The organism is Algibacter mikhailovii, from assembly GCF_014651495.1.
GTDB classification, from domain to species: Bacteria; Bacteroidota; Bacteroidia; order Flavobacteriales; family Flavobacteriaceae; genus Algibacter_E; species Algibacter_E mikhailovii.
The window spans coordinates 173,015-230,685 of sequence record NZ_BMWZ01000006.1 but is presented as its reverse complement, the minus strand read 5'-3'; the positions used below and the strand labels follow the sequence as shown (position 1 = coordinate 230,685).

The following is a 57,671-nucleotide window of genomic DNA, read 5'->3' as shown; positions in this document are numbered from 1 at the left end:
GAAAAGAATGATGGTAAAGGGTCAATGCTTACTGGAATATTAATTGCTGTAGTTGGAGGTTTATTAGCCACAGGTTTTAGTTATGCCAACGCTGCCGGAAGACCTTACTTACACGAAGCTTGTCAAGCCGCTGGCAATCCGGAATGGGTAACGGCTGTTGCTGTAATGTTTCCTATTTTTATTAGTGGCGGTATTGTTATGACCGCGTATTTCTTATGGCAATTATCTCAGAAAAAAGCTTGGGCAGATTTTAAAACCCCAGCATTTAGTAAAAACTTTGTCCTTATTTTAATAATGGCTGTATTCCATTATGCGGCATCAGCTTTATTTGCTTACGCGGCTTATAAGCTGGGAGAGAGCGGCAATACCGTTGGTTATGCCATATTTAATACCTCTTGTGTTGTAACAGCAATTATTAGCGGATTAATCACTAAAGAATGGGTTAAAGCTTCAGTCAAAGCGAAAGGCTTTTTATATTTTGGGCTTACTTGTATGGTTCTAGGTATCCTTATCGTTGCTTATAGTAATAGTTTAAAATAAGGATAGATATTTTAGTCCAATATTCTCGGTAAGACTTTATTGGACGTTAAACAATATTTTACACCAAACGAATAATGGGTCATAGGTAAAACTTATGGTCTCTAAACAAAAAAACAAACAGAACTACACTTGTATGTATAGTTCTGTTAGTTTTTTTATGCCTAATTAATTATATTTTTTTTACTTCTAAATAACCATTGATTTCATTTTAATTAATCTATGGTTTTAGACTAAAACATGTAAGCACGTTGTTCTTACAAACCAAATAGCCTTGGTAAAAACATAGAAATTTCTGGTATAAAGCTAATTAGCATTAAAACAGCAACCATAATTGCTAAAAATGGCAATAGCGGCCTTATCACCTGTGTCACCGAAACCTTTGCCACACCACTACCTACAAATAGTAAGGTCCCCACAGGAGGCGTACAAATACCAATACATAAATTTAATACAATAACAATCCCAAAATGTACAGGATCCATACCCAAAGTTGTAACTACAGGAAGGAAAATAGGTGTAAAAATTAATACTGCAGGGGTCATATCCATAAAAGTTCCAATGACCAATAAAATAATATTAATAGCCAAAAAGATGGCGAATTTATTATTTAAAGATTCTAGTAAAAATGTACTAATCAACTCAGGAATACCCTCAAAAGAAAACAACCAAGACATGGCCATAGAGGTACAAATTAAAAACATCACCACAGCCGTTGTTTTGGCACTAGATAAAAGTACCGAAGGAAAATCTTTCATTTTCATATCTCCATACATTAATGCTAAAACAGCAGCATATAAAACCGCTATAACCGAAGCTTCCGTTGCGGTAAAAATACCTGCAACAATGCCCCCAACCACGATGAAAAGTAGTAATAAACTAAAAAAGGCTTTTCTAAAAAACGTCCAAATTTCTAACAAAGTAGATCGTTTACCTTTTGAATAACCTTTACTGATAGCAATAAAAGCAACATAGCCCATAATGGCTAAACCTAATAAAATACCTGGTAAATACCCCGCAATAAATAATGCTGCTACTGAAGCTGTTCCGCCACTAGCTAAGGCATACACTATCAAAATATTACTAGGTGGAATTAGTAAACCCGTGGTAGAGGCTGTAATATTCACAGAAGCACTTATTGTACGCGGATAGCCCTCCTCTTCCATTCTGTCGGTCATTATGGAACCAATAGCCGATGCAGCAGCAACAGCAGACCCTGAAATGGCCCCAAATAACATAGAAGCCAAGATATTAACATATGCGAGGCCTCCGGGAAGACTTGCCACTAATGACTTAGCAAAATTGATAAGCCTATTGGCAATACCACCACGCTTCATAATATCACCAGCCAAGATAAAAAATGGAATGGCTAACAAGGCAAAACTATCAATACCCGTAGTCATACGCTGTGCAATTGTAGTTAACCCCGGTAGTTTATCTATATTCAATAATAAACTCAATGTAGTAGCAATACCAATACTATAGGCCACCGGTACTTTCATCAATAAAAGTCCGAAGAAACTAATAAACAAAACGATAATACTTATAACTTCTATACTCATAATTAATTATTGATTTTGTTTTTTAAAATATTTGAAATGTGATATACAGAAAAGCACATAATTAAAAACCCACTAAAAGGTAATATGGCATAAACATAACCCAAAGGAATTCTTAATGTACCTGATAGCTGCTCTAAAATTAATGTGGTATACACCAAATTTAAGCCTCCAACAACCATAACGATAAGTGCAAAAAGGAATATTAACACCTCGATAAGGATAGATGCTTTTTGTTTGTTGACATCAGAGAATTTGTCATATAAAAAATCCATAGATAAATGCTCCTGCTTCCCATTGAGATAAGCGGCTCCTAAAATAGTCATCCATATTAAGGCAAATCGAGCAAACTCCTCTGTCCAAGTGAAAGACTCTCCTAAAAGGTATCTTGAAAACACCTGAAAAAGAACATCCAAAACTAAAAGCGCAAAGATGATGATCATAAAGATCTCAAGAATGCGACTCACTTTATTAAAAATAAGTTCCGATTTATTCATGTATTAATTATTTTTAATTTTATTTATTATTGGTGCCATTTCAGGAAATTCCTTCGCAAATTCTTCAACTACAGATTTTGATTTTTCTGCAAATAATGATTTGTCAGGAATAATAATCTCTACACCAGCTTCTTTAGCTATTTTCATAGATTCATCAACAGAATCGCTCCAAAATTTCTTTTGAGCTTGCGCTGATTCATCGGCAGCCTCCTGAACCCATACTTTTTCTTCTTCTGTTAGATTATCCCAATACTTCGTTCCTATCAATAGCACATCTGGAACAGATGAATGCTGATCAATAGTATAATATTTACTAATTTCATAATGATTTGAAGACACAAAAGATGGTGGGTTGTTTTCCGCGCCATCAACAACACCTTGTTGTATAGCAGTATATAGTTCTCCATAGGCCAATGGTGTGGCAGAACCGCCCATAGAATTCACCATATTAATGGCCATTTGATTATTCATTACTCTAATTTTTAAACCTTTAAGATCATCAGGTGTTCTTATGGCTTTATTACTCGTATAGAAACTTCTACTTCCTGCATCATAGTAACAAAGTCCACGCAGCCAAAACTTACTTCCTTTCTCCAATATGGACTTGCCTATTTCGCCTTCTAAAACATCAAATTGATGATTCTTATCACGAAATAAATAGGGAATTCCCAAAATATGGTACTCAGGTACAAAATTAGATAAGGTCGCGGCACTAACTTTGGTTGCAGCTACAGAACCTATTTGTAATAATTCTAAAACTTCACGTTCTGAACCTAACTGCGCATCCGGGAAAATTTTAACTTTTAAAGTACCTTTTGACTTTAATTCTAAGGCCTTCTGAAACTCTAAAATCCCTTTATGAACAGGATGTGTTTGCGGTAAAGTATGACCTAAATAAAGCATCTTAGTGCCATCCTCTTTCTTACAAGACATAAAACTTGTCAAAAGAATAACAAGGAGCATTATTTTATTTTTCATAGAACACTATTGTTTAATTAAACTTGAAATAGTTAACTGCATTATTATAACAAATATCTTGAATGATTTTCCCTAAGAAGTCTATATCATTTGGCACTAAACCTTTGTTTAAATCTTCGGCAATCAAATTACATAAAATTCTTCTAAAGTATTCATGCCTTGGAAAAGATAGTAAGCTACGACTATCGGTTAACATACCCACAAACCGAGTCAATAGTCCCATATTTGATAGGGTATTCAACTGCTTTTCCATGCCATCTTTTTGATCTAGAAACCACCATCCAGAGCCCCATTGCATCTTACCAGGTACGTCACCATTTTGGAAATTTCCCATCATAGTTGCGAACACTTCATTTTGAGCCGGGTTTAAATTATAAGTTATGGTTTTAGCTAATTGGTCCTCAGATTCCAATTTGTTGAAGAGTACAGACATTCCCTTAGCATGGCTTGAGTCACCAATAGAATCAACGCCCGCATCTAAACCAATTTGCCCCAACAACCTACTATTATTATTACGTATAGCGCCTAAATGAAATTGTTGTACCCACCCATTGGCATGATACATTTTACAAATTTCAAGTAACAGGAATGAAGCGAACAAATTAGATTCTTCCAAGGAAATTTCTAAACCTTTTAGTCGTTTTTGTAAAATCGTATTGGCTTCTTCTTTGCTGAAATCATAAGCATAGATCTGCTCCAATCCGTAATCAGATAGTCTACAACCGTGATCATGAAAATAATCAATTCTACTTTGTACAGCGTTTATAAGGTCATCTGCATTATCTATAGAAAAACCAACACAGGTTCCCAATTTCAAGATATAATCCGAATACGTATCCTTTTCAATGGAAAGTAATGCATCTGGTCTAAATGTTGGGAATACTTTAGTAAATATCTTTTTATCAGCAATAGCCTTATGATATTTCAGACTATCAATAGGGTCATCTGTAGTACAAATAACCTCAACATTCATCTGCTCTAGTAATTGAGATGGCGTTTTTGACGCTAATACATTATTGGCTTTAGCATATATTTCAGAAGCACTACTAGCTTGTAATATATCATCAATATTAAAATAGCGTTTTAGCTCTAAATGCGTCCAGTGAAATAGTGGATTTCTTAACGTGTAAGGAACGGTTTCAGCCCATTTTTTAAACTTCTCCTCCTTTGCCGTATCACCAGTAATAAAAGCTTCATCAACGCCATTGGCTCGCATAGCACGCCACTTATAGTGATCGCCATCTAGCCAAGCATCTGTAATATTCCTTAAAGGCAAATCTTCAGCAATTTGCTTTGGAGATAAGTGATTATGATAATCTATAATGGGCATTGCTGCCGCGTAATTGTGATACAAAATTTCTGCCTCCTTAGAATTAAGCAGAAAATTATCAGATATAAACAAATCAGATTTTATAGCAGACATTAGTTTAAGCTTTTAGAAATACCAAACTCCAAACCTCTCAGTTCTGCTAAACCTCTTAGTCTGCCAATCCCAGAATACCCCGGGTTTGTTTTTTTATGTAAATCATCCAACATTTGATGGCCATGATCTGGACGCATAGGCATCTTTAAATCTTTACGCCCGTCTAATTGCCTTTTTCTTTGTTCTAAAATTAACGCTTTCATAACCCCATACATATCAACATCGCCCTCCAAATGGTTGGCTTCATAAAAATTACCAAAGGCATCGCGCTGGGTCGCTCTTAAATGAATAAAATGGATTCTATCTCCCAAACGCTCCACCATGCCCGGTAAATCATTATCTGGACGAACACCAAAAGAACCAGTACAAAATGTTAAACCATTATTTGGACTATCAACCGCATCATACAAATCACGAATATCTTGCTCCGTACTAACCACTCTAGGCAATCCTAAAATTTGGAACGGAGGATCATCCGGATGTATACACATTAATATTCCTGCCTTTTCAGCAGCAGGAATAATTTCCTTCAAAAAGGAAAAAAGATGGTTTTTCAACTCTTTTGGACCAATATTACTATAGGTCGCCAAGATTTGATTAAACTCTTCCAAGGTATACCCCTCCTCTGCTCCAGGTAATCCTGCAATAATATTTTTTATAAGTAAGGGTTTATCAGCATCACTCATGGTTTTAAACATCGCTTCCGCCCTTTCCAATTCTTCAGCTGAATAACCCGCTTTTGCTCCTGGTCTTTTTAATAAAAACACTTCAAAAACAACAAAAGCCGTAGCATCAAAACGAAGCGCTCTAGACCCATCTTCAACTTCAAAATCTAAACTCGTTCTCGTCCAATCTAAAACAGGCATAAAGTTGTAACAAACAGTATCTATACCACAAGCTCCTAAATTAGTCAGCGTTTGCTTATAATTCTCAATATACTTCTGAAAATTCCCTGTTTGCGTTTTAATATCTTCATGAATGGGAACACTTTCTACCACAGACCATGAAAGTCCAGCTTGTTCAATGAGTGCTTTTCGCTCTTTAATATCCTCTATTGACCATACTTCGCCATTCGCAATTTGATGTAAAGCTGAAACAATACCGGTAGCCCCAGCTTGTTTAATATCTAAAAGAGAAACGGGATCGTTTGGCCCGTACCACCTCCATGTTTGTTCTAATTTTAAATCCATTTTATAAATACCTACCTTGTGTTATTAGACAGGATTTTTTCTTTATTATTCAATTGTTCTTAAAGCCATCTATGCTAAAAATTTCAACAAAACTTTTAAACGCCACTGTAGGCCGCAAATCCACCATCAATTGGTACAACCACGCCAGTAACAAATTTTGCACCATCACCGCATAACCAAAGCGTTGTTCCAACCAAATCTTCAGGTTCGCCATAGCGTCCCATTGGAGTTTGATCAATAATTTGTTGTCCTCTTTGTGTTAAACTACCATCAGATTCTGTTAATAATGTTCTATTTTGATCTGTCAAAAAGAAACCGGGAGCTAGAGCATTTACTCGAATACCAACTTTAGAAAAATGCACTGCTAACCATTGGGTAAAATTTGAAACCGCAGCTTTTGCTCCACTGTATGCTGGTATTTTGGTTAAAGGTGTAAAGGCATTCATTGAGGAGATGTTTAATATACTACACCCTGCTTTTCCAACCATGTCTTCGGCAAAAACTTGAGTTGGAAGCAATGTGCCAATGAAATTCAAATCAAAGGTAAATTTAATCCCATTTGGATCTAAATCGAAAAACGTTTTAAACCCTTCCTCTTTATTTAATAAATCTTCCTGCTCTAAATACGGATTAGAGGTAGTTCCTAAAGGATGATTACCACCGGCGCCATTAATTAAAATATCACATGCACCCAATTCATTATTTACAATTTCTTTGGCCTTAATTAAAGATTCCTTTTCTAAAACATTAGCGGCAACACCTAATGCAACACCTCCATCGGCTTTAATCTCCTCCGCCACGCTATTTGCAGCTTCTATTCTTAAATCTAGAACGGCTATTTTATGACCTTCCTTAGCTAATGACTTTGCTAGAGTACTACACAATACGCCTCCTGCACCTGTTAAAACTATTACTTTACTCATACTTTAAATTCTATTATTAAATCACATTATGCAATCGATTACGCAAATATATTTAATTGCATGCAGCTACACAAATGTTTTTCCTATAAATCATCCTATTCCCAAGAATATTAATCCATAGCTCATCATCCACGCTTTGGGTTAAATATTAAAGCTGATGATATAAGCATAAAAATAAGCAATCGATTACATTTCTAGTTTCTAGAAAAATAACTTACTTTTAGAGTCTCATTTAAACGACACCATCTAATTTGAAGAAAAAAACTACCATATATGATATTGCCGAGAAACTTGGCATTACGGCAGCTACAGTTTCTAGAGCCTTAAATAATAATTCTAAAATAAGTGAAACAACAAAAAAGCTCGTTTTAAAAACAGCCGTTGAAATGAACTACGAGCAAAATAAGTTAGCTCTAGCGCTTAAAAGTGGTAAAAGCTATAATGTTGGTGTTGTTGTACCACGAATTGACATGAACTTTTTTGGATCAATTATTAGGGCCATTGAAGATGAATTAGCTCCAAAAGGGTATCATATTATAATATGTCAAACCCATGGTGATGAAAGTAAAGAAAACGAAAGTATAGACACTTTACTAAATGCCCAAGTTGATGGTATTTTAATTTCCTCTTCAAACAAAGAAATAGAGCCTTTTAATCGTGTGCTCGCCAAAAACATTCCTCTTGTATTTTTTGATAGAAAAAAAACAATGAAAGGCGTAAGTTCTGTTGTTATAGATGATTTTGAAGGTGGCTATAACGCAACCTTGCATTTAATTAAGCAGGGTTACACTAGGATAGCCCATTTATCAGGTAATCGCTCTATTGAAATTTATAAAAATCGCTATTTGGGATACAAACAAGCGCTTATTGATAACGGCTTAGAATTTAATGAAGATTATGTAATTCAAACTTCGAGTGATCGAATTTCAGGCAGTAACAGCTTAAAATCGTTATTAAAATTAAATCCGGCGCCTAATGCTATTTTTTCTGCCAGTGACTTAGCAGCTCTAGGGGCTATTCAAGAATTAAAATTGAAGCATATTAAAGTACCTAATGAGTTTGCTGTTGTAGGCTTTAGTAATGAGCCTTTTACTAAATTTATGGAGCTTTCTATATCAACTGTAGATCAATCCCCTTTAGAAATGGGTAAAATAGCTGCTCAAGTCTTTTTAGAACAGGTGGCTTCAACTACAGACGAAAAAATTGAAAAAAACATTGTATTGCCAACGGAACTCATTATTAGAAAATCATCTGCCTTAGTAGATTAATTCTAATGTTACAAAATTTCTTAACGCATTGGCCTATACCACATTTTTAATATCCTTTCATATATAGAGTACTTCTTAATAAAATCTAAATATTTACTACCCTTACTCATCAACAAATGTACGCAGTATTTGTAAACTCAATTCTATGCACTTTCAACGGGGCAATAAAAGCTTCTCGTTTATTCCTATTAATGTTAATTTATCAATTTTCACTCGGCACCATCCAATAACTATAATAATAATCCTGGTACGGCAACATATATTCTGGCCTAGGCAAAGTTCCCCAGCTGTTTACACATGCAACGCCAGAAGTGAATCCATCTATATTTAAGTACACCTCTTCTCTGGGGTTTAATAATCTACCATGTTTTTGTGTGGTTTTTTTACTTATACCCGAGTCTAAATCTTCCGTTTTAAAGTGAGAGGCAGAAAAATTTAATAATTCTTTTCCATAAAAACGTATTGCTATACCTTTAGAGTTTGAGAACTCAACCCACCTAATATCAGTTCTATTCCCATTATCCTGTGGTCTAGCATACATAGTAAACAAGTCTTTAACTTCGCTGGAATAGAGCCCTACATCGGTAGAGTTTTTTCTATCTATATAAGATTCATCCGGACCTCTCCCATACCATTTCGTATGGTTAAAATCATTTGATAATTCAAATTCATTTCCGAATTTATAGATATTGGCGTGTTCATTCTTTTTTAATTTGTTCTGCATTCTAGCACCAATATTAGCCTTCCCCTTTAGGGCTTTAAAATCATTTTCAACCTTAATCACACCATTAGAAGCCACAAGGTATGTTTGCGTAAATAACGCATCTCCGTTAAGCATTTCCTGAATAAAAGTTAACTTTACATTGTGTTCTGATTTTTCTATTTGGTTTAACACATTATGATTTTCTTTACCTTGCTTTAGCCATTCTCTATATATCTTAGGTGTGTTTGCACCATAATCATTATCCACTGGGGCACGCCAAAAATTAATCTGGGCTCCTTTTGAAATAATGGCTTCGCCATGATATATATATGAAGCAATTGTTCCAGATGTCTTACTAAACTCAATTTGAAAGACATCATTAGATATTTTAATACTGCCTTCGGACTCTTTTGTAATTAAACTAGTATTATCTAATTCAGGTTCAGTAATATTGATCTCTTCAGAATTTAATAAAAATTGATCCCGAGCAATTTCTAAACCAGATTCCATTAAAGGTTCTGATTCTTTTAATTTCACAGAAAGATTAAGAAAATATTCCTTATTCTTCGTAACACTTGTTTTAAAAGGAATTTCAACTACACTGCTTTGCTGAGGTTGAATATCTAAAGTATTAATTACACCCTTTTCTATAACTATTCCATTTTCCATTACATTCCAATCCAATGTGTAATTGGATAAGTCTCTGTAGAAATACCAGTTTTTAAGTTTTACTTCATTTAGTTTTAATTGCTCTTTATAGAATTTAATATTTTGCATGATCTTTTTAGCCTCATACATATGCGGATTAGGTGTTTTATCTGCTTGAATTAATCCGTTGTTTAAGAAATTATGATCACTGGGAGTTCCTTTTGGTCCAAAATCGCCGCCATAAGCAAAATAAGGTCGTCCATGTTTTTCTGCTAACAGTCCTTGGTCTTGATAATCCCAAATAAATCCGCCCTGAAGCTTGTCATAGGATTCAAATAAATCCCAATATTCTTTAAAACCGCCTAAACTGTTACCCATGGCATGGGCATATTCGCATAATATAAATGGACGCTCTTGACTATCATCCTTAGCATAATCCTCTATGGTTTTGTATTTAGCATACATAATTCCAATAACATCTGTATTCCACTCATATAACGCTCGCTCATAATGAACAAATCGCGTAACATCAAGTTCCTTTGCTCTTAAGTAGGTATTATAAAAATTATAGCCATTACCGGCTTCGTTTCCTAAAGACCAACAAATAATTGAAGGATGGTTTCTATCTCTTAGAATCATTCGTTCTGTACGTTCCATATGAGCCAAAAGCCAATCTGGTTTATTTCCTAATGTTTCTGATAAATTATATCCAATTCCATGAGACTCAATATTAGCTTCATCATACACATAAATACCATATTGATCGCATAACTCATACCAATAAGGATCATTTGGATAATGACATGTTCTTACTGCATTAATATTATGGGCTTTAAATATTTTTATGTCCTCAAGCATACTTGTTCTACTTATCACATGCCCACTTTTATAATCATGCTCATGCCTATTTACCCCTTTAATAAGAATAGGTTGGCCATTAACCAACACTTGACCGTTTTCAATTTTGATATTTCTAAAACCTATCTGTCGCGTTGTAGATTCTAAAACACGTCCCTTTTTATCTAATAAATCAATAGTCAGTTTGTATAGGCTTGGCGTTTCGGCTGTCCAATGCATTACATTTGGTATAACTTTTTCAAAATTTAAAGCTGATGATGTCTTAGCTTCAATTTCTATTGATTTTGAGGCCTTGTAGACTTCCTTTGATTCGCTTTCCAATAGAATATTAATATAACCTGATGCCTTCTTTGCATTTGAATTGGCCACATCTATTTTAAAGTCAAACAGTCCATTTTGATAGTTTTGATCTAAATCTGAAACTATCACAAAATCCTGAATATGAACTTTAGGCGTTGCATATAAATATACATCACGCTCTATACCTGAGAGTCTCCAAAAATCTTGATCTTCGAGATAACTGCCATCACACCAACGATATACTTCTAGAGCAATAGTATTTTTGCCATTTTTGAGGTAATTTGTAATATCAAATTCTGCAGGCAACTTAGAGCCCTGGCTATAGCCCACTTTTTCTCCATTAATCCAGATAAAAAAAGCTGATTTCACTGCGCCCAAATGAATGGTGATTTTTTTACTTTCCCAATTCTCTGGGATATCAAATGTTCTTTTATAAGATCCAACAGGATTATAACCATCTGGAATTTGAGGGGGATTGGGTTTATCATTAAAACTAAAAGGATAAGGAATATTGGTATAAATTGGAACCCCATAACCTTCTAACTCCCAGTTTGATGGTACAGGTATATTTTTCCAATCTTCTACATCATAACCTTCTTTATAGAATTCTGTTGGTCTATTTTCTGGATTTCTGGTCCATTTAAACTTCCATAATCCATTTAAAGATTTGTAATTGTTAGAAGCCTGTATATTATTTGCTTGAGCTAAGTCTTTGGTCTCAAATGCAAAAAATGTCGCCCTAGCAGGTAATTTATTGATTTCAACAATATTAGGATTTTCTATTACATCCCTTAATGATTGTCCATAGTTCAATAGGTATGATGAAATACAAATTATACTTAACCCAATTGTTTTGAAAGATACTTTCATATTAATTCTTTTTTGCATGATAATTTTTAAATTCATTTGCTAGTTTACCATAATTTGGCTCAATACCTGCTTTCATTTTTTTAATTACGTCTGGTTTTTCTTTTTTAATCCAAGCCACCACATCTAAGGCCCCCGGGTAAACTGTTGTTTCCCAATTAATTGGATCTAATCCGTGGTCATGATTTTTTGAATTCCAATCGTCATAATAGCCTCGCATTTCATTAGCAACAAATTTGTAATCCGGGTTATTCAATAAATTTTGGGTTTCAAAAGGATCATTAACAATATCATACAATTCCTCATGCTGCTTGTCTTTTTTAAAGAATGAAGCTTGTAAATCATTAAGTTTACCCGTTTCAAATAATCCTCTCATTATATGAACTGCCGGCCTGTAAAACTCCAAATAGGCTTGGTGTGCATCATAGGATTGGTTCGTTACATTGTTCCTAATATATCTATACTTCTTAGTTGTTATTGCTCTAGACTGTTCTAAAACTTCATCCCATAAATCTCTTGCCGAATAAATATATTCTCTTGATTTTGTATTCTCATTAAGAATAGATTTTGCCGTCATATATCCTGGGAGCTCCACTCCCGCTGCCTCTAATATTGTAGCAGCCACATCAACTGATGCCACTAAACGCTCATCTTTTTTACCCCCGGATAATCCTGCAGGCCAATTAACAATTAAAGGTAGATGCAGTCCTGGTTCAAATAAGTACCCTTTTCCTCTAATATTACAACGCCCATTATCGCCTATGAATATAATAATGGTATTATCCCTCATTCCTTTGGACTCTAAGTCTTCAAGTAATAAGCCAACCTCATAGTCCATGTACTCCATTTGATCTAAATATTTTGCCCAGTCTTCTCTAATCTCCTTGGTATCTGCATAATATGGAGGTAAAACTACTTTATCTGGGTCAACCTTATGTTTAGATTGATTACTTACACTATTCCACCATCCCCCTCTGTGTGTAACGTGCAAAGTTACCTGAGCAAAAAATGGTTGATCTGCAACTTGAAAATCTCCAATTTTATCAAATAATCCAAATTCTGTTTCTCCATTCCATGGGCCCAAAGGATTGTGCTTAAAATTAACATCAATTTTCTTTCCTACAGCTCTTACCTTCTTATTACCTAATATACATGTATACCCCACATCTCGCAAGTATTTCGTAATAGGTTGATAAGGTTGTGCTAAAGGAATTTCTCTATTCGACCTATGGTGCTGTGCATTTATTATATTTTGATGTACACCTACCATCATATTCGATCTACTTGGAGAACAAATTGAATTTGTTCCATAAGCATTCATATACTGAATTCCATTTTCAGCCAATTTATTTAAAACAGGTGTTTTAACTTGTGGCATACCGTAGCATTCTAAATCTGTACTTATATCTTCTGCTAACAAAAAAAGTATATTTGGCTTTGTTTTATTTGATGATATTGATTTATTTTTCTTCTGTGATAAACAATTTAAACTTACAAAAGAAAAAAGTACTACTATACTAAGACTAGACAATCTCATAATTAATGTATATTGAAATGAATAATATTCAAACAAATATTCATATTCTAGAGTTAATTATAGATTCAGAAACTATCTGGTATATATCAAAAATTAACCAACTTTAATTATTAAGCCAGAGCGTATTCATTAAGGTATTTAATGCTACACATTGGTTAATCAGAACTATGAACAATAAAGTTTTAAACTTTAATTTTATACAAATTTAGAATAGCGTCATTTTTTTTTAAAACAATATGCTCATGGCAATAATAAGAGTTCTTTTTTCTTTAGCATTTATAGTAAGCTGCCATTCTCAAAACATGGAAACCAATCAGGATAAACTGCCAAATGTACTTTTTATAATGGTTGATGATCTCAATGATTATCAAAGCGTTTATGGTGGGCATCCACAAGCCCAAACGCCGAACATTAATAAATTGGCACAATCTGGTACTATGTTTACCAACGGCCATACAAATGTACCTGTCTGTTCTCCTTCAAGAAACAGCCTAATGACTGGCATCTACCCACATAACTCAAGAGATTTTGGGTGGACGCCGCATTACAAACATGCGGTTCTAAAAAACCATAAAACTTTTATAGAATTATTTAAAGAAAACGGCTATCAAACCTATGGGACGGGTAAATTATTGCATAAAAACCTGAGACGTTATTGGACTGAATGGGGCGTTCCTGAAAGTATAAACTACGGACCACATGCTTATAGTGGTATAAACGAAAATGGCAAACGAATTATGGGACACCCATCGGTTCCTGAACCTTTTAGAAGTATTAATTCTGTAGATGGATCTTTTGCATCATTGGCCGACACTCCCTTTACAATAGACCGCTCTGGTCATAGAATTAAAACAGGATGGACTTATGGCAAAAAAACCTATAATTACACTGATGATAATAACCGTGACCAATTACCTGATGAACAACATGCAGAATGGATAGTCAACAAAATCAAATGGCTAGAGGAAAACAATACATCACCTTTTTTCATTGGAGTAGGATTTGTCAACCCGCATACGCCATTATATGCGCCTCAAGAATACTTTGACATGTATCCATTGGATAGTATTAAAATGCCTGTTGTAAAAAGCAATGACAAAGATGACACGCACTACGCCTCTGTTTATGAATCAACTGAAATGGGCATTGCTTATTATAAAAAACTAAAACAAGCCTTCCCTAATGATAATGAAGGTTTACGCAAATTTCTTCAAGCCTATTTGGCTTGCGTCGCTTTTGTTGATGATCAAATAGGTAAAGTCATTGAGGCTTTAGATAATAGCAAATTTAAGGATAACACTATTATAGTTTTGGTAAGCGACCACGGTTGGCAAATGGGAGAGAAAGATTATTTATACAAAAATTCACCTTGGGAAGAAAGTACAAGAATACCTTTTATAATAAGAGACCCACAAAGATCCCAACCAGGTTCTCAAGTTGAACATGCCGTTTCTTTAATTGATATTTTCCCCACTTTTAAAGATTTATGTCAATTAAAAGGATCTATCACAAAAAATCACGCCCAATCACAACTTGACGGTTTTAGCTTAAAACCATTTTTGGAAGATGCAAGAACAACAAACTGGGAAGGGCCCGAAGGCGCTTTAACCGTATTAGGTGCAGGTATAAACAAACCCATTGAAGGCCTTGGATTTAGCAGCAACCCAGGAGCACTTTGGCATATAGAAATCACAAAAGATTTAGATACCGAATACGTATGGCAACAAAATTACACGTACCGCACCAAAGAATGGCGGTATATTTTATACCATAATGGGAAAGAGGAATTGTATCACAATTCTGAAGACCCATTCGAATGGCACAATTTAGCCGTCGATTCCAAGTACCACAATATTAAAGCTAAACTAAAATCTGAACTGGAACTTTTAATAAATTAAGTTACTCAGAATTAAAAGTTTGAATTTTGATTTCTGATTATTATTCTTCCATAAAGATAATTGGAATCACTAATTTTTATTTTCAATCATAATTTTGGTTGAGTCTGAACTTCTATACCATAAGTTTTAAAAAAATACTGCACTACTTTATTCCTAATTGGATTTGAATTTCAAAACCAAGCTCAAAACAGTTTTGAGAAAACAAATGTATTCTTGCACGTTGAAGCACTCCATATTCTAAGGTAGAAAAAAAAGTAATTCTGATTATACAATTATTGAAGATTCCCAAAAACCTCTGATTTAAACAAGATGTTTTTTTGATTATAAATGAAAGTTTTTGGATAATTCCTGCATGATATTAAAGCCTACCATCTTCTAGTTTTACAAACATCATTATTTAACGAATTAATTACTAATCAATTAAACTCTCTATTATGAAAAAAATTTACTTCATATTTATTTTAACTTTAACTGCTTCTTTTGCAAATGCGCAATGGGCAGGATTTACAAACACAGGTGGAGATGAACTTTGGTCTAATGACGCTAACTGGGCATTTCCTGGAGGAGTGACCGAATTAGCTCCCGGTCAAAAAATAGATATTTATCAAGGTCCAACAACGGTCACTCTTGATGAAGCTTATACAGCAAAAGGTCTTAAAATGCCTGCCAACAAAGCAGAATCTTTCACGCTTACTGGCGCTGAAAAACTTATTATTGATATCGCTGATGGTACACAAGGAAATGACGTTTCTGGTTTAAAAGCAATTGCAAATGATTCATCTGACCCTACAACATTAACACTAGACTGCGATGTAACTATTGCAAACACAGCAACTATTGATCAATTCAAAGGTGTTTCTGTTTGTAATATAAATGGTCATCCAGACAGTAAAGTAATTTTTGACTCTAGTAAAACATTAGAAATAGCCGGAACAGGTACCACAAGTTTTTGGGGTTTTGGTGAATTTCATGTTAATGGGACTTTAATTGGAGCCCAAGGCATATTAGTTGGAGGAGGTGCAGGAGGTGGAATACTGTATTTAGGCAGCAGTACCTCCGATGTTTCTGGCTTTACAGGCGCCCTTACTTTAGCAAATGAATCTGAACTTACATTGCAGTCTAATGGAAGCTCAACCATTAACAACATTAAAGTACAACTTAATGGAAATGTTGGCAAACTAACATTAGAAAGTGAGAATGTTCTTAACTCGAATGAAATTAGAGTTAGTACAAAAGCTGGTCAGGCCTTTATTTTAAATATGTTTGTTAATGCAAACCAAACGTTACAAGGAATTAAAATTAAAGGTGATGGATCAACACTTAATTTAAATATAGGTTCTGGAGTTACTTCAGTAGCTTTTGGCGCTAATAATGCAAATTGGCATGCCAATTCAATCATAAATATAATAGGCTATAAAGAAGGTGTTGTAAAATTCGGAACTGATAATACAAGTTTAAATGGTGGGGCTTATTTAGCCAATATTAGAATAGACGGTCAGCAAGCTCCAATGGGTGAGCCTTTATCTTTAGATGCTGAAGGCAACCTAATTGGTGCGGCATCTTTAGTGCTATCAACAGAAAAGCACAATGCATTTCAATTTTCAATGTACCCTAACCCAGTAAAAGAAATTATTAACTTCAATACTAAGGAACCTCTTGCCTCTGCAAAAGTATATGACCTTTTAGGGAAAGAAGTTTTAAAAATATCACAGCCAATATCAAATATTAACGTGTCTTCTTTGAATAGAGGTCTATATGTATTGCAACTTGAAGCTAAAAACGGCGGTCTTGTTACAAGGAAATTCATTAAAGAATAGAAGTACTCTTATATACTGATTAATAGCCAAAAAGCTTCTGTTAGATTTAACAGAGGCTTTTTATTTTTAATAATTGCCGAGTGGCATTTTTTTTAAAATAATTAACCTCAGAATATAAATGCATGCTTAGAGATAATAATTGCTCGATATTCAATCGAACATTCTATTAGTTTTATTACCAAGAGTAATTAATAAAATTTAGAAGTCTCAAATATGTAAACACGTTGTTTTTTTGGCAACTAAAAGAAGAAGCTCAAGGCATGAACAATATCGAACTGTGTATAGAAGTTAAGCGTAGAGTAAACATATTGGTTGGACTAAATAATTTGATAATGATTGGATTAATTCAGGTAACATTTAAATTGAAAACACTTTTTAAATCGATTAATTTTAAAGTCCATAATTTAATGCAGATGCAAGCTGTCATTCCGAATCAAATTAAAAAGCCTATGATATGAAAATTGAAAAAATTGAAACCTATATCCTTAGCGACAAACTAAAAAAAAGTTTTTTCTTCTCGCAATGGGAATATTCTGAACGGTGCATTTGTATCGTGAAAGTAACAGCATCTAATGGAACCCATGGTTGGGGGGAAGGATATGGTCCAGCAAATGTTCTTGAAGCAGGTATTAAACACATTGCTCCTATGGTTATTGGTCAAAACCCACTAGAAAATGAAGTGATATGGAATATCATGTATCGTAAAACGTTGGATTTTTCTCGTCGTGGTATCCTTATGGCTTCAGTCAGTGCCATAGATATCGCTATATGGGATTTAAAAGGAAAAATTCTTGGTTTGCCTATTTCTACATTATTAGGTGGGGCACACAGAACCAAAATTAAACCTTACGCTACAGGGTTATATTTCACAGACCATAATGATTTTTCTAAAGGCTTTGAAGAAGAAGCTAAGTTATATGTCTCTAAAGGTTTCAAAGCCATTAAAATGAAGGTCGGTTTAGGTATTGAAGAAGACATTAATAATGTAAAATTAATTCGTAAAACTATTGGGAATGATATTGAATTGATGGTTGATTCCAATCATGCCTACACCTTAAGAGAGGCGCTTGAGTTATCTAGAGCAATAGAAAAATTCGATATAAAATGGTTTGAAGAGCCCATTTCTCCGGAGTATTATGAGCAGTACTACGAACTTAGACAGAAAACAAACATCCCTATTGCAAGTGGAGAATGTGAATATTTAAGGTTCGGATTCCAGCAGTTGATAAAAAACAAATCTGTTGATATTATACAACCAGATATCTGTGCATGTGGCGGATTAACAGAAGCCAAACGCATTGCGTCTATAGCCAGTACAAATGGAGTTGATTTAATTCCACATACCTGGGGGACAGCAATTGCACTACATGCGGCATTACATTTTATTTCCAATATAGAATCCGTTCCCGGAAGACTTTATCAGCCTGAGTTCTTAATAGAATATGATCAAACAGAAAATGGTCTTCGTGATCGATTAACATATCCTAAAATTGAAATGAAAAATGGTATGATAGACCTACCGTCTCGAGCTGGTTTGGGAATGGATGTTAATGAGGATATATTAAAAGAATATACCGCTTCAACCGAAATACTGAAGTTTACCAAATGATATTATTAAACCTATGAAAACAGAACATTTCGGATATAAAAAATTATACATTGATGGTCAGCTCATTGATGCTGTTAGTAGCGAAAAAGAAGATGTAATTTGCCCAGCTACTGGTGAAGTAATTGCACAAGTGGCTAAAGCAGGAGAGGAAGATGCACAAAAGGCCTTATTATCAGCTCAAAAAGGTTTTAAATTCTGGTCCAAATTATCCTTGGCTGAACGTACTTCCTGGATGACTAAACTAAGGGCCGCAGTATTAGAAAAAGAGCACGAATTAAGAACAGCCATGGTGCATGAAATGGGGAAAACCTATGCAGGTGCTTATGAAGATATTGAAGCTGTGATAAATGCCCTAGAATGGTATCCTTCTGCAATGAAAAATTTAAGAGAAGAACAAATTCCTGATTATGAGCACACACACACTCATAAAATGATTTCAAAGCCAGCAGGTGTAGCAGTGGCTTATTTAGCATGGAATTTTCCATTACTAAACGTTGGTTTTAAGTTAGGGCCAACTTTGGCTTCTGGATGTTCTATAATCATTAAACCCTCAACTTTGTCTCCATTATCTGCATACATGATAGGCGAAATTCTAAACGACATTAACTTCCCTCCTGGGGTTGTAAATATTTTGGCAGGCCCAAGTAGAGAGGTTGCTGCAACTATGACAAAGAGTACAATTCCCTCAGTTTTAACTATGATTGGATCTACAATCACAGGTCAAAAAGTAATTGCAGACAGTACTACATCCATAAAAAAATTAGGAATGGAACTTGGCGGAAATGCACCATTTATAATCTTTGAAGATGCAGATTTTGATAAAGCTCTAGAATTAGCTGTGACATTAAGTTTTTGGAATTCAGGTCAAATATGTGTTGCTGCCAATAGAATTTTTGTGCATAAAAACATACATGATAGATTCATGATTGAATTTATAAAAAAAGCATCAAAACTCAAATTAGGATTTGGCCTAAAAGAAAACCCCGATGTTTTTATGGGACCTGTGGTGACGCGTACAGACAGAGATAGAATGTTTGACTTAGTAGAAGATGCGATAAGTAAAGGAGGTAGACTTGAATATGGAGGAGAAATTCCAGCAGGTTTTCCAGTAAGAGGAAACTGGATTCAACCTACTGTCGTTTCTGGAATCACTCCAAACATGCGTCTTTTCAAAGAAGAAACTTTTGGTCCAATAGCTGGTATCATGAGTTTTGATTCTGATGATGAAGTTTTAGAATTAGCAAATACCACCGAATACGGATTAGCTTCATATATTTTTACTAATAACCATAAAAGAATTGAAAGATTTACTGAGGAATTAGAGTTTGGTGAAATTCAAATTAACGGTGCAAAATATGCGATCTACCTCCCACATGGTGGCATAAAAAATAGTGGTATTGGGCATGATTGTTCACACCTAGCTTTAGATGATTATTTAGTAAAAAAACGAGTATCTACAGCCCTATAAATATGAGTGAGAATAAGCTAAAAAAAAGTTTAAACGAAAGGCTAACCGTATTTGGTCCTTTTTGTAAAATACAAGATCCTACCATTGTTGAGATTGTTGCCCTAAGCAGATTTGATTTTGTAATTATTGACATGGAACATGGTCCGTATAGTATAGAGACCACTCAAAATATGGTTAGAGCCGCTGAAGCCAAGGGTATTACCCCTATAGTTCGAGTTACGGAAAATTCTGAAACTTTAATTTTAAGAGTATTAGATATTGGTGTGAAATGCATTCAAGTTCCTCAAATTTGCACAAATAATGACGCCGAAAAAGTAGTCAAAGCCACAAAGTTTTTCCCCATAGGAGAAAGAGGTATGTGTAGATATGTGAGAGCTGCGGAATATACAAATATTAAACCCGAAGATCATTTTGGAAAAGCAAACGATTCTATAATTTCAATTATTCATATTGAAGGTCAGGAAGGTCTGAAAAATTTACCGGAAATATTATTAGTTGAGGGTATTGACGTGATCTTTTTAGGGCCTTATGATTTATCTCAGTCCTGCGGGGTTCCTGGTCAAATAAACCATCCTAAAGTGGTTGACAGTATAAAACAAGCTGTAGAATTAGCAAAAAGGCAGGGTAAAGTCATTGGCACTTTTACTGAATCTCCTGAAACTGCAAAAATGTGGCAAAGCATTGGTGTCCAATATATCTCATACGCTGTGGACGTGGGGCTCATAATGAACTCTTTTAAGAATATTACTAATCAATTAAAAACTAATTAAAACATATATATTATGGAATTCTTTCCTTTAGTATTAATCATTTTCGCAAGTGTTTTTCAAGGTTCTTTTGGTCTTGGAATGAAATATATGGCACCCTTAAAATGGGAAGCATGGTGGCTTGTACATGTTACCATTGCTATGATCATTTTACCTCTGGCATGGGCCTATATTGCCGTACCAAACTTATCAGAAGTTCTAAACACTTCTTTTTCAGATCCATCCATGCAAAGTGTTGTATTCATGGCCATGTTTTTTGGATTTTTATGGGGTATAGGAGGAATTCTATTTGGGATTAGTGTACCCTATATAGGTTTATCGCTCACCATGGGCATCGTTATGGGTTTAGCAGGATCAATAGGAGCACTAGTACCGCTTTTACAAATGGAAAACGCCACCTCATCGCCTCAATTCCCCTATGTGATTGCTGGATTAGCGATAACCTTAATTGGAGTTGGTATAACCGCCAAGGCCGGAATTGATAAAGACAAATTGAAAACTGAATCTACAAATGAAAAATCAAATATTTTAAAAGGCATATTAATTGCAACGGCATGCGGGGTATTATCCGCTTTGCTTAATGTAGGTTTCGTTAAAGCTACTCCAATAGCAAAATTGGCAGAAGAAATGGGGGCTATTGATAGAAATGCTAGTTTGGCAGCTTGGGTAATTGTTTTAATAGGAGCCTTTATAATGAATGCAGGTTATTGTTTTTTCTTGTTATTCAAAAACAACACATGGAGTTCATTTAATGTAGCGGGAACCTCCAAGGCATATAAATGGGCCATATTAGCTAGTATTTTTTGGTTTGGAGCTTTGGGTGTTTATGGTCAAGGTGCGGCCTTAATCGGGCCTATAGGAGGTGTGATTGGCTGGCCAATGTTATTAGGCTTGTCGTTAATTGTAAGTAATTTTTGGGCTTATAGAGCTGGGGAGTGGACAGAAGCAAAAAAACCTTTTAATCTATTGTTAATTGGTTTATTTGTTTTGATTTTAGCCAGTGTAATTTTAGGATACTCTAATAGTATAATTTAGTTATGACATTTTCATTGCAAAAAAAGGCAACTAGTAAATAAATACTAGTTGCCTTTTTTCTTATGACTAATTCTAATGCTTTAATAACTATGCTCCTATACGCAGATATCTATTTTGATACTCACTAGCTGATATATTTTTCAAACTCTTAAAAATGCGTGTGAAGCTTGAAAACGAATTAAAGCCAGTATCGTAACAAATTTCAGTTATGGTTTTATTACTACTTATTAACATCTGACATGCTTTACTAACTCTATATTCTCTTAAATATCCAAAGGCTGTTTTACCTGTTTTTTCTTTAAAATACCTGCAAAATGCATTTTTGGTCATATGTGCTATTTCAGCTAACTCCTCCAAAGAAATATCTCTTGTATATTCTTCGCCCAAATAATTAAGCACCTTCTGCAGTCTATCTTCACCATCTTCAATTAGTTGTAATGAAAATTTTTCACTGGCCAAATACTCTGTTTGGGAAGCATTTGATAAAATATCAAATATTTGAAGGAAACTAATTACTTTGTTACAGCCTTTATTTTCAGCAAGCTTTATGAATAAGGGCTTTATTTTTTGAACGGTTTCCGGTGAGAATTTTATACCACGTTTAGATCTTCTAAGTAAATCCTTTACCCTATTTAGTTCTGGTAATTTAAAAAGAGGTAGTTCATTTATATCATCCTTAAATTTTAAAACAATATAATCTACCTCTGTCTCATCGACCTTATTCTTAAAAAGATGTGGTAAATTGCTTCCTATTAATATTAGTTCAGGAGCTTCAAATTGGTCCATCTCATCGCCAATTATCCTTACACCTTCTCCCTTTAATGTTAAGATTAATTCATATTCATCATGATAATGCCAATCCGGCCCAAAATAAGGTACCTGATGTCTTTTTACATAAAATGATTGCGAATCTAAACTTTTTAAAGGACTGTATTTTAATTCCATAATTCAAGGCTATTAGTTTAATTAGTATGATTACAAAATTATTTGCATTATGAATTATCTGTGAGTACATATAATTCAATCAGTGTGTCAAATTCGTCTTTTTAAGGTTATTTTCGTTTATTTACTCCGTAAACACTGTATTTAATATGGTTTCTGTTTTTTTAATTAAGTCACTTGAAATAGGATTATAGCGGATTGTTGAAATAGAAAAATTAATTATTATTTTCTATTTTATTCATTTTATACTCCGAAGGCAAACATGAAAATTGGCTTTTGAAAGATTCCCTGAAATATTTATAATCGTTAAATCCAACTCTTTGGGAAACCACACTCAATTTATCATCACCTGTTAAAATATACTCTGCTGCTTTCTTTAACCTAACGGATCGAATAAATGCAGTAATGGAAAGTCCGGTTAAAGATTTAATTTTTCTATATAACGAAGATTGACTCATGTTTAATTTGTCAATCATGGTTTTAATATCAAAACTCTCATTAGTTAAGTTCTCTTCTACTAATAAAACAGCTTGTTCAATAAATACCCCCTCCGGATCACTTTGCTCAATATTTGATGATGAAGGTTCAAAGCGAATTTTATTTAAAAAGGACTCTCTAATTTTAGCCCTATTCTGTAAAACACTTGATATCCTCGCTTTTATAACCTGTGGATCAAATGGTTTGGTTATAAAATCATCAGCACCAATTTCCAGTCCTTGAATTTCAAACATATTTGAAGATCTGGCTGTTAATAGTATAATTGGAATGTGCGATGTTGTTATTTGGGACTTGAGGTCTTTGCAGACAGCAAGACCATCCTTTTCAGGCATCATAATGTCACATAAAATTAAATCAGGGACTTCTTGTGTGGCCACTTCTACTCCCTCAACACCATTTTTAGCCTCTAATATATTATACTCGCCCCTTAGCAATTGGTTCAAGTAATTTCTTATATCATTATTATCATCTACAATAAGTAGCGTATTCTCTTTTGATTTTACTTTTAAATCAATAACCGCTGAATTGTCAATTTCCTGATAGTTTTCAATTAAATCAGTACTCTGACGTTTTGAGTTTAGCACCTCCTGTTGGTAAAAATTATGACCTAGTGGTAATTCAATTATAAATTCTGTTCCATGCTCAACTTTACTCTCTACATCAATTGAACCATGATGCAATTCAATAATTTTTTTTGAAAAACTTAAACCTATACCACTACCTATAATGTTCGATGTATTTGTGGATTGAATTTGATAAAACCTATCAAATATTTTCTTTTTAAACATTTTACTCATGCCAATCCCAGTATCTTTCAAACTAATTTTACATACTTCTGAATTAGCTTTAATATCCAAAGATATCTTGTCGTTTTCTTCAGTATATTTTAAAGCATTTGAAATAAGGTTGCATAATACTATCTCCATTTTATTTCTATCAAAAGGAAAAAGAATCTCTGCCTTATTGCAGCTAAAGGTATATTCTATATTCTTAATTCGTGCTTGTTCCTTAAAATACAGAAAAACCTCATTTGAAAAACGAACAAAATTCCCATTTCTCACATCAAGTTTTAGCAAACCATGTTCTGCTTTTCTAAAATCTAATAATTGTGTAATTAAATTAAATAAACGATCTGAGTTCTTCTCTATAGTTACTAGTTTGTCGGTTAAATGAGGAGACAATTTTTCTTCACCTTGCAATATTTCCTTAATTGGGCTTACAATGAGCGTCAAAGGCGTTCTAAATTCGTGAGAAATATTGGTAAAAAAAGTAAATTTAGCTTCACTTAATTCTCGCTCTTTTTCTAACTTATCCTTAAGTTGAAATTGCCTCATAAGTACAAAAACCACTCCAACTACAGTCCCAAGAATTATCATAAAATATAAAGCATATGCAAACGGGCTAGCCCAAGGCGCATATAATATATCCACATTTAATTTTATTGGAACTGTCCAATTCTTATAATCTTTCGAGGAGCTTATCAACAACTCATAAGCCCCAGCTGAAAGACCTATAAAATTAATCTCATTCTGATTTTTTAAGTAATTCCATTGCTCATCAAAACCTACCAATTTATAACGATAATTTATGGCTGAATTATCTAAATAATCAACATTTGTAAAGCCAACTCCAAATGATTTTTCCTTATGAGATAATTTAATAGCATTTGTATAGTTAAAATCCTTGGTAAGAATAATATGCTCATTGATCGTGTCAAATGCTTCAATTTTCTTGTTATCAATTTTAAGATAAGTAAATATAAGTTCCTCTTCTTTTTGACTCTCTACGATACTCTCTGGATTAAAATATGTTAAGTTATCTGTTCCACCTGCATATATAACGGATTTAGAAGAGGTATTGAATAGACTACGTAAATTAAATACGGATGTGTACACCCCATCTTGTTCTCCAAAATTCACAAATGAATCATTGAATTTATCAAATCGTATTAAATTAGTAGAGGTGGTTAACCAAATAAAACCCTGATTATCTGAAGTAATACCACAAATAAAATCATTTTCTAAACCATATTGTAAGGCGTCATAAGTTTTTAAAACGCTCAATTTACCCTCCGCATATTGCAATTTAAATAACCCACTTGGCGTGCCAAGCCAGACATATTCAGAATCTGTATAGATGGTGTTAATAATATTAGGTATTTCCTCAGTTAGGAGCTTGGAGTGGTGAACAAATTCATCTGCTGCTTTATCGTATAAATGCAGACCATTATAGGTCCCTAGCCAAAAATTGTTCTGAGAATCTTTAACCATTGAAGTAATCCTCATACTTTCAATTTTAGCTTTAGGATTTCTACTAGAGAATATTTTAACTTTTTCGGGAGCATCTGACGCTCCAGTTTTTACTTTAAAAAGGCCACTTAGTTGGCTCCCTACCCATAATGTGTTATTGTTTTCTGACAAGAAACATGTTGCTTTGCCTATTTTGAGAGTATTAGTCACATTATGGTTCTTATTTAAAAATAGAACTGCTTTGCTTGTAGATATTACAATGTCATCATTGTGTTTTGAAATGGCTTGAACCTTACTTTTTGAAGTCTCTTTAAGCTGAACTAACGATTCAAAGTCTTTCCCGTAAAATAAACCATTTCTTAACGTGCCTAAATAAACATCTTCTTCGTCTTGAAAAACTGAGTGAAAATTCTTCTCCTCGACAAGTGTTTTATTTGTGACAAATTGATCTAAATTTTCAAACCCTCTACCTTCTGTTAACGTAACAATTCCTCCAAAATCGGAAGATATCCATAGGACATTATTCTTATCTTCATGGATATCCAAAATTATTTCATAATTGTTTGTTTTCTTAGCATCTGGAGGGTAAACCAAATTCATTTTTTTAAATTTACTAACCTCTGAATCACTAGTATACAATCCATTACCCCAAGTACCAACCCACAAATTATCATGCCTATCCAAATATAGAGTAGAAGTGAATTCAGCGGGGATTTTAGTGTAAACTTTCGTGAATTTATTTGTAGTTTTATCTAGTTTAAGGACGTGATGCTTCGCTTTATTATTAATTATACCAAACCAAAAGCAATTTCTAGAGGTGTCATCAATCATAGTTGAAACATATTCTCCAACTGAATAGGAAAATATTTGCCTTTTTTCAGGAACATACTTTTTCAATGAAAAACCCTGTGTAAACCAAATATTTCCCTGTTTGTCTTTTTTTATAAATCTATATTCAGTAATTTCATGATGCTGAACAATTTTTTCTTCAATAGGGTCTAAAACATAAATACCTTTTTGATGTGTCCCAACCCATATGTTCCCTTCGTTATCTTCTTGAATAGCCTTAATCCTTAAAGACGCTTTTGTTGCATTGGTTAATATGTTATTTAAGTTGGTAAGTTTATGTGTCTTTATTTCAAGTTTAGATAATCCGCCACTTTTTGTTCCAATCCATAAATTATTTTTGCTATCTAAAAACAAGGTTTCAATATTTTCATTTTGTAACCCTGGATATTTGAGTCCTGGTCTTATTGTATAATAATTTACACCATCATATTTTGTAATACCGTTTTCAGTTGCAATCCATTTTACATTTAATGAATCACTAACTACTTTAGTTACATAATTATGCGAAAGCCCTTCTTTAGAAGAAATATAGTCAAACACAAAATTGTTCTGATTCTCTTGAGCAAAACCCAATAAACACCAAAAGAACACTGTATATATGTAATATTTATTCATAACTTTCAAATTTAACATCTGCCATTAACTTTACTGTTAACCTAAAATCCTAGAATATTAAATTTCATTTTTTTATTGATTACTTATGCGAGTAATAACTTATGCATTTCAGCAAATATATTAAGAATGACGGATTAAATTAAAGCCAAATACACCAAATCACGTGTCATATTGGTCAAATATTTCTATAAATAGGAATCTGGATTAAATACCATTTTTTAAATGATCATATATGTGTCATTTGATAAATCTAATGGGTATATATTATATCTAAATATTAGCGGAGTAGATTGGATTATATATCACCTTTGTAGGTATCTATAACATCATTAACATCTCGGCCGACCTTTATATAGACTAAGCAAAGATTTGAAGCTAACTCATAAGGGATATCGAAAATTCAATTGACAATATTTTAATTAAATACGCCCGCATAAAAAGCCAAAAAAAAAATTACTTATTATTTAGTTTTATTCTTAGGGTTTTTATTTCCATTTTTTGTGGTTGACGAACTTTTTTTCGCCTTGAATTTCTCTTTATCAGCACCTTCAATACTCCAAACACTAACATGTTCACTGACCATAGGTTTTTCATGTTTAGGCAAATGGGCATTCAATTCATTTTTTATTTTTTGATAGTCTGAATCTTTTGCAAGGTTATGCCATTCATTTGAATCAATCTTATGATTATACAACTCTTCACCCCCATCAAAATATCTGATGTATCTATAATCCTTATTTCTTACTGAATAATTTCCTCTTCCCCATGATATAATTGTAGGGTCTTCTAATTTAACGGATTGGTTTTTAACAATAGGAACAAGACTTTCTCCATCTACATATTCAGGCGTATTGATATTCGTATAATCGGCAATGGTTTTATATACATTTATTAAAGATACGGCTTCAGAATATGTTCCTGGTTTAAGTTTTTCTTGTGGTCTTCCATCGTAGATAATGAAAGGAACTTTAGTAGCTTCCTCCCAAAGTGTAAACTTTTTGAAAGTCTGTTTCTCTCCTAAATGATAACCATGATCTGACCATAATACAACAATAGTATTATCAGCATACGCACTATTTTCAAGCGCATCTAATACACGACCAATATTATAATCTGCCCAAGAAATACAAGCCAAATATGCTTTTCTCACATCATTCCAAACATCTTTATTTAGGTAGTGATTGTATTCCCCTATTTTACGTAATGATTTTCCTGTTTTAGGAATATCGTCGGCATCATTTTCAATCATATCAGGTGGTGTAATGTTTTCAGGCAAGGCATCAAAAAAACGTGCGGGCGCATCAAAGGGCAAATGTGGTTTTACAATACCGACTGCTAAAAAGAAAGGCTTGTCATGTTTTTCATTTAGTTTTTCAATACCGTATGACGCCACTTGATGATCAATATGCTCCTCATCAGGGTTTAACGTTGGTCTGAAAGAATATTTCCCATTTTTCCCTTTGATATACCCCTCGCCTTTTCTAAATACTTTTTTGTTCTTTTGAGTATCCAAATAATCTGTCCATTCTCTAGGATCTTTAAGTGTACCATGATGAATTTTTCCTGCTCCAAAGGTGCTATAACCATTTTCTTTAAGAAGTCTAGGCAAAGACGTATACTGTTGCATTAATTGCTCGTGAATATTATGCTCATAAAATGGATACAAACCGGAATTAAATGGTTGGACACCGTATAACAACGCATTTCTGCTTGGAGAACAACCCGGAGCAGAAGTATGGGCATTAGTAAAATTCACACTCTTTTTTGAAAGTTTGTCCATATTTGGGGTTATTGTCTCAGGGTGCCCTCCTAAAAAACCAGTCCAATCATTCATATCATCAATGGCAATAAATAATATGTTTGGTTGCTTTTCTTGTGCTAAAAGTACTCTTCCTTGGATACAACAAAGCAATAATAAGATGTAAAATTTGATTTTCATTTTAATAATTTAAATAGGTTTATTCCGAACAACAGTTTCTAATTGCGCTTCTATTTTTTTTATGAGTTACCTGTTAACAAACATTATTCTTCCATATGTATTATTTTAAAATGGCTCTTTTCTTAAGTGGTTCTTTATATTTTTCCATCTGAGCATATAACTCAGCCTCCATTTTTTTAGCTATTGCCGAATAGGCCTCATCATTATAATAATTCACTAATTCATCTGGATCCCTTTTCAAGTCAAACAACCATGGCTTATCTTTAGGAGACAAGACCAATTTATATTGATTATTTACTGCAGCTACCCACCTTTTGTTAGCATTAGTGATGTAAACGATTCTATCATCCACAATTTTCTTTTTCTTATTATTAAAATCAACTGAAGCATTGGTTCCATGAAAATTATAAGACGATAAATCAACTCCCATCAACCCAAGAACCGTAGGCGTAAAATCAGCCATGGTATAGGCTTTTTCTATTTGTTTTCCGGCCATTACCTTTTCTGGATATTTTAACAAAAAAGCTACTCTGGCAGATGTTTCATAAGGTACGCCCTTATTAAGTTTGCCATGTTCTCCTAACAAATCTCCATGATCTGAAGTAAAAACTACAATAGTATTTTCCTCCAAATTATTGTCTTTTAAAAATTTCAATAAACGACCTATATTATCATCAATACACTTAACCATCCCATAATATTGGGCCATGGCATTTTGCTTAATTTTTTTAGCAACATTCTTTTTCCCATTTTTATTTACCCAACCCGGATTAATGGCGTTTGGAGTATGCATGGTCCTGGGGTCCTCAAATTTTAAATGGGTGTACATTGTATTATAGGGTGCACGCACCTGGTCCGGTCCATGTGGATCTGGAATTGAAAGCATTAAACAGAACGGTTTATCCTTGTCTTGATTTAATATTTTTAACGCTCTATTCACTAAAAAATCGGTAGTAAAAGATTCTTCGTTCGCTTTTTCTTGAACAAAAACACCACCTCCATATTTACTTATTTCTTGATCAACTTTTACACCCTCTACGTCTTCTTTCAATATTTTCCAATGCCCACGATTCATCATATATCGGTTATGATCAAATCCAAATTTTCTAGCTGGTTCAAAACCTGGTTTATCCTCTCCATCCAGGTGCCATTTACCAACATAAGATGTGGCATATCCATTATCTTTTAGAATTTGACCAAATGTTATAACATCATCATTCAGCGGCATATCATTCACTGGAGACCCTGTAGCAACTGGATACAAACCAGTAACCATAGATGCCCTAGAAGGTGTACAAACAGGAGAAGTTGCATACCAATTTAAGGCTAAAGCGCCTTCTTTAGCTATGCTATCAATGTTTGGAGTTTCCACAATATTGCCTTTTCCCCACATTTCTGCTTGTTCTTTAGACATGGTTTCTCTATAAGCACCAAGAGTTCTTAGATTATGTTCATCTGTATGAATAATTAAAAGATTTGGCTTCTTATTGTTTTGAGCGCATATACTTGTATAAAAACAAGATATTACGGAAAAAGTTAAAAGAAAGGTAATTCTGTTCATGGTTATTTTTTTAAATCTTATGGACATCATTAAGACTAGCATTTATAATCTTCGTTTAATTAAAGTAAGGTATTAATAAAACTAATAGACCTTAAACATCTATTAATTAACTACTTAATATTTTTAAAAAAGTCTATTTCAATTTAGCCAGCTCCTTGTTCACCTTATCATAAAAGGGCTTTAACTCCTTATAATTTTTTCCTGTTAATTTATTGAAGTATCTGCCAAATTTTTTATTTGATTCCTTTTTTTCTTCTTTAGTTATTTCACCTTTATTAAATTTCTGAGTAGCTTCATATTGATCTTCATAATGTTGAACTTTCATTTCATAGAGTTCTTCTTGCTGTGCCTTAGTTAAATTGAATTCTTTTGCCGCCATTTCAGCATATACTTTTGAACGTTCAAATCTGCCCTCATTCCAATTGCTTTTTGACTGTGCAAAACTTGTTATAGTTACCACTAAAAAGGCAATCAATGAAATTGTTTTTTTCATAATACTTAAATTTTTGTTATTTATATTGATTTAAAGTTTTTCGAAACTCATCTACAGTGGGTTCTCCTTGCAAGTACCCTAAAGAGGATAAAAACACATCTACATCAATCATGGTTTGAAAATGCAATTCTTTGTTTCTATCAATGTTAAAAAAAGCGTGATCTTGACCTTGATACAAGATTAAATCACACCTATTCCCTAAAGCTTCCATATCAGCCTTATACTGTTTTGCTAAATCAATCTTAAAAAGCTGATCCTTGGTGCCAAGCATGATAAGCGTAGGTGGTGTTCCTTTTTTTAAATTATGCGCTGGTGAAAACGCTTTCCAATAGTCTTTGACACGATCATAACCATAACCTTCTTTACTGTTATTGGCAACCGGATTGAAAAGCATTAAAGCTTTGGGTATGCAACTCACAGAAAGATCTTCTCCATCTTCATTAAAACCGTCAATAGTCGATACAGCAGCAGCGACATGACCGCCTGCAGAACCTCCTCCTGCTAATATCCTATTAGGATCAATACCATAAACTGTTGCATGTGAGCGAATCCATCGCATGGCCGATTTCGCATCCTTTACGCATTCTTTTGGAGTGGTACCATGTGGTTTTTCAACCCTATATTGAGCACTAATAGCAATCAGTCCTCTTGTGGCAAAATACGCGGCTTGATTATAAAAATGAGCCACCCCTCCGCCTTTCCAACCCCCACCATGAAAAAATACTATGCTTGGTACTTTTTCACTTTTATCATGATTTTCAGGAAAAAACATGTGTAATTTCAATTCAAATCCATCTATTTTTTTGTAAACAACTATAGTATCGGGTTCAGGGTTTCCCCAAAGCGCAGTGTTTCCAATAATAAAAATACCCAATATTAATAATCTCTTCATTTGTAAATTGCTATAAACTTATTTTTTGGCCCACCAGTTATCACCTCCTAATGTTGGGAAAACACGATCTTTTAACTGAGTATTCCATTGTTCCCATTCCTTAAATAAATCTTCTGATAAGTTTGTTTCCAGCGATTTTATATTCTTAGTTTCAGCAACATCTACAGATAGATTGAATAACTCTGGATAAGTTTGTTTTTGATTTCTATTTGCAACTAGTTTATAATTGCCATGTCTAACAGCCATGGCATTTTGTTCCCATTTTCTCCAAAACAAATAATCATGAGGGGCTTCCTTGTTCTCGCCTCTTAAAAAGGGTAATAAATCCACACCATCTAACGGTCTTTCTCTGTTAATAACAACATCGGTTTGTGCTACTATCGTAGCCATAATATCTAGAGAAGACACTGCTTGAGTATAGGTTTTTCCTTTAGGAATAACTCCTTTCCAACGTATGGCAAAAGGTACACGAATACCTCCTTCAAAAAGATCTCCTTTCAAACCTCTTAGAGGGCCATTACTTGAGGCGTTATTATGTGCGCCACCATTATCAGACAGAAAAACAATAATGGTATTTTCATCCAGTCCATTTTCTTTTATTGTTTCCAATACACGACCTACGCCATCATCAACAGCACTTACCATAGCTGCATAGGTTTTTCTCTTTTTATCCTTAATATTAGGGAATCGGGACAAATATTTTTTAGTGGCTTGCAAAGGTGTATGTGGTGCATTATATGCTAAATACAACATAAAATGTCTATCATCCTTAGCCTGCTTTTCTATATAGCGAACTGCGGCATTACTCAACTCATCAGTTAAATAATCTTTCGTTTCAACAATCGACCTGTTTTCCTTAATTTTTGTTCTGTACCAATCCCACTTAGAAGTTACTTCAGACAAATCATTATATACTAATTGTTCTGCATAGTAATTATGACCTCCAGAAAGAAATCCATAGAAATAATCAAATCCACGCTCTAAAGGATGAAAAACAGGGTTGGTGCCCATATGCCATTTCCCAATAATAGCATTGTTATAATTAGCTTTTCTTAAAACCTGTGCCATGGTCTCTTCCTCTACCGGTAAACCTGCCATTGGATTATTAGGATCAATAGATGGGTTAGTTGTAAACCCAAACCTATCTTGGTAACGACCAGTTAAAAATCCAGCTCTGCTGGGGCCACATACAGGAAAGGACACATAGCCTTCTTCAAATCGTACGCCTTCATTCGCAATTACATCAATATTAGGCGTTGGTATATCTTTACAACCGTTAAAGCCCACATCTGCCCATCCCATATCATCAGTCATGATAACAATAAGATTTGGCTTTTCAATGCGTTTTTGAGCTTGTAAAGTATTAACAAAAAACAAACATATCCCAAAAATAAGACTGGGAATATTTGGTGTAATGGTTCCTTTTCTATTCATATTCTTGTTCCTATTTTATGGATGTAATAAAAGGTTAAAATTAATCAAACTGTCATTCAACTTGTGACATAAAAAAGTATAAGGGAATCACTAAACATACAATTACAAATCCATATATCTCGCGCATCACCATCTAATAAAAAATTCAACATTTATAAAAAAAAGGTATTCAAATATTAATGATAGCAAGTAAATCAAAATCTACAAATTCAAAATGGCGAATTTTAACCATCACCATCCACTAATTATCAAATTAAAAGCAACCTTAATTCTTCAATTCACAATTTGATATGCATTTCATAAGTTTTTATTGAAGGCTTAAGTAAATACTTCTCCATGGGCATTGGACCACAACTTCCATTACCAATGGCGCCATGCTCAAAGTCTAAATGTAAAATACTGTATTGATTTTCTTTTAATTGGTAAGTGAATTTTGCATTTATAATATCTTGAATATCATAATTCTGAAGCGAAAAGTTGAATGGTTTTGTTGAAGACACTTTAAATCTATTAATTAAATTCTCAATTTCTAACCATCGTACTTCAGATCTATTGCCGTTGGATTGCGGTTTGGCATAATTAACAAAGAGCTCATTAATATTAGCTGAATATATACCCATTTTCATCCCAGTGCTTCTATCTCTATATGAACTACCTGGACCTTTACCATACCAAGTAGCCCTATTGTAATTGTTTAATAGTTTAACTTCATATCCTATACGAGGTAAGGTATTCGGAAGATTATTGCCAATAAATTCGATGCTAAGCGTATTTTTAATTTCTGCATCATTATTAATTCTAAATTCTTCTACAGTCTTAATATAATTAATGCGCTTATTGCCTTTATGGGTTTTACGAATAGTTACAATAGCATTACCATTTATCACTTCAGTTTCAAAAGCATCAACCTTTACAATTAGGCTGTCAAGTTGTACTGAATTCCATGATTTGACTAAAAACTTATCATTATCAATGGGCGCTCTATAAAAAGACAATGCTATACCTCCTTCAACAATTGGATTATTATTTTTAAAAATTGATTCTATATTACCGCTTTTTTTATTAAAAATTATCCTTGTATTTGCTGAACCTACTATAAACTTATTTTCAGATGCTTCAGTTTCGGGATTACTTTCAAATGCCAGGTTTAAAGACTTTTTAGATGCATCTGATTTAATAATCCATTCTTCAAATGCAATTTCATAACCTGCATTCGCCCAAGACGTCGACTCTTTTAAAACAGCGGATATCTGCAAAATATATTCATCACCATTATGTTTAATACTTTCCCAGCTTGGTAATGTAACAGTTTTTTTTGACCGACCCATAATATCTAGATCAAACCTCTCTTGTCTCTGAACTTTTCCATTTCTAAGTAAGGTCCATACAAAATCAAAACTATTGGTATTTGTAAGATGATATTTATTCTTAATTTCTATTTTACCAGACTCAATATCTATAAGATTAAAAGCCATTTCTTGATAGGCTTTTTTGACTTCTTCTGATTTTGAGCTCGGTGTTAAATCTGCCATCATTACGCCATTCATACAAAAATTACCATCATTAGGGGTATCGCCAAAATCACCACCATAGGCCCAATAATAATCACTTCCAGGAATAGCACACCCATCATGTGCTCGCTCTATGTCTGCGATTTTGTTTCCATAACTACCATCAACATGTCTTGTAATACCTTGATCAACCCAATCCCATAAACATCCACCAATAAGGTTAGGGTATTGCTCAAAAACATCTACATATTCTTGTAAATTACCAATACTATTCCCCATAGCATGGGCATACTCATTTAGTAAAAATGGTTTATCAAGATTCATTTTACCAATATAAATCATATCATTTACAGATTGATAACGTCCAAAACTATGTCGCTTTCCGTTTTTCCAAATGCCTCCTCCATAAGTATCAAATGAAATAGGCGCCTCTGAAGAATGATAATGGGTTGGCCTTGACGTATCAATTTCTTTAGCTTTTTGCTGCATGGCCACCATATTTACACCATTACCCGCTTCATTCCCAAAGGACCAAAAAATAACACTGGGATGATTTTTATCTCTATGTATCATGGCTTCAATACGCTCTACATGTGCTTGTTCCCATGTAGGATCCTTGGCTAATGAAGCTGTACCATAACGCATACCGTGAGATTCTACATTGGCTTCATCAATGACTAAAATTCCGTATTCATCACATAACTTATAAAAATATGGCGTGGCAGGATAATGCGAGGTTCGTACTGTATTAATGTTATATCTTTTAAGCAGTTTAACTTGCTTTTCCAGTCGATCCTTAGGAATATGTTTACCATAAATAGGATCATGCTCTACTATATTAACGCCCTTAACAATAAAAGGTTGCCCATTTAAAAGCAGTTCATTCTTTTCTGAAATGGCAATCTCTCTAAAACCGACTTTAGATTTTATACTATCAATTAATTCATTTTTATGGAATAATTTTATTTTTAAGGTGTATAAATTTGGAAACTCATTTGACCAACGGTTAACATCTTTTAATGCGTCACTAAATGACTTAAATGCATTAAGGCTTTCAGTGTTTTTTGATATTATTTTGCCATTATTATCACTCAATTCATAGCCTAATTTGTAATTCTTGAGTTTCCTATTATCTGATTCATTTAAGTCTACTTCCAAACCGAATGAAGCTGCATTCTGGTTTAAATCAGAAGTGAAAAAATAATCCTTAATATGAACTTTAGATTTCTCTACCAAATATACATCTCTAAAAATTCCAGACATGCGCCATCCGTCTTGATCTTCAAGGTAGCTACCGTCACACCAACGGAACACTTGCATGCGTAAAACGTTTTTCCCTTTATTAATATAATCTGATATATTAAACTCGGCCGGGGACCAACTATCTTGACTATACCCTACTTTCTTATCATTAATCCACAAATAAAAGGCTGAAGAAACACTTTCAAATCGTAGATAAATTTCTTTATCTTTTATATTATCAACTTTAAATTCCGTTTGATAAATCCCAACAGGATTCCCATTTTCTCCACCAATAAAAGGTGGGTTTTTATCAAATGGATACGTAATATTAGTATAAATAGGTAGACCATATCCTTGCATTTCCCAAGCTGCCGGGACTTCAATCTTGTCCCATTTTTCAGGTATTGAGTTACTAGGAATTTCACTTACATAATTATAAAAGGCAAAGTCCCAGACACCATTTAGTGACGTGACATCTTTCCCACTAGCGTCATAAAACAATGTGGCATGAGGTTTTTCTTTGTTTTGTTGTGTTACAAGCTGATTCTCCCAGTCATTATTAATTGATTGGCTATATGAAATACTCACATATACTATTAGCAATAGGGTAAATAATTTATACAAAACAATTTAACTTTATTTAAAATACAATACTCCAAATTTCGCCCTTATCAAGTTGTTTTGTATTATCAAAATTACCATATCGGACTCTACAATTACCTGAATTTTGAGCTTTAATTGCTGCCGTAAATAGTTTCCCATCTTTCCATTGCATAGTTACCTCATAGCCTCCTCTTGCCTTCAAACCTTTTATCTTACCATCTTGCCAAGCTGACGGTAGTGCAGGCAAAAGGTCTAACGTTCCTGTGTGCGATTGCAACAGAAGTTCGGCCATTCCAGCTGTCCCTCCCATATTACCATCCAACTGAAATGGTGGATGAGCACAAAATAAGTTAGAAAATGTTCCACTACCTTGTCCCATTAATCGCTCCCCTTTAACTGTTGCCGGAAACAACAATCTTCTAAATAGTTTATAAGCACGATTTCCATCTTTAAAACGTGCCCAAAAATTCACTTTCCAAGCTAATGACCATCCCGTGCCATCATCTCCACGAGCATTCAAACTTACCTTTGCTGCTCCTGCTAATTTCGGTGTTTTTTCAACAGTAATTTGTTTTCCTGGATATACCGCAAATAAGTGAGAAACGTGACGATGTTTACTTTCTGGATTGTCCACATCTTCTTTCCATTCTTGTAACTGCCCCCAACTTCCAATTGTAGGTGGTGAAATTTTATCTCTAAGTCTTAATGCATCTTTTCTAAATGATTGGTCTATGGCTAATACCTCACTAGCGGTTATACAATTGTTCAATAAATCCCACGCTATTTGATGATCCATTGAAGCGCCTCGAGATATCCCACCGTGTTCCGGGGAATACGAAGGGTAAGAAACCAAATTTCCTTTCTCATCTTCTATTAAATAATCAATCCAAAACAATGCCGCCTCTTTCATAATCGGGTAAGCCGTTTGTTTCAAATATTGTTTGTCCTGAGTAAATTCATAATGTTCCCAAAGATGTTGACATAACCATGCTGCTCCACCAGGAAATGCACCCCAAGGAAATTTCCAACCTGGTGAGGTATATCCGAATGGGTTGTTCATGGTATTAACTACCCAGCCTCTTGTGTTATAAAATTCCTTAGCTGAAATTCTACCTGGCTCCACCAGTGTTTCCATATAATCGAATAAGGGTGTGTGACATTCGCTTAGATTCGTAATTTCTGTGGGCCAGTAAAGCATTTGTTGATTGATATTCATGTGATAATCACATGCCCAGGCAGGGTTTGTACTGTTGTTCCATTTTCCTTGCAAATTCATGGGCATAGTTCCAGGACGAGATGAACTAATCATCATATATCTTCCAAATTGAAAATAAAGCTCTTCAAGACCCAAATCCTCATTTCCATCAGCATATTGTTCTAGGCGGATATTAGTTGGAATACTGTCATTGACCTTTGCAACTAATTCAAATTCTACTCTATCATAAAGTGTTTTATAATCTTTTAGGTGAGAGACTAATAAATCGTTGTAAGACTTACCATTTAAATTATCCAAGATTTTTTTATTCTCAGCTTGATAATCATTGCCTTTATACTCCGGATACTTATTAATATAATCTGTAGAAGCAACGTGGTACATATTTAAATACACCGCTCCTTTCACTTCAATTTTTCCATTTTGGAAGTTTACCTCCCCATCAGTTTCAAGTTTTAAACACGTTTCAAATTGCATACCATTATCTGCAACTTCCCCTTGAAAAGAATAGATTGACTTATTTAATGATTCCCTGTTTCTTTTGTGAGGTGTTTCAAAATTAATGCTATAGTCTGTTGCCAAATCAGCTTCAAAATGATATACCATCGTTTTTTCGGGATAAGACGCAAAATAAGTCCTACTGAAATTTGTATCATCTATTTTGTACTTTACATGTCCTTGTGCATTTTCAATGTCTAATTCTCGAACATAATCGGATACACGGCCCTCATGGTGTACTTCTATAAAAAAGTCCCCCATGGTTTGTTGTGCACCATAATTCCCAAAACTAGATTTTGAGTCTTTGGCTTTATACATGGTTCCTGTTAATTCTTTGTTTGCCAAATCATGAGCTTCATCCATTTTTCCAGCATCCAATAAACCACGCACTTCAGTAAGATGCTTCCACGCATTTTTCTTAATACCATAATTGTATTCATCTCCACTGCCGGGTCCGCCACTCCAAAGTGTGCCTTCTGCAAATTGAATTTGTTCTTTTTCTACGCCACCGTAAAACATGGTTCCCATATATCCATTACCTATTGGGAGGGCTTCAGACTGCCAGTCAGTAGCTGGTTGGTTGTACCATAATTTTAGAGGAATAGTTTGGGTTTGAATTTGAGTTTCCATTTGATCGCAAGAAGTTACCTGGAGAATAAATACTAAGACTAATAATTTGGCAATGTTATTCATGTTTTTATATTGTTGTGATGTTGAATATTTAAAATGTATTATTAGTACTAATCTTTATTTTGAATTTCAGGTAGTTCCAAAATCCCTGATTGATACGAAAACCATCCATTTTTTATATCTCCAGAACAAGCTTCAATAAGTTCCTTCTTTAATCTTTCAAGAAGTTCTGGATGTTTCTCTGACAAATTGCTTTCTTCTCGGTAATCGTCAGGTAAGTAGTATAGTTGATAGGTGTCTTTGGGGCCAAAATGACGCAACTTCCATCCTTCTTGGGTAACTAGTGCAGGGCCATGAAACGAAGAGAAAACTATATATTTATGAAGTTTGCCTGCCTCTTTCCCGAGTATTTCCGGCAAGTAAGATAGCCCATCTTTTTCTTCAGGTAACGCCACGTTTAACAGGTCTGCGAAAGTGCTTATCAAGTCATAATTAGCAACCTTTGTTTGTATAATTTTACCTCCTTCAATATTACCAGGCCAGTGATAAATGAGTGGAACCCTAACAGCACCTTCCCAATTGTCTCTTTTCATACCTGCCATACCATCGTTTCCGTTAAAAACATCCCCCACTAACTCACTGTAATATTTAGTGTTTATATTGTCAAATTTCTTCCCAGTTTGCATATTTATCATCGGCTTATTGATCTTGCCCTCTGAAGGATAATAAATTTCATGACCGTTATCACTAGAGAAAACAATGATAGTATTTTCATATAATCCGAGAGTTTTTAATTCTTCAACAATCACACCCACATGATCATCCAACATTTTTACCATGGATGCGTAAGTTTTTTCTATTTCGGTCAAGTTCTTATTTGATACAAAATCAGGATGAATTTCTGGAACGGATGATGGGCCATGAGGTAGCTGCGTGGGATGATAAAGAAAAAAAGGTGCGTCTCTATTATTTCTGAGAAATTGAATCATTTTATCTAAAAACAAATTTTGAGAATAGACCTCTTTCCCGTCCATATTCCACCGGTCTTCATAACCGCCATCCTTATCCCATTCAGCAGTTTTACCACAATCTGCTCTTGTATTTCCTTCGATCGTGACCATGTTACCGTCTTCAAATAAAAAAGGAGGATAGAAACCATGACAGCGTTGGTGGTCATAATACCCATAATAGTAATCCCAGCCATGCCTTTTTAATTGTTTATGAGTGGTTGCAAAACCCCAATCCAGTTTGCCTACTTGTGCAGTGACATATCCTGATTTTTTAAATACTTCGGCTAGGAAAACTTCACTCTCGGGAACAGGAGTAGCCTGTTTGTTGTATGCACTTTCTACTTGTTCCCTAGAATATTTACCACGAGTAATATCTGAATATAAGCCCGCTCTAGAAATGTCCCATTTATCAGTATGTAAATCATGATAACCTGTTAATAAGCTAGCGCGTGCAGGAGAACAAAACATACCACCGTAGACATTTTCAAATCGAACCCCTGACTCAGCAAGTTTATCAATATGTGGCGTTTTAATAATCTTCTGTCCTTCGTGCGTGAGCAGACCACGACCGAGGTCATCGGCATAAATTAGAATAACATTTGGAGATGAGTTTTTTATTTTCGTATCACATCCAAAAAAAGTAAAGATTATATAAACTAGTACTAATATATTTGAGAATCTAGGCATATTTTTCGATTAATTTTGATTCAATTGGTAAACTGCTAGAGCAAATTCTTTTCCTAAATCGATATAACCATTACTGTCATAATGCCATCGATCTGAATATTTATAGTTTCTTGTACTTCTTACAATGGCTGCATTTTTATCAGTTTTAGCATATTTCTCTTGGGCATACTGCACCAAATCACCAAAAGGCCAAACTATACCTGTATCAATATTATGTGAATCAGAAATCTTGCCAATTACCACTGGCAAATCATCTGAAAGCAGGCTCGCCCGGATTAAATCCATGAGTCGTCTTAGTTGTATGTAATATCGGCTAGCTATTTCTTCTGTTTTATCTCCATCGCTTTCACCTTGCATCCAAATAATGCCCATTGGTAATAAATAATCTTCAATTCCATCTCCATTAATATCTCCATACTCATGAGCATTTCTAATGGTTTTTAAAAAATGATCATATTGATTAACTCCAGTTTTTCCATTAAAATCTGGTTCCCAAGAACCAAATTTTCCTGCAGCAAGGCTGTCAATTGATGAACCACCTCTTGAATATTTTATGAAAGCCATTTTTTCATTAGGATAATATTCTTGTAATTTTTGAGCAAAAGAAAGTTCAATACCAAATCTTTTCGATAATTTGTTTTTATTCTCATAAGAAGAAAAACCAACACCATGACCTGGCTTCAATGTTTCCCATGTACCTTGTCCTCCTGAACTATTTTCATCAGGCACAGGATTTCCATGAAAAATCCAAACGTTTTCAAATGCTTTATTTAGTGAATTTGGCAAATCTTTATTATAACCATAACCATCCATATTGGATTGTCCTCCAAGATAGTATAACCGTATAGTGTCTTTTTCTTTTCGCTGGCCAATAGCTACTAATGGAAAAAGCAATAAAAGAATAAGTAGCTTTTGTTTCATCATTTTATATTTTGTTTGGCTTGTTCTCTTACTCTATACATTTTGCAACCAATTTCACGACTAGCATCAATGGTTTCTTGATAAGGCGTATCACATACATCTAAAAAACCAATTTGATAATTTTCACCATCTCCACGACCAGTTACAGCTTGCTCGCTATATTGAAACCAATGCGCCCCTACCAAATAAGGGTTTTCTAATGCTCCTTTTAAATAAGCTACATAAGCCTTGCCTCTTTGCTCTTGATTTTGAACAGACCGCAGCCCTGTATGTAGCATTCCCCTATCTAACGCACCAAAATGGAATTCCCCTATAATAATTGGTTTATCAATGGTAATATCGTGTGGTTTTAAATCATTAGGTACAAAACGGTATCGGTTGAAGCTTATCACATCGCAATATTTTGCCGCTATTGGAACAATCCACTTTTGATGAGACAAATTATTAGGATAATAATGATTATGTAAACGACTTCCCAAGTACAATTTATTAGGTGCTTTTTCTTCTATAACCTCTTTACATGTTTTATAATAAAGATCAACCACTATTTTTTCAAAATCTAAAAGGTCTGAAAATGCAACTTTTCCTTTTGCTTTTTGTTTTGAATTCAAAAGCTCATTCCATGACTTATATCCAGTTTTCCATGCAGAATTTAGACTAGTTATCTCTGAGTATTTATTTCTAAGAAAATTTATCAATTCAATTTTTGCATTAGCATTTGCTGGAAATGTCAAAACTAATTTCCCAATCTTTCCCCAATCGTGCAGTTCATTGTCAACAAAATAGCCAATGCAGTAGTCGTCATTCCAAGTTTTGCTTTGCTTAAGAAATCCTTTTTGCAAATTTGTTTTAAAATTAGCATCAAAAACATCAGGAAATTTAAGAATTCCACCTATCTTTCTTTTCGTATAAGCCACATTAACAGTGTATGGGGTTTTTCGTTGCATATAGGTGTCCGTATCAGACCAGTTCCCTATAGTATTCATTCCCCAGCTACGAAGCCTTTTATGTGCCAATTCACTTTTAATCGCACTCCAATCTTTACCGTACTTTCGTAATAAATTTGAAGCCGTAAAATTATAACTTACAACTTTTCCTTTTTTTTCTTTAGCAAATGCATATGATGCGGTTCCTTTCTTTGGTAGTTTTGAAAAGTAATGTTTTCTACCTGCTACTTGTGTAACTGCGCCATCATTAGCAACACCAGTAATACCATGAGACCAAAACAAATACCCATCTGGGTCTACAAACCACCATTTACCTTTTACTTTTTCTACTCTAAAATGACCAGTTGCTTTTAGTTTTGGGCCACTAGTCCATCCGCCATATTTACTCCTGTTTTTAGGGGAAGGCGATGCATTTAAATCCTTTAACTCCTTTTCTTTAGCTATTTTAAAATCAAGGTCGATATGTATTTTTCCTTGCCATTCCTTTTTAGTAAACTGCCCATAAATATCAATAAAAGGGAACCCCGTTTTTTGAATTTCATTGTATGATTTTGCTAGTAAATCTCCTTCTGCTATTAATTTCCTGATACTTAATTTTGCTCCTGTTTTTGGATTAATAAGTGAAAGACTAATCTTTTTTACATGAGCAGCATCTAAAGGATCCCAATGATCTAGATAGCCCCCAGGAAGCCCATTCATTTTCAAATAAGATCGTTTCAAAGGGTGTTGTTCGGCTAATTTATTTCCTTTAATTAGAACCCGCATCACTCCATTTTCTCCAGGGTTAAGTATGAGCAGGCCTTCACTCCATTTATGATTATCTATATGGCAATTTAACATTATTGAAGTTTCTCCCAAGTTTTCCACCTCAAATGCAACGGATGTATTATTATGCAAATCCCAGTGCGTCTCTGGCGCATACAACTCCACTAAAGGTTTTGATTTTTCCATGTCTATCACAATGGATTTATCTGGTCTAAAACGGGCTTTTGCATTTTTTACTTTCACATAAGAAGTAACATAATCCTGCGAAACATCAACAAGTATTTTGTTTTGAGCCTGTTGTTTAAAAACATAACCAAAAAGACAAATAAAAATTAATAGTTTAGATCTTATCATTTTTTTAAAACTGAAATTATTTAATACAAAAAAAGGTCTCGCTATTGTGTACTTACAAAATCTTCAACTCCCCCAACAATATCTGAAGCATCTTCATTTTTCTCTCTAAACTGAAATCTTAAAAACCTTACTAATGAAGAATTTGAAACCTTAAAAGTATCCTGTGTAACAATAACTAGAGTGCAATTTAGCAAAACCTAAACAGCTCTATTAACACAAAAGAACCCAAAACTAACACATAATCATTTAGGAGTTTAAACCAATAAAATTGATGGTTATGTAAAGCATTGAAGGTAGCTTTATAAGGAATAACCCATCGTAAACCTTAAACTTAAATTAGAAAATATATTTTCATTGCACCCAACTTATTTTTCAAGCTCAAGTGCACTAACGCCTTTTAATCCTTCTAAATATAATTGCATTATATATTTCTCATTAAAAGCTCTTGTCCATATACAAAAATCATCTAGAAGACCTTTGTAATTTTTCATCCCCATAACTTTATAAAGGTCTGTTTTATAGGTTGAAACTTGCGTTGCTATTGACATCCAATTGGCTTGAGATGTCTTTATTTTTGTTCCGGCACGTTCAGTATGGTTTTCTTTAATTTCTTTTCCATCTACAAACAATTGGATGTCTACCAATGCCCCATGCTTTTCTGGCAAAACAATCGCTAAATGATGCCAATTACCATCGTTTATTTTCATGCCCTTTGTATGGGTATAAATTTCTGGCCTTAGAGACAATTCTAAATTACCTTCATTAAGGCTAAGATTGAAAAACTGTCCTTTTTTACTCCAAAAAGAACCGCTATTAAAAATTAATTGCCTACCAGATTCATTTGTTTTAACCCAACAAGCAATGGTTCTTTCATAACCAGCATCTAGTGGCCCAATAGGCAATACAAATAATTTTGATTTTGTGTCAATTTTAGCTGCACTCCCAATAATTCCATCTTTTATTTCTACTTGTTCTCCAATTAGGGAATAATCATAGTTAAAAGCGCCATCATTTAAGTATGCCTTTGGAGATTTAATTTGATTCATCAACGGATTGTGTTTTCCTTGTTTTGGAAACGTCCCGTCCACACTACTCTTATATTGCTTTGGATTTAAGACCTCATCAAAACTCCAATGAATTTGTAAGCCTTTTGGGTTGATAGGTGTTAATAAACCTTTGCCTTTTATTTTTGTACGATTACCTCTTTTATCAATTACTATACTTCCCAAAACGTCTCCATTATTATGATAAGTCACTAAACTTAACAAATCCTTTTCTACATCTACCGTGGTGAGGTTTGATAAATCATTCCCGCGTCCTACAAACTGAATTAAATCTGACTTTGGGTCTTTGGTAACGGTATTCATATGCACTTCTCCTGCTAAGTACAAATCGACATGATACTTTCTAAATAGGTTTAATATTTTTTCACTTTCACTGTCATCAACCAACATACCACTACTGGCATATTTTCTAACAGGATAAATAATAGGTAGGTGTGATTGTACAACAATATGATTGATGGATTCTAAATTTTGAGATTCTTTCAATACACTTTCTAACCAATCAAAATGTTTTCCAGATATATCACCCGTAACAACACCTTGGCCGCCCAAAATTTTGTCTTTAGAATCAAATCGGAACATATCAAGCGTAATAAACAGAATATTTTTATACTGATATGCATTGGAGGTATGCTCGTATATGGTTCCAATTGGTCTTGGTAATGCACTCCCAATATTTTTTGTGAAACGAGAGTTACCATAATTATCTTTGGTAAAAACAGATGCAAACTCTTTTCTAAAAGTAGGTATATGTTTCACAACCTCTGAGTTTTTAGACCAAGGATTATCTCCTATTTCATGATCACCAACGGCGACTAATAAATTTTTATACCCAGCATCATGAATAATTTGCTTCAAGCCACCAAAGCTTCTTTTACAAGCTTCTGAAACCACTTGAGACGTGGAATAATTTGCAAATTTCGGATTGGATTTAAACTTTTTGAGAAACTTTTTTCTATACCAATGCCCGCTAACAATATCGCCGGGAATTGTAATGAGTTCTCCTCCATGTTGATTGAACATATCAACAAAGCCTTCTTGTTGTTCTTTAATTCTTTCTTGTCTTATCTCATCGCTTTCTGCACTTAGCCCTTCTGATTTATGATAATCAGGAATATTGATAAAGCGCCAACTATCTTGGGCAATTACCCCTTGGAAGACGAATAAATAAATAAAAAGTGTAACTAAGATACGTGATGTGTTCATATGGGAATTAATTATTTTTAATAAAATTTAAATAATATTTTGCATAATTTTTACTTAAATCAAGTTGTCCTTTGGTTTTGTAATGCACGTTTTAGGATGTTTTTCAAAATTTTCTTAAACAACAACTTTTACATTCGGTATATCTTCTTATGCTTGAAATCTTGCAAAAATAACATGCCCAACTCCTGAACATGTATTTTTGATTTTTTGAAGTTGTAGATTATCTTTCATTTTAATAATGTTTTCTTTATTAACTTCTATTTTAGTCATATCCTTTCCACTTTGCAGCCATAAAAACCCAACAATTTCAACATCAGCTGCTTTTTGAGCCACTTTTATTTTCTCAATTAGTTTTTTGTATAAATCACCTTTTTTACCATCACCAGTGCGATTTGCTTTTTGAAATGTCCATTTTGGAGACCAAGCAGAAATTCCTGAACCACCTGCGGCACTTTTTATAATTCCGATAGTTTCGTTTGGGTATGCTTTTGAAATATCGTTTGCTAAGGCTATTTCTGGTCCAAAGTGAAATTCAGTTAGTTTGCCCTTAGCTTGCATACTCTTATTAGGTTTACTAAATGGTTTTAATGGTTGCCATTTACCTTTTTCAAAAATGAGTTTATTCTCCGATCCTGAACTTAATTCCTCTGGTAATTGAGTACTATTACCCCAACCCCTCATTTTAGATTAACCGGATAGGATAAACACTTTTAATTTATTATTCTCTCTACTTTGTGCTAGTAAGGTTGACGCGCAAAATAATATTAGTAAAATTGAACCATATTTTTTAAACATCATCTTCTTATTGCTTAATAGTTTTATGACTAAAGATTTATTAGGTTCATTTAATTAGTATTACCAAATACCTCAAATTCTCCAATTACAAGAACATCATCACTGTTTTTTGGAGATAAATTAATTCTTATAAAACGCACTTTGGTCGTATCTTCAATAATACGTTTAGTCTCTTTAATATTGTGATACGTGTTTTTATCAACACCTTTCCATTCTTTTTTATTTAAAGAGGTTTCGATAAGAATTGAACCTTTAAAATCAGAAACAAAACTAAGTTCTACGCGATCTACATCATAAAAATTTTCCATGTCCAATTCCCACCAAACAGTTCCATTTACCAGTGTCGGTTTCCACTTAGTCCATTTATGACCATCGTTTGCCAAAGACGGCAAACTACTACCTGTGGAGTTGGTACGTGTTGGTCTGGTATCAGAAACTTTAACAGGCTCTCCTTTTTCAATAGCTTTTAACAAGCGGTAATCTTTATAAACTCTCTCTTTAACTAGAGGTGTTTTCCCTTCAACAAATCTCGGTTCTCCAGTAGTTATAATTTCAATTCGAGCAGATTCCAAACCTTCGGAAGCAGCCTCAATAACACTTGTACCTCCTTCATAACTTCTGAATTCTATGGCAGCATGTCCATCTAATATCTGAATATCATTATAGGTGGTTTCTTTAAAGGTAATGCTTCTTCCAGTAGGGAACTCACCAGGTCCAGAAATAATGCTTAATGTCACATCTGGACTATTAGATATATGTTTCCCATTTTCTCCTATTACTTTTACATTAACGTGAGCATCATCAGTAGCATTGGTTCCTTCAATTGTAGTTTTATCAGCAAATAACATTAATCGTTTAGGCGTACCTTTTACTGGCCACTCCGGAGCCGGAATCCCTTTAAAATAATGTCTGTACCAGTACCAAGATCGTTTAGGAATTCTAAAGAAATCAACAATTCCCATTTCGCCCATATTACCAGCTATACTTCCATGATCAAATCCACACCAAATAGCATGACCACTTCGCCACTCTGGCTTTTCACCATCCTTTATATGGCTGCTCCAACATGGTGTATAATCACCTGGACGATCTGTAACACATGAACCATACTCACTTACCATATTAGGAAAACCAGGATTTTTATACAACTTGGCACCATCTCCATTATACCCTGCAATATCACCTAAAACATCTACATCTTTACGCTGGGCACCACCAATCATTGCTAATCTAGATCCATCTAATTCATGTGACAAATCAACTAAATCTGAAAGCAAACCTTTCATCTCTGTTTCCACAGCATGTGCTGAAAAGAATGGTTCATTACTCATACTCCACGCAATCACAGATGGGCTATTTCTATTGATTCGAATAAGCTCCAAAAGGGTTTGCTTTGCACTATTATTATAAGCATCCATATCCGCTTTATGAATAGGATATGTACTAGATTTCCAATCGCCATCATCACCAAATCCGCCAATGCCCCAAACACAATTTTCTGGAAGAAACATGAGTCCTAATTGGTCACATACTTCTGTAAAATAGGGATGGTGCGGGTAATGAGAACCACGAATCAAATTAAACCCTGCATCTTTCATTAGTTTTAAATCGCGATACACACCAGCTTTAGTTACTGCATCACCCCACCCTGCATGGTCTTGATGCACATTAGCACCTTCTAAATACAAATGTTCTCCATTAAGAAAAAAGCCTTTATCTGCTGTCCAATCAACCCAACGAAATCCAAATGTGGTATCATAATGATCCACTATACTTTTGCCGACATAAATAGCCGATCTAACTTTATATAAATTAGGTGTTTCTGGCGACCATAATTTTGGATTATCTATATCTTCAATATTCTGATTATAAGTAAAGCTATGACCAGCTTTAATTTTATGAACCGTACTAACTTCATTTGTAATTTTTCCTTGAGGGTCAATAAGTTCAGATTTCAGAGTGAATTCTTGGTCAAAAACATTAGTATTCTGTACTTCTGTTTTGATGTTTACAGATGATTTTTCCTTGCTTAAGTTGGGTGTTGTTACAAAAGTCCCGTTCCAAGCCATATGTAATTTATTAGTTACATTAAGACAAACATCTCTATAAATACCTCCACTAAAAACGTGCTCTCCAGCTCTAGGTGCCAATTGAGCATCCCAAACGTTATTTACCCTTACTGCTAAAAGGTTTTTTCCTGCCTTAGCCTTTGCACTAATATCAATCACAAAACCAGTATAACCACCTTTGTGCGCACCTATCTTTGCACCATTTAAGAATATTTCAGCTACCTGAAAAACACCATCAAATTCTAAATAAATATGTTTGCCTATACTTGCTTTTTCAATAATTAAATCTTTTTGATACCAGCCATAGCCCTCATAAAAACTTTCAGAACGAAAATATGGTAGGCTAAATGTATGTGGCAAACCAATGTTATCCCAGGTATTCCCTGCTTGCAACTGGCCGGAGAAATCATCTGATTCATTACTAAATGTAAATCTCCAGTCACGGTTGATGTTCGTTTTAGTTCTAATAGAAGTCTCTTCAACTGAATTAGGGCAAGAAAACATGGTTACAACCAAAATTAGTAATGGAAATAAAAAAGTTTTTTTCATTTAAGCATTTTTTTTCAAAGCCCACCATTCAGGTAATAATTCTGCAAGATCAAACCAATAGCAGTTAACCTAAAAAATCATAAAACTTTAATTAGTGTAAAATTTACTTTACCGAATTTAATTATATATCAGATTGCTGTGCAAATTAGCTAAAGTAACTCTTGTGCTATAGCACAAAACGAACCTAATACTAACACAGAATCATAAAGCATAGGAATATCGAAGGCATACAACAAAATAGAATTATGTCTGATTTAAAAAGAGAAAACCACCTTCAAGAGTATTGAGATAGATACTGTTATTATCTAACCAGAGTTCTCCAGGTTAAAAAAGTCCTTTTTATTTTGGAATTGGATTAAACAAGTGGAAAAAACATTTAATAACTAAAAAATGATTTTTTTTCGTTTATATTCCTTTTTAAGGTTGCGTCAATTTGTATTTTCGGTCATATAAATCCACTTGTTCTCTTCTCCAAGGATTCCCCTCTAAATACAAAACCTGTGGTGTAGACACATCCCAATCGCCTAATTCTTTTAGCATAGATTCTACCAATTCCCAATTGTCGCTAGCCAAGTTGTTTATTTCTGAAGGATCTTTGTCTAAATTGAACAATAAAGGCAACCGATCTGGTAAGCGCACCAACTTCCAGTTTCCTTTTCTAATACCTGCACTAATGGTAAAACGCCACATTAAAGTCTTGTGTGGATTGCCGTCAATTTGATTTGTTAGATATGGATAAATATTAATTCCATCTAATTTATCATTAGGTACTATCGTGCCACCTGCCATTTCAACAAAAGTTGGAACAAGATCCAAAGCTGTAATTGCTTTACTATAGACACCTTTCTTTAAAGTATTTGGATGAGATATAACAAATGGCACCCGAATACCACCTTCTAATAAGATCCCTTTTTGACCATTAAATGGTGCGTTTATTGAGGCATTGTTCGTGCATGGGCCTCCATTATCACTTAAAAATACCACCACCGTATTCTCATATATTCCTTGCTCCTTTAATTCTTTTATAATTCTACCAACATTCACATCTAAACGATGAACCATTCCAGCATAGGTTCTTCGTTTTTTATCTTTGATATGGCTGTATAATTTTAAATCTTCTTTGGTTGCCTGCATGGGCGCATGTGGTGCGTTGAATGAGGCAAAAAGGAAAAAAGGCTCTTTTTTATGTCGCTTTATAAAATCTACACATTCGTCGCCTTTATCATCTGTAATGTAAGTGATTTGTTGTGGTTTTTTATAATTGGATTGTATGGGCCTATTGTATTTTAAATTTTTCGTGTCTTCAGGAAAATAGTTGTGTCCGCCCGCTAAATAGCCCCAGAATTCGTCGAATCCTCTATTTATTGGGTGATATTTTTCAACCTCTCCTAAGTGCCATTTCCCAACTAATCCATTCACATAACCTAAATCAGATAATCGTTCTGCAATTGTTTTTTCTTCTACCGGAAGTCCTACAAAGTTCTCATCGAACTGCGGTAAATCGACAATTGGATTGTTATCAAATCCGAAGTTTACTTGATTTTTCCCTGTCATCAATCCTGCTCTCGATGGACCACAAACTGGTGCAGAAACATAGCCTTCAGTAAAAATTATCCCTGATTTTGCCAAGGCATCTATGTGAGGTGTTTTAATTTGTGTGCTTCCTGTAAATCCTAAATCACCATAGCCCAAATCATCGGCTAGAATAATAATGAAATTAGGTTTTTGAGGGTCACTTTGACAAGACAAGTATGTGCTTGATAATAATAAAAAAACGACTACTATTTTAATTTTCATTTATTCTGTATTTGTTGAAACATTATTTCTATTTATCAACGACAACCTTTAGAGTTTGTGTTTTATTTTGAAATCTAGCATGCACAAAATACACACCAGAGGACCAATTTTGAACATCTATTTCAGTTTTTAGCGTTTCCACCTTAAGCTGCTCAATCAGAGATCCTAAAATATTGTAGATTGTAATCTGAGCATCACGGAATCCTTCATCAATAAATTCTAATTTAAAACTATTGGATGTTGGATTAGGATAAAGTTTTACACTCTTAGACTCAATCTCTTTAACGCCTGCTGTTTCCTCTAATTTAATTTTTAAAAAACGTGCTATACCACTAGGAATTACAATTGATATTTCATCATCAACAGAAGAAAGTGTTCCCAGAGCTGTTGCTTCATTAAATAAATCAAAAACCTTGCAATCTTTTGAAATACCCAAACCCGCTTTTAATTTAACCGTTCTGCTTGCGGGTGACAACACATTGTTCCCTAACAGCAACGCAAAATAAGTGAACGGATCATCTTTTTGCTGCGCAATGTGCCAAGAGCACGCTCCTTCAACAAAAAAATCAAGATTATTACGTTCTCCAAGTATTTTATTTTCTATTTCATTCTTGCCAGCACTTATAGAAAAATTATCCCAAGAATCACCATTAGTCTGATAAGCTAGTTTACACCAAATATTCCCTTCAATTTGGATTGCTTGTCTATTGGGTACAATGGTAACAAATCCACCGGGAGTTGTTGGTATCAAGTTATCCCATCTACGCTTAGCACCCCAAGCATAGGCAGATAGATCTGTATCTGAAACATCAGTATAAGCATCCCAACAGGCAAACTGATTTAACACATAATTTTGGGTAGTAGGCTGATATTTATCATGGTCGTGTTTTAATGATTGTTCCAAAAGTCTGTTGCTGCGATTATATAAGGCCACAGAAACTGGCGAAATAGATTTTAAATCGGTTAGTTTAGGTGCATTTGGATATAATCCTTTTTCAGCTATTTTTAAAAAGTTTATAAAGCCTTTTTCATAGGCTTGTGTCCATTCCAATTCAGGGTCAGTAACATCACCTCTAATAAATAATGGGTTTTCTTTTGAGGTAACAGAGGTTACACGAAAATATTTTGCCCCTAAGCCGTAAGCATTAAGCATCTTTTTTAAAATCACATGAGCATTTCTCATACCACCCCATTCAGCTACTCGATTTGCAGTTAAGTCATCTCCTATTATGTTGCAGCCCCAGTCTTTAACATCTCCATTCATCCACATACCAACACGTTCTGCAATACTCCAATCTTGAACATTTACATTTGAGTTCTCTACACCCGGAACAAGCATTTCTGTGTACCTCGGAAAAAAGTCATCAGTTTGTTGCTGTGTCCATGTAGAAAACATGGCACCTTTAGCACAAAACATGACTTTAGGAGGTGTTGCCCCCATTGCTTCAGCACGTTCTAACAAGGCATCCATATGTGGAATGTAAGTATCAAAATAGGTGTGATGCGATAATTCTCTTGTGCGTGCCATCATATAGTTTTTACCATCAACCACAGAAGCTTGGTAACAATCTGCTAAGTTTTCTGCAGTGATATACTGATGCGGTCCGTGACCTATTTTCAAACTGAAATAAACACCTCTTTGAGCAAGGGCTCTGCAATATTCAACCATACCTTCTGGAGTCACATCTGGGTCTGTACCATCGTTACTAACATTGTAAACAGTAGCACTAACTTCTGCAACCATTCTGATTCGTGAAGGCTCATAACCAGTTTGTCCACCAATTTTGTCGAGCCACTCTTGCTGCGCATCTAGTACACCTTGAGCGCGCAATGCACAGTTGGTTGGAGTCATTTCCCAACCCAACCAACTAGCAAAATAATGCATAAATGAAATAGGCTCATCGGCAGGGGTTGCTCCTGTTCCTGAAAAACTATTTAACTTACTTGTTAATTGGTCTAAATTCTGGTCAACTTCACCTAATCTACCAGCACCATTTATGGTACGAGCCTGTGTTTTCCAGTTAGAATTAGTAACATCAACAACATAAAAATGATCATCACCATTAATAGGACCAGAAAGCACTATTTTATCTGCCCCACCACTTCGACTCTCTAATCGTGCTGCATCAGAAAAGTGATAATCAGAATGTGCCCAAGTATAATTTGATATAGATATTGCATTAGACGTCGGATTATATTCTGAAAGAAATAGATCATCACCATATACTGTAAATAATTCTGCTTTCCCATCATTATCAAAATCACCAGGCACCCCGTGCTGCATCAAATATTTACCGGTATTGGTTGTTTTTTCCTTATCTTTTGATTTAAAACCATGATTTTGAATCAAGTAGTCTTGTGCATAATCATTATAATCTCCTAAACGTATTGTTTCGTTTGCGGTTAGCATGGTTGAAAACAATTGAGTTCCAGGATCATTATCAGGATGAAATACACCCCAATGTCCAGCTAGTTCATCTTTACCATTACCATCCATGTCATATGCATGTGGTAATTGCTTATCTGTATAACCAAGATTATATACATCATCTATATTTTCTGAAGTTATACCCGAATAATATGATGGTCGTTGAAATGTTGACAAATCGGTAATATCAAAGAAACAATTTCCTCTAAAACTCTTTCTATTAACAACCGATACAATTTCATCTGATCCATTACCATCAAAATCTCCTACTACAAGATGACGCACCACTCCAGACACACCTCCTTTATTTGAAGTTTTAGGTCTTAAAGTTGTTATAAGCACTCCCGTATCATCCAGAAAATGAATCAAACCATCAACTCCAGAAGTAGCAATAATTGTTTTGCCTGTATTATCCTTTCCAACCGTTGCACTATATAATGCTCCGGTGCTGACGGATATATCTAATAATAAACTACCGGCAGATGATATTATCCGAAGATGCCCATCAGTACCAGGTAAAAGAACTTCGTCACCCGGACTACTTTCAATGGCATTATAAGCAACAATACGATAGGCCATGGTAGGAAGTTCTGAATACTCCCATAGACGGTTATTTACCATAGGGTTTGAAATCTGGTCTGGACGTTTAAAAGCAATAAGTTTACCCTCAACGGTCATGGCAACAACATAGTCTTTTGCTCCAACACCATCAAAATCGGCTGTTGTGATATGAATTAAATTATCACCTTGAGTATTGTATGGCTGAAACGCTTTAATACCCTGCGCAAATACTAGACTCATTGCATTTATCAATAGGATGAGCATCCATAAACGAATCAACTTAAAATTATTTTTCATCATAATTTATATCACTTCTTAGCCTTTGATTCCATCCTCTACCATCAAGAGGTAAGACATTATTATCCATTGACCAAGTATTCCATTCTTGTTCTAATATTTTTGCGATTTCTGGATATTGCTCAATCAAGCTATGTTCTTCAGCCCTATCTACAGATAAATCATAAAGTTCCCATTTGCCTTTAAATGGTTTTTTATTTGCTTTAGTTGATACGAGTTTCCATTTCCCATCAATTACCGCTCTATCAGCCTGATGCTCGAAGAATAAAGCCTCTCTTTCTTTTGATTTGCCTTCAATAGCCGAGAGCAAACTTTTGCCCTGATAAGGTTTAATCTTGTTTCCATTTAGTTCTTCAGGATATGACGTTTCAGCCAATTCCAAAAAAGTTGGCATAAAATCAATAACATGACCTTTTTGATTGGTTATTGTTCCCTTTTTTATTTTCGCCGGCCAGTGCACAACTAGAGGTGTGCTTATTCCTCCTTCATGATTTGAACTTTTATACAAACGAAATGGTGTATTACTCATATTAGCCCAATTTCTTCTGTAACTTTGATTAAAATCGTTATTACCAGAGTTTTCAATAGTTTCGGCCTCAAAGTCTTTCCCTTGAGGTTCTGCATTTCCCCCATTATCAGATAAAAACATAATGACCGTATTATCCAATTCATTATTCGCTTCAAGAAGATTTAATATTTGTCCTATGCCCTGATCCATTCTATCTATCTGGGCAGCGTAAACTTCCATACGCATTTCCCACATCGCTTTTTCTTCTTCAGAAAGGCTGTTCCAAGCAGGAATATTGTCAGGTCGTTCACTCAATAGCCAAGCGTTAGTCAGACCGCTTTGAGTCATAGTTTTAAAACGTTGATCTCTGAAATAATCCCAACCTTTAGTAAACTTTCCTTTATACTTATTGATGTCAACTTCTAAAGCATGAAGCGGCCTGTGAGGTGCATAATGGGCCACGTAGAAAAAAAAAGGATCATCTTTTTTTGTTCTAAAATGTTCTTCTAAAATGTCAACAGTAGATGTATTAATGGCTTCTGTTAAATAAAAATCTTTATTTGGCTTTAATCTTTCATTACCTTCTGTTAACGTAGTTGGAATATAATATCCACCACCTCCAGAGAGCACGCCATAATATTTATCGAACCCACGTTGCAAAGGCCAGTTAGAATTATCGGCACCAGCTACCATATTTCTGTCATAGGTTACATGCCATTTTCCTGTTACATAATTTTGATAACCCGCACGTTTTAATACCTGAGCTAAGGTTACACTATTTTTGCTAATGGCCCCTCTGTATCCCGGTCTGCCATAATCAGATGCGGTCATCCAACCTAAATCTGCATTATGAGCATACAATCCTGTTATTAATGAAGCTCTTGTTGGGCAACATCTTCCAGCATTATAAAACTGATTGAAAACCATTCCGTTATTGGCTAATCTATCAATGTTTGGCGTTTGAATTCCCGACCCCATGAATCCAAGATCTGAAAACCCCATATCATCGGCCATTATTAGAATGATGTTAGGCTTTTTTTCTTTTACCTCAGATTTACTTCGATTACAAGCAAACAACACAGTAACAGTTAATAATACCAGAATCCTTCTCATATTGCCTATCGCTTTTTATATATGTTATAATTGATTTTTCTCATATATGAAATCAATTCATAGTAAATTTGATCTGTCATTGAAACTAAACCACAATTAGCGTTCTCTCCATTTCCACGCCCCGCAGTAGTTGAGTTTGCCCACATAAACCAATGTGCTCCAACGCATTTAGGGTTACGTAATGCACCTTCAATAAAATTTATATATTTTTCTCCTCTATTTCTTTGATTAGAAGCGTAGCCCAAACCAGTAAAAAATTTACCAACATCTAAGGCACCAAAATTAAATTCTGAAACAATAAATGGTTTATCTAATTCTTTAGGTGGATACGGATACTTTTCTATTTCATTCTCATAAGCATTAAAAGACAGAATATCGAGATACTTTGCGGCAATGGTAACATTTATTTTGTTTTTATGATTCCCATGCCATCTGCAACCAATATACATTTTACCTGGAGCATAATCATTTATCAATCCTTTAGTTATTTGAAAGTATTGCTCAACCATGAGCTCATAATGTTTAGTATTGATTTCTTTTATAGTATGTAATTTAAGCGTATGTTCTGACACCTTGGTATTAAGAAGCTCCTCCCAACTTTTAAAATCCCCACCCGTTTTAATATTAAAATTGGCTATAGTTTTCAAATCCTTTTGGAGTAGTTTGATATATACTTGTTTTCCCGAAGTTTTAGGCCCTTTGGCTAGCGTATTATTGGCTAAGCTAAATGGTGTTCCCCAGTGAATTTCATTGTTGATAAAAAAGCCAAAAAAATAAGGGTCGTCTTTAACAAGAGCTGCTTTTTCTTTTATTTTTTTTGCTGTAATTTCTTTCCATTTAGGATCAAATACATCAGGAAACTTATCATTAATTCCAGGAGAAATAGAACTTGTAATAACGGTATAAGGTAGTTTTTTATTTTCTGGTTGCCTAGCTACAGTTTCTACAGACCAACCTCCTAAAGTATTGAGGCCCCAACTCTTCATTCGGTTTAAGGTAATAGGGATATATTTTTCTTCAGCGTTTTCTCCATACTTCTTATATAAATTTTGTAAGCCATATAGATATGAGTTTTTAGAAAAGAATTTTTTATGTTCTGAATTCTTTTTAGGAAGGTTTTCAAAAAAATGTTCCCTCTTGTTATAGGGCGTAGCGACTTCTAATTTACCAGCGCCATTAATTCCTGTTGACCAAAACAAACTTCCAGATGGATCAATAATCCACCATTTTCCATTTATTTTCTGCGTTCTAAAATGCCCTGTTGCCTCAAATTTAGGCCCATTGGCAAAACCACCAAACCTATTCCACTCCATTGAACCTGGATGCTTTTCAAGGTCGCCCTTTTCTTTTTTAAAAGCTGCAGTAAATTGATTGTCGTTCGTAATTTTTCCTTCCCAAGTGCCATGCTTGTATTGTCCATATTCATTTATGAAAGGAAAGAATACCCCTTTGTTTGATTTATAAAGGTCTGGTAGACCCTGACGATTTTTGAATAAATGCTTTAGAACTATCTTTCTATCAAAATCCTGCTTTGGAAAAACAATTTTAA

General features: G+C 34.3%; 35 protein-coding genes (2 of these 35 running past the window's edge). 8 read left to right on the top strand and 27 right to left on the bottom strand.

What is annotated here, in order from left to right:
* Window positions 1-540: the 3' portion of an L-rhamnose/proton symporter RhaT gene (locus IE051_RS13780; RefSeq protein ID WP_189361634.1), read on the top strand. It extends 474 nt beyond the left edge of the window; 540 of the gene's 1,014 nt are visible here — the last part of the coding sequence; its start codon lies beyond the left edge, outside the window; its stop codon occupies window positions 538-540.
* A 254-nt stretch (window positions 541-794) separates the two neighbouring features.
* On the opposite strand, the gene IE051_RS13775 is transcribed toward IE051_RS13780, so the two are convergent.
* The 6 genes from IE051_RS13775 to IE051_RS13750 form a co-directional block, all read right to left on the bottom strand.
* Window positions 795-2,099, bottom strand: coding sequence for a TRAP transporter large permease (locus IE051_RS13775; protein ID WP_229796818.1), 1,305 nt, complete (start codon window positions 2,097-2,099; stop codon window positions 795-797).
* Window positions 2,100-2,101: 2 nt separating this feature from the next.
* Entirely contained in the window at window positions 2,102-2,593 is a 492-nt protein-coding gene (locus tag IE051_RS13770; RefSeq protein WP_189361632.1) for a TRAP transporter small permease, read from the bottom strand.
* A gap of 3 nt (window positions 2,594-2,596) precedes the next feature.
* Entirely contained in the window at window positions 2,597-3,571 is a 975-nt protein-coding gene (locus IE051_RS13765) for a TRAP transporter substrate-binding protein (RefSeq protein ID WP_229796817.1), read from the bottom strand.
* Between the two features lie 13 nt (window positions 3,572-3,584).
* Window positions 3,585-4,994, bottom strand: coding sequence for a glucuronate isomerase (gene uxaC, locus IE051_RS13760; RefSeq protein ID WP_189361630.1), 1,410 nt, complete (start codon window positions 4,992-4,994; stop codon window positions 3,585-3,587).
* Window positions 4,994-6,184 (bottom strand): mannonate dehydratase, encoded by a 1,191-nt coding sequence (gene uxuA, locus IE051_RS13755; protein WP_189361627.1) that lies wholly within the window; start codon window positions 6,182-6,184, stop codon window positions 4,994-4,996. Before uxuA ends, uxaC begins: the two co-directional genes overlap by 1 nt.
* 95 nt (window positions 6,185-6,279) lie before the next feature.
* Window positions 6,280-7,107 carry an SDR family oxidoreductase gene (locus IE051_RS13750; protein WP_189361625.1) on the bottom strand — a complete coding sequence of 276 codons (828 nt, stop codon included), beginning with the start codon at window positions 7,105-7,107 and terminating at the stop codon, window positions 6,280-6,282.
* A 251-nt stretch (window positions 7,108-7,358) separates the two neighbouring features.
* On the opposite strand from IE051_RS13750, the gene IE051_RS13745 reads away from it, so the two are divergent.
* Window positions 7,359-8,375 (top strand): LacI family DNA-binding transcriptional regulator, encoded by a 1,017-nt coding sequence (locus IE051_RS13745; protein ID WP_189361623.1) that lies wholly within the window; start codon window positions 7,359-7,361, stop codon window positions 8,373-8,375.
* Between the two features lie 202 nt (window positions 8,376-8,577).
* Here the strand turns inward: IE051_RS13745 and lacZ are convergent, their stop codons facing one another.
* Window positions 8,578-11,754, bottom strand: a complete 3,177-nt coding sequence (lacZ, locus tag IE051_RS13740; RefSeq protein WP_189361621.1) for a beta-galactosidase, LacZ type — start codon at window positions 11,752-11,754, stop codon at window positions 8,578-8,580.
* Window position 11,755: 1 nt separating this feature from the next.
* Entirely contained in the window at window positions 11,756-13,207 is a 1,452-nt protein-coding gene (locus tag IE051_RS13735; protein ID WP_373294371.1) for a sulfatase family protein, read from the bottom strand.
* Between the two features lie 323 nt (window positions 13,208-13,530).
* On the opposite strand from IE051_RS13735, the gene IE051_RS13730 reads away from it, so the two are divergent.
* From IE051_RS13730 to IE051_RS13705, 6 genes are all read left to right on the top strand, one after another.
* The gene (locus IE051_RS13730; protein WP_189361617.1) at window positions 13,531-15,186 is read left to right on the top strand and encodes a sulfatase; all 1,656 of its coding nucleotides are present in this window, start codon (window positions 13,531-13,533) and stop codon (window positions 15,184-15,186) included.
* Between the two features lie 434 nt (window positions 15,187-15,620).
* Window positions 15,621-17,003 (top strand): T9SS type A sorting domain-containing protein, encoded by a 1,383-nt coding sequence (locus tag IE051_RS13725; protein ID WP_189361616.1) that lies wholly within the window; start codon window positions 15,621-15,623, stop codon window positions 17,001-17,003.
* Between the two features lie 454 nt (window positions 17,004-17,457).
* Window positions 17,458-18,612 carry a mandelate racemase/muconate lactonizing enzyme family protein gene (locus tag IE051_RS13720; protein ID WP_189361613.1) on the top strand — a complete coding sequence of 385 codons (1,155 nt, stop codon included), beginning with the start codon at window positions 17,458-17,460 and terminating at the stop codon, window positions 18,610-18,612.
* Between the two features lie 13 nt (window positions 18,613-18,625).
* A complete protein-coding gene (locus tag IE051_RS13715) occupies window positions 18,626-20,080 on the top strand; it encodes an aldehyde dehydrogenase family protein (protein ID WP_189361612.1) in 1,455 nt (484 codons plus the stop codon).
* A 2-nt stretch (window positions 20,081-20,082) separates the two neighbouring features.
* A complete protein-coding gene (locus IE051_RS13710) occupies window positions 20,083-20,850 on the top strand; it encodes an HpcH/HpaI aldolase family protein (protein WP_189361610.1) in 768 nt (255 codons plus the stop codon).
* Window positions 20,851-20,862: 12 nt separating this feature from the next.
* Entirely contained in the window at window positions 20,863-21,882 is a 1,020-nt protein-coding gene (locus IE051_RS13705; protein ID WP_189361608.1) for an L-rhamnose/proton symporter RhaT, read from the top strand.
* Between the two features lie 87 nt (window positions 21,883-21,969).
* On the opposite strand, the gene IE051_RS13700 is transcribed toward IE051_RS13705, so the two are convergent.
* The 19 genes from IE051_RS13700 to IE051_RS13610 all read right to left on the bottom strand — a co-directional run.
* Window positions 21,970-22,827: an AraC family transcriptional regulator gene (locus tag IE051_RS13700; RefSeq protein ID WP_189361606.1), complete on the bottom strand. Its 858-nt coding sequence runs from the start codon at window positions 22,825-22,827 to the stop codon at window positions 21,970-21,972.
* A 212-nt stretch (window positions 22,828-23,039) separates the two neighbouring features.
* Window positions 23,040-27,035 (bottom strand): hybrid sensor histidine kinase/response regulator transcription factor, encoded by a 3,996-nt coding sequence (locus tag IE051_RS13695; RefSeq protein WP_189361604.1) that lies wholly within the window; start codon window positions 27,033-27,035, stop codon window positions 23,040-23,042.
* 460 nt (window positions 27,036-27,495) lie between these two features.
* Entirely contained in the window at window positions 27,496-28,974 is a 1,479-nt protein-coding gene (locus IE051_RS13690; protein ID WP_189361602.1) for a sulfatase, read from the bottom strand.
* Window positions 28,975-29,074: 100 nt separating this feature from the next.
* On the bottom strand, window positions 29,075-30,535 hold the full coding sequence (locus IE051_RS13685) for a sulfatase-like hydrolase/transferase (protein WP_189361600.1): 1,461 nt from the start codon (window positions 30,533-30,535) through the stop codon (window positions 29,075-29,077).
* A gap of 133 nt (window positions 30,536-30,668) precedes the next feature.
* Complete coding sequence (locus IE051_RS13680; protein WP_189361598.1) at window positions 30,669-31,028, bottom strand: hypothetical protein; 360 nt, start codon at window positions 31,026-31,028, stop codon at window positions 30,669-30,671.
* A gap of 16 nt (window positions 31,029-31,044) precedes the next feature.
* Entirely contained in the window at window positions 31,045-31,920 is an 876-nt protein-coding gene (locus IE051_RS13675; RefSeq protein ID WP_229796815.1) for an alpha/beta hydrolase, read from the bottom strand.
* Between the two features lie 18 nt (window positions 31,921-31,938).
* The gene (locus IE051_RS13670; RefSeq protein WP_189361596.1) at window positions 31,939-33,354 is read right to left on the bottom strand and encodes a sulfatase-like hydrolase/transferase; all 1,416 of its coding nucleotides are present in this window, start codon (window positions 33,352-33,354) and stop codon (window positions 31,939-31,941) included.
* A gap of 278 nt (window positions 33,355-33,632) precedes the next feature.
* Window positions 33,633-36,731, bottom strand: coding sequence for a glycoside hydrolase family 2 TIM barrel-domain containing protein (locus IE051_RS13665; RefSeq protein ID WP_189361594.1), 3,099 nt, complete (start codon window positions 36,729-36,731; stop codon window positions 33,633-33,635).
* A gap of 16 nt (window positions 36,732-36,747) precedes the next feature.
* The gene (locus tag IE051_RS13660; RefSeq protein ID WP_189361592.1) at window positions 36,748-39,114 is read right to left on the bottom strand and encodes a glycoside hydrolase family 95 protein; all 2,367 of its coding nucleotides are present in this window, start codon (window positions 39,112-39,114) and stop codon (window positions 36,748-36,750) included.
* Between the two features lie 47 nt (window positions 39,115-39,161).
* Window positions 39,162-40,748, bottom strand: coding sequence for a sulfatase-like hydrolase/transferase (locus IE051_RS13655; RefSeq protein ID WP_189361589.1), 1,587 nt, complete (start codon window positions 40,746-40,748; stop codon window positions 39,162-39,164).
* A gap of 9 nt (window positions 40,749-40,757) precedes the next feature.
* Window positions 40,758-41,672, bottom strand: a complete 915-nt coding sequence (locus IE051_RS13650; RefSeq protein WP_189361587.1) for a sialate O-acetylesterase — start codon at window positions 41,670-41,672, stop codon at window positions 40,758-40,760.
* A complete protein-coding gene (locus IE051_RS13645) occupies window positions 41,669-43,735 on the bottom strand; it encodes a hypothetical protein (RefSeq protein ID WP_189361585.1) in 2,067 nt (688 codons plus the stop codon). Before IE051_RS13645 ends, IE051_RS13650 begins: the two co-directional genes overlap by 4 nt.
* 365 nt (window positions 43,736-44,100) lie before the next feature.
* The gene (locus IE051_RS13640; RefSeq protein WP_189361582.1) at window positions 44,101-46,005 is read right to left on the bottom strand and encodes a LamG-like jellyroll fold domain-containing protein; all 1,905 of its coding nucleotides are present in this window, start codon (window positions 46,003-46,005) and stop codon (window positions 44,101-44,103) included.
* A gap of 147 nt (window positions 46,006-46,152) precedes the next feature.
* The gene (locus IE051_RS13635) at window positions 46,153-46,686 is read right to left on the bottom strand and encodes a sialate O-acetylesterase (protein WP_189361580.1); all 534 of its coding nucleotides are present in this window, start codon (window positions 46,684-46,686) and stop codon (window positions 46,153-46,155) included.
* Window positions 46,687-46,850: 164 nt separating this feature from the next.
* A complete protein-coding gene (locus tag IE051_RS13630) occupies window positions 46,851-49,418 on the bottom strand; it encodes a glycoside hydrolase family 2 protein (RefSeq protein WP_189361575.1) in 2,568 nt (855 codons plus the stop codon).
* 417 nt (window positions 49,419-49,835) lie between these two features.
* The gene (locus IE051_RS13625) at window positions 49,836-51,215 is read right to left on the bottom strand and encodes a sulfatase-like hydrolase/transferase (RefSeq protein WP_189361573.1); all 1,380 of its coding nucleotides are present in this window, start codon (window positions 51,213-51,215) and stop codon (window positions 49,836-49,838) included.
* Window positions 51,216-51,243: 28 nt separating this feature from the next.
* Window positions 51,244-54,504, bottom strand: a complete 3,261-nt coding sequence (locus IE051_RS13620; protein WP_189361571.1) for a T9SS type A sorting domain-containing protein — start codon at window positions 54,502-54,504, stop codon at window positions 51,244-51,246.
* Window positions 54,491-56,122, bottom strand: coding sequence for an arylsulfatase (locus IE051_RS13615; protein WP_189361569.1), 1,632 nt, complete (start codon window positions 56,120-56,122; stop codon window positions 54,491-54,493). Before IE051_RS13615 ends, IE051_RS13620 begins: the two co-directional genes overlap by 14 nt.
* Window positions 56,123-56,127: 5 nt before the next feature.
* On the bottom strand, window positions 56,128-57,671 hold the 3' portion of the coding sequence (locus IE051_RS13610; protein WP_189361567.1) for a hypothetical protein. Its footprint extends 517 nt past the window's final position; 1,544 of the gene's 2,061 nt are visible here — the last part of the coding sequence; the start codon falls outside the window, past its right edge — the gene reads right to left on this strand; it ends in the stop codon at window positions 56,128-56,130.

Coding starts and splice junctions, on each gene's coding strand:
- IE051_RS13645 (WP_189361585.1), bottom strand. CDS start 43,735: ATGATAAGATCTAAACTATTAATTTTTATTTGTCTTTTTGGTTATGTT.
- uxaC (WP_189361630.1), bottom strand. CDS start 4,994: ATGTCTGCTATAAAATCTGATTTGTTTATATCTGATAATTTTCTGCTT.
- IE051_RS13670 (WP_189361596.1), bottom strand. CDS start 33,354: ATGAATAGAAAAGGAACCATTACACCAAATATTCCCAGTCTTATTTTT.
- lacZ (WP_189361621.1), bottom strand. CDS start 11,754: ATGAAAGTATCTTTCAAAACAATTGGGTTAAGTATAATTTGTATTTCA.
- IE051_RS13730 (WP_189361617.1), top strand. CDS start 13,531: ATGGCAATAATAAGAGTTCTTTTTTCTTTAGCATTTATAGTAAGCTGC.
- IE051_RS13615 (WP_189361569.1), bottom strand. CDS start 56,122: ATGAGAAGGATTCTGGTATTATTAACTGTTACTGTGTTGTTTGCTTGT.
- IE051_RS13680 (WP_189361598.1), bottom strand. CDS start 31,028: ATGAAAAAAACAATTTCATTGATTGCCTTTTTAGTGGTAACTATAACA.
- IE051_RS13655 (WP_189361589.1), bottom strand. CDS start 40,748: ATGCCTAGATTCTCAAATATATTAGTACTAGTTTATATAATCTTTACT.
- IE051_RS13775 (WP_229796818.1), bottom strand. CDS start 2,099: ATGAGTATAGAAGTTATAAGTATTATCGTTTTGTTTATTAGTTTCTTC.
- IE051_RS13715 (WP_189361612.1), top strand. CDS start 18,626: ATGAAAACAGAACATTTCGGATATAAAAAATTATACATTGATGGTCAG.
- IE051_RS13635 (WP_189361580.1), bottom strand. CDS start 46,686: ATGAGGGGTTGGGGTAATAGTACTCAATTACCAGAGGAATTAAGTTCA.
- IE051_RS13770 (WP_189361632.1), bottom strand. CDS start 2,593: ATGAATAAATCGGAACTTATTTTTAATAAAGTGAGTCGCATTCTTGAG.
- IE051_RS13695 (WP_189361604.1), bottom strand. CDS start 27,035: ATGAATAAATATTACATATATACAGTGTTCTTTTGGTGTTTATTGGGT.
- IE051_RS13620 (WP_189361571.1), bottom strand. CDS start 54,504: ATGATGAAAAATAATTTTAAGTTGATTCGTTTATGGATGCTCATCCTA.
- IE051_RS13660 (WP_189361592.1), bottom strand. CDS start 39,114: ATGAATAACATTGCCAAATTATTAGTCTTAGTATTTATTCTCCAGGTA.
- IE051_RS13700 (WP_189361606.1), bottom strand. CDS start 22,827: ATGGAATTAAAATACAGTCCTTTAAAAAGTTTAGATTCGCAATCATTT.
- IE051_RS13685 (WP_189361600.1), bottom strand. CDS start 30,535: ATGAACAGAATTACCTTTCTTTTAACTTTTTCCGTAATATCTTGTTTT.
- IE051_RS13725 (WP_189361616.1), top strand. CDS start 15,621: ATGAAAAAAATTTACTTCATATTTATTTTAACTTTAACTGCTTCTTTT.
- IE051_RS13630 (WP_189361575.1), bottom strand. CDS start 49,418: ATGAAAAAAACTTTTTTATTTCCATTACTAATTTTGGTTGTAACCATG.
- IE051_RS13640 (WP_189361582.1), bottom strand. CDS start 46,005: ATGAACACATCACGTATCTTAGTTACACTTTTTATTTATTTATTCGTC.
- IE051_RS13720 (WP_189361613.1), top strand. CDS start 17,458: ATGAAAATTGAAAAAATTGAAACCTATATCCTTAGCGACAAACTAAAA.
- IE051_RS13690 (WP_189361602.1), bottom strand. CDS start 28,974: ATGAAAATCAAATTTTACATCTTATTATTGCTTTGTTGTATCCAAGGA.
- IE051_RS13750 (WP_189361625.1), bottom strand. CDS start 7,107: ATGAGTAAAGTAATAGTTTTAACAGGTGCAGGAGGCGTATTGTGTAGT.
- IE051_RS13710 (WP_189361610.1), top strand. CDS start 20,083: ATGAGTGAGAATAAGCTAAAAAAAAGTTTAAACGAAAGGCTAACCGTA.
- IE051_RS13650 (WP_189361587.1), bottom strand. CDS start 41,672: ATGATGAAACAAAAGCTACTTATTCTTTTATTGCTTTTTCCATTAGTA.
- IE051_RS13625 (WP_189361573.1), bottom strand. CDS start 51,215: ATGAAAATTAAAATAGTAGTCGTTTTTTTATTATTATCAAGCACATAC.
- IE051_RS13705 (WP_189361608.1), top strand. CDS start 20,863: ATGGAATTCTTTCCTTTAGTATTAATCATTTTCGCAAGTGTTTTTCAA.
- uxuA (WP_189361627.1), bottom strand. CDS start 6,184: ATGGATTTAAAATTAGAACAAACATGGAGGTGGTACGGGCCAAACGAT.
- IE051_RS13765 (WP_229796817.1), bottom strand. CDS start 3,571: ATGAAAAATAAAATAATGCTCCTTGTTATTCTTTTGACAAGTTTTATG.
- IE051_RS13675 (WP_229796815.1), bottom strand. CDS start 31,920: ATGAAGAGATTATTAATATTGGGTATTTTTATTATTGGAAACACTGCG.